We start from the raw sequence: 55,703 nt of genomic DNA on the forward strand, positions 1-55,703 counted from the left end.
TTGCCCTGCTGGCAGTCTCGCAGTTCACCAGCAAGGCACCGGTCATCCGCCTGAACATCCTCTTTCAGCGCAGCTTCGGCGCCGTGTTTGTGATGGTGATGGCGGTCGGCATGATCCTGTTCGGGGTGATGTACATGATCCCGCAGTTCCTGGCGATCATCGCCGGCTACAACACCGAACAGGCCGGCTACGTGCTGCTGCTGGCCGGCCTGCCGACCATCCTGCTGATGCCGTTGATGCCGAAGATGCTGGAAACGGTGGATGTGCGCATCATGGTGTTCGGCGGCATGCTGTGCTTTGCAGCGGCCTGTTTCGTCAACCTGGGCCTGAGCCCGGACAGCATCGGCCCGCACTTCGTGGTCGGCCAGCTGCTGCAGGGCTGCGGGCTGGCGCTGGCGATGATGGCGCTGAACCAGGCCGCCATCACTTCGGTGCCGCGCGAGTACACCAGCGATGCCTCTGGCCTGTTCAATGCCGCGCGCAACCTGGGCGGCTCGATCGGCCTGGCGATCATTTCCACCTTCCAGGAGCGCCGTACCACCCTGCACGTGGATGCCATCGGCAGCAGCGTCACCGCCAATTCCACCGTGGCGCAGGACGCGCTGCACGCCTATGGCCAGCAGCTGGGCGATGCCGGCCAGGCCGTGGCCGTGCTGGCGCAGACCGTGCAGATGCAGGCGATGGTGATGGCCTACAACGATCTTTTCTGGATCTTCGGCCTGATCGTGGTGCTCACCTTTCCCCTGGTGTTCCTGCTCAAACCCCTGCCCAAGGGCGTTCCACTGGCCATGCACTGATGACTTCGACTTCCATGCCCGTTCCTTTCCGCCTGCGGCACCTGTGCCCGGCCGTGCTGTCGTTGCTGCTGGCCGGCTGCATGCTGGGGCCCGACTACGTGAAGCCCGAGCTGGCCAGTGATGCCACCGCGCAGGCACAGCTGCACCGCGCGCCACAGGCGGGGGTGCAGCCGGCCACGCCACCCAGCCAGTGGTGGCGTACGTTGCAGGATCCCTTGCTGGACCAGCTGGTGGACGAGGCGCTGCGCAACAGCCCCGACCTGCGTGCCGCGCAGGCCAAGCTGCTGGCCTCGCGCGCGCTGCAGCGCCAGCGCCGTGCCGAACAACTGCCATCGGTCGGCGCCGCCGCCGGCTACGCCAACATCAAGACGCCGGATTCGCTGGAAAACAGCGTGCGCGGGCTGGGCGAGAACATCGCCGGCGTGGCCGAAGCCAACGGCCGTCCGCAGGAAGCGGCGCAGCTGCGCCAGCAGTTTGCCGATCTCGATCTGGACACCGAACTGTACGTGGCGGGTTTCGATGCCAGCTGGGAGCTGGACCTGTTCGGGCGCCGCCGCCGTGCAGCCGAACAGGCCGCCGCTGAGGCCGAGGCCAATGCCGCCGCACTGGCGGACGCGCAGGTGCAGCTGGCCGCCGAGCTGGCCCAGGTCTATCTAAGCTTCCGCAGCAGCCGCGAACGCATTGCACTGGCCGAAGACAACCTGCGTGCGGCCGAGCAGAGCCTGCAACTGACCCGGCAACGCCGCCAGCGCGGCGCCGATTCGGACCTGCAGGTCGAGCGCGCGCAGGCGCAGCTGCAACAGCAGCAGGCCGCGCTGCCGCCGCTGCGCGCGCAGGCCGATGAAGCACGCGATGTACTGGCGCTGATGGTGGGGCGCGAACCCGGCGCGCTGGATGCGCGTCTGGCCGTCGACCAGCCGCTGCCACGCCTGCCCGCCAACGTGCCGGTGGATGATGCGGGTGCGCTGATCCAGCGCCGGCCCGACGTGCGCAAGGCCGAGCGCGAGCTGGCCGCCTCGTCCGCGCAGATCGGCCAGGCCCTGTCCGCCTACTTCCCGCAGGTGACCCTGCTGGGCACCATCGGTGCCGGGGCGACCTCGGCATCGGACCTGGGGCGGGATTCGGCGGCCACCATCGTCGCCCCGTTCCTGCGCTGGTCGCTGTTCGATTTCGGGGTGAACAAGGCACGGGTGGCGCAGGCCCGCGCCGGCAACCAGGCGCGCCTGGCGGCCTACGAAAGCAGCGTGCTGGCGGCCCTGCAGGACGCCAACACCGCGCTGGCCCGTTTCGGCGCCGCGCGCGAGCAGCTTCAGGCCAGCGAACGGGCGCAGGCCTCGGCCGAGCGCTCGTTGGCCCTGATGACCCAGCGGCGCCAGGCCGGGGCGACCTCGCAGATCGACCTGCTGGACGTGCAGCGCCAGCGCCTGCAGGCCCAGGACGGTGCCGCGCAGGCGCGTCTGCAGCTGCTGGTGCGCTACGTGGCGCTGCAGAAAAGCCTGGGCCTGGGCTGGCAGGAAGCGCCGCCGGTGGCTGGTGCCGATTCTCTCATGTAGGCCGTGCCGTGCTCGCCACGCCCTTAGACAGAGGCGCACGCAGTGCATTTCATTGTCGATGGAAACTGCCCGATGATGGAAAGCATAACGGGGTGATCGTCCGGCTGACGAGGTAGCAGTCGCTTTTCCCCCGCTGAGGAATCACTGGAGTAGGGATAAAAAGCCAGAAATGCGGGGGAAATGGCGAGTGGATCAGCGGTCGTTCGTGAATTTCTTACAATTCAAATGTCATGTCACGGATGCTTGTTGCTCACGTAAATCAAGGAGGTAGCGTTGAAACTCATATCCTGGATCGGCTTAGTAATCGTGGTTCTGGCCGTAGCGTCTCCCGCAAATGCGCAGTTGTCTGTGGAGATGAAGCAAGCAGTTGGAACCGCTCGGACTGACCTTGTGGTCCACGTCACTTACATCAATTCCGGCGCAGTGGCGCTCAGCATTCCCGAGCGGGGTCTGCCCAGAGCCCTGCAGGATGGAAGGCTGTGGAATGATGCATTTCTTGTCGTTTCGCAGGATGGAGATGCGGCCGCATATCGCGGAATCATTGCCCACCTTAGTGCCACCGCTCGGGAAAAGATGCTGACGCTGGAGCCTGGGCAGCGGCTTGTTCGACAGGTCAATCTTTCCTTGAACTATGCGCTTCGTCCTGGTCAGACATACAGGATTTCTGCTCCGGTGCTTGGATACCATATTCTTGGCGGTACGGACGCCGCCGGAGCTGCCGCAATCTACAAAGAGGCTTCTACCGCTCCCGTCTCGATGCTGATTGTCGCTCCGCTGCCTCCTGCAGGCCAGAGCGCCGAAACTGCGCCGCTGGAGGCGCTCGGAGCGGCATCCTGCCCGCCAGCCCGATTGAAGGATGTAGCGGCGGGGATTTCCGCTGCGGCGAGTATCGCCCGCACTTCGAAGAGCTATCTGGACTCGCTTTACGGATATGAGGTCGGAGACTCATCCATCATAGTGACGTTCAAAGAGACTCCTCGCTACAGGTCGTGGTTCGGTGAGCATGGTCACCCTAACATCGCAAATCCGATCAATGACAGAATCAGAAAGACAGTCTCGGGAGTCGCTACCCGGTTCGCGTTGCTCAAGCCCCCTTCTTGCGATTGCCCGGAAGAGATGGTTGGAGACACCAATGCCTGGATCACCACTGCCGTTCCCTACGTTGTGAATTACTGCCCGCGCTTTTTCGATCTCCCGGTAGGTCCCAATGTGCCCGCTGGATCAAAGGCGGCGACCATCTACCATGAGGTAACTCATTTTGCCGATCCATACGCGCCTGCAACCACCGACTTGGACGAGCAGTTTCCAAGCCCGGAAGAGGCGCGCTACGTTGCCAGGACAGCACGCGATTTGGCATCCGAGCACGCATATGGATATGAGTATTTCGCTGACAACCACGGCAATGAGGACTGATCGGCGGCCCGCAGCAGCTTTGGTTACGTTGTAACATTTTCGTCGGGTCGGGCAGGGTTGCCGGGCAACGCCTCGACGTCTTGTTGCCACACCCCGTCATACCGCCATCGCCCCCCGGCCGGTAGAATGGCCGCCGCTGTCCACCGCCCGCTCCCGGAGCCCCCATGCCCGTTGAAGCCCAGCCGGAAGCCTCCGCCGTTGATACGGCCAGCGCGCCCGGCTATCTGTCCATTCGTGATCTGCGCAAGGAATTCGATGGCTTCATCGCCGTCGACGACGTCAACCTGGACGTGCGCAAGGGCGAGATCTTCGCCCTGCTCGGCGGATCGGGCAGTGGCAAATCGACCCTGCTGCGCTGCCTGGGCGGCTTCGAAACCCCCACCAAGGGCAGCATCACCCTGGATGGCCAGCGCCTGGACGCGCTGCCGCCGTACCAACGTCCGGTCAACATGATGTTCCAGTCCTACGCGCTGTTCCCGCACATGACGGTGGAACAGAACATCGCCTTCGGCCTGAAGCAGGACGGCCTGGACAAGGCCGCCATCGCCAGGCGCGTGGGCGAGATGCTGGAACTGGTGCAGATGGGCCACCTGGGCAAGCGCAAGCCGCACCAGCTTTCCGGTGGCCAGCAGCAGCGCGTGGCGCTGGCGCGGTCGCTGGCCAAGGGGCCCAAGCTGTTGCTGCTGGACGAACCGATGGGCGCGCTGGACAAGAAGCTGCGCTCGCAGATGCAGCTGGAACTGGTCAGCATCATCGAATCGTCGGGCGTGACCTGCGTGATGGTCACCCACGACCAGGAAGAGGCCATGACCATGGCCACCCGCATCGCGGTGATGGATGCCGGCTGGATCCAGCAGGTCGGCAAGCCCGACGAGGTCTACGAGCAGCCGGCCAACCGTTTCGTGGCCGGCTTCATCGGCTCGGTGAATCTGTTTGACGGGGTGATCGACGAGGATCTGCCCGAGTACGTGACCGTGCGCTCGCCGTTGTTCCCGGCGCCGGTCTACATCGCCCATGGCATCACTTGTTACGAAGGGCAGCCGGTCGCGTTCGCGCTGCGCCCGGAAAAGGTGATGATCGGCAAGGACGAGCCGGAAGGGCACACCAACAAGGCGCAGGGCGTGATCGAGGACATCGCCTACTTCGGCAGTCACTCGGTGTACCACGTGCGTCTGCCAAGTGGTGCCAAGGTGCTGGCCAACTTCGCCAACTCGCAGCGCTGGGCCAGCGATGGCCTGACCTGGGGCGATCAGGTCTGGGTGCACTGGCGCGACAACGACGGCGTGGTGCTGACCTCATGAGCGCGGCAGGCCTGAAGCGCTGGCTGCCGGGCACGCGTGCCACGGTCATCGGCATTCCCTACCTGTGGCTGTTGCTGTTCTTCGCGGTGCCGTTCCTGATCGTGCTGATGATCAGTTTCTCGCACAGCCGGGTCGGCTCGCCGCCGTATACCTGGCTGCTGCAGTACGTCGATGGCGCGTTCTCGCTGAAGCTGAACCTGGAAAACTACCTGGCGCTGTTCCGCGATTCGATCTATGCCCAGGCCTTCCTCAGTTCGATCAAGATCGCGGCAATCTCCACCTTCCTCACCCTGCTGATCGGCTATCCGATGGCCTATGCCATCGCCCGCCTGTCGCCGGCCGCGCGCAACGTGGCGATGATGCTGGTGGTGCTGCCGTCGTGGACCTCGTTCCTGATCCGCGTGTACGCGTGGAAGGCGATCCTGGACCGCAACGGTCTGCTCGACCAGTTCCTGCAGTTCACCGGCCTGCAATCGCTGATGACCAGCATGGGCCTGCCCAGGCTGCAGCTGATCGATACCCCGACCGCGGCCTACATCGGCATCGTCTACTGCTACCTGCCGTTCATGGTGCTGCCGCTGTACGCCAACCTGGTCAAGCATGACCACCGCCTGCTGGAAGCGGCCTACGACCTGGGCGCCAAGCCCTGGCAGGCCTTCCTGCGCATCACCCTGCCGTTGTCGAAGGCGGGCATCATCGCCGGCTGCATGCTGGTGATGATTCCGGCAGTGGGTGAATTCGTGATTCCGGAAATGCTGGGCGGCTCGGAAACGCTGATGGTCGGCCGCCAGCTGTGGAACGAGTTCTTCAACAACCGCAACTGGCCCGGTGCCTCGGCCATGGCCGTGGCGATGATCGTGCTGCTGCTGGTGCCGATCCTGTGGTTCAACCGTTCCCAGCAGCGCCTGCTGGAAGGGAAGCAGGCATGAGCCCGCGTACCGCCAAGGCCCTGGGGCTGGGCGTGCTGCTGCTCGGCTTCGCCTTCCTGTACCTGCCGATCCTGTTGTTGATGTTCTATTCGTTCAACAGCTCGCGGCTGGCAATGGTCTGGGCCGGGTTCTCCACCCGCGCCTACGGCGACCTGTTCGCCGACCGCGCGCTGATGGAGGCGATGTGGACCAGCCTGGTGGTGGCGTTCTGGACCGCCTGTACTGCCACCGTGCTGGGCACGCTGGCGGCGATGGTGATGACCCGCTTCAAGCGCTTCCGTGGCAAGCCGGTGTTCGGTGCGCTGGTGACCGCGCCGCTGGTCATGCCCGATGTCATCCTGGGGTTCTCGCTGATGGCCCTGCTGGCTTCGATGGGCGCCATTCCCGGCTTCCCGACCCGTGGCCTGGCCACCATCTGGATCGCGCACGTCACCTTCACCTTGTGCTTCGTCACCGTGGTGGTGTCCTCGCGCCTGCAGGAAATGGATCTGTCGCTGGAAGAAGCGGCGATGGACCTGGGCGCCAGCCGACTGACCGTGTTCACCCGCATCACCCTGCCGATCATCGCCCCGGCGCTGGTGGCCGGCTGGCTGCTGGCCTTCACCCTGTCGCTGGATGACGTGGTGGTGGCCAGCTTCGTCGCCACGCCCGGTTCGACCACGCTGCCGATGAAGGTCTTTGCCTCGGTGCGCATGGGTATCAGCCCGAAGATCAATGCCCTGGCCACGCTGCTGGTGTCGGCGGTGTCGATTGCTGCGGTGATTGGCTGGTACATCAATGCGCGTGCGGAAAAGCGCCGCCAGCGCGACCTGCAGCTGGCCCGCCAGGACAACGGCTGAGGCCGCAGCCACGCCCGGCTCACGGGCGGCGGCGCACAATGGGGGTCACCCTGATGGAGACCCCCCATGACCGTCGAGATCGTCGATCCGGCCACCGGCCAGGTGACCTACCGCCATGAACTGATGGGCGCTGCCGATATCGAGCAGCGCCTGCAGGGCGCCGCCGATGCCTTCCGCGGCTGGGCCGAGCGCTCGCTGCAGGAACGCGGCGCCATCCTGCGCCAGATTGCCGCGCAGCTGCGCAGCCGTCGCGACGACCTGCAGCAGGCGATGACCCACGAGATGGGCAAGCTCAAGGCCGAGGCCTTTGCCGAGGTGGACAAGTGCGCGGCGGCCTGCGAGTACTACGCGGACCATGCTGCGGATTACCTGAAGCCGCAACTGATCGATACCGAAGCACAGCGCAGTTACGTGCGCTACGAGCCGATCGGCTGCGTGTTCGCGGTGATGCCGTGGAACTTCCCGATCTGGCAGGTGTTCCGTTTCCTGGCGCCGGCGTTCATGGCCGGCAACGTGGCCCTGCTCAAGCACGCCAGCAACGTGCCGCAGTGTGCCGACCTGATCCTGGCGGTGTGCCGTGACGGCGGCCTGCCGGACGGTGTGTTCGACGTGCTGCACATCGACAACGACCAGGCCGCCGAGGTGCTGCGCGATGCACGGGTGAAGGCCGTTACTCTGACCGGCAGCGAGCGGGCAGGGCGCTCCATCGCCTCCAATGCCGGCAGCCAGTTGAAGAAGTCGGTGATGGAACTGGGCGGCAGCGATGCCTTCGTGGTGCTCGATGATGCCGATCTGGACAAGGCGCTGGCGGCGGCGGTGACGTCGCGCTTCGACAACAGCGGCCAGACCTGCATCGCGGCCAAGCGCTTCATCGTGGTGGATGCCGTGGCCGACGAATTCACCCGCCGCTTCGTGGAAGCAGCAGGCGAGCGGCAGTACGGCGATCCCGATGCGCGCGGCACGACGCTGGCGCCGATGGCGCGCGCCGACCTGCGCGATGAGCTGCACAAGCAGGTGCAGGCCAGCGTGGCCAAGGGCGCACGCGTTCTGTTGGGTGGCGAACCGATTGCCGGCACGCATGCCGGCTACCCGGCCACCGTGCTGGACCAGGTGGGCCCGGGCATGCCGGCCTACGACGAGGAACTGTTTGGGCCGGTGGCCGCGGTGATCCGCGTGGCCGACGAGGACGAGGCCTTGCGCGTGGCCAACGACACCCGTTTCGGCCTGGGTGGCAGCGTGTGGACGCGCGATCCGGTGCGCGGCGAATCCTTCGCCCAGCGCATGGAATGCGGCGCCGCCTTCGTCAATGCCATCGTCAAGAGTGATGCGCGGCTGCCCTTCGGCGGCAGCAAGCAGTCCGGTTTTGGCCGCGAACTGGCCGACCACGGCATCCATGAGTTCATGAACATCAAGACCGTCTACGTGGCCTGATCCCCGTTTCTGTAGAGTCGAGCCATGCTCGACTGCTTTGCGAACAGCAGTCGAGCAAACTCGACTCTACGCAACACCTCGTACAGCAGTCGAGCATGGCTCGACTCTACAAAAAACGCCCTACAACCATTTGGCGCGCTTGAACAGCCGGTACAACCCCACGCACACCGCGCCCACGCCGACGATCATCAACGGGTAGGCCCACGGCTGGTTCAGCTCGGGCATGTGGCTGAAGTTCATGCCATACCAGCTGGTGATCAGGGTCGGCGCGGCCAGCAGCGCCGCCCATGCACCCAGCCGCTTCACCGTTTCGCCCTGCGCCAGCGTCACCAGCGACAGGTTCACGCTCAGCGCGGTGCCCAGCATCTCGCGCAGGGTGTCGATCACATCGCTGATGCGCACGGCGTGGTCGTGTACGTCGCGCACATACAGCTTCACCTCGTCGGGAATCAGATCGCCTTGGTAACGGCGCAGCTGGGCCAGCACATCCTGCAGCGGCGCCACGGCCATGCGCATCTTGTTCAGTTCGCGCTTGAGTTCGTACAGCCGCACCACCGTGCTGCGCTTGTAGCTCTCGGCGAAGATGTCCTTCTCCAGCAGTTCCAGCGTGTCGCGGAAGCGATTGGTGATGGGCAGGTAGTTGTCCACCACGAAGTCGGTCACCGCATACAGGCAGTACGAGGGGCCCATCTTCAGCAGCTGCGGCTCGCGCTCCACGCGGGCGCGCACCGGTGCGTAGGACAGCGACGCACCATGGCGCACGGTCACCAGGAAGCGCGGGCCCAGGAAGGCATGGGTTTCGCCGTACTGGATGCGCTCGTCCACCATCTGCGCGGTGGTCACCACCACGAACAGGGAATTGCCGTAGGCCTCGACCTTGGGCCGCTGGTGCGCGTTGCGCGCGTCTTCGATGGCCAGGTCATGCAGGCAGAATTCTTCCTGCAGCTTCAGCAGTACGGCGTCGGCCGGATCGTACAGACCCACCCAGACGAAGCCGTTGCCACTGGCGATCACATCGCTGATCGCATCCAGGCTGATGTCGTGGCGGATGCCCTGGTCATCGTAGTGGACGCAGTTGATGACACAGGCGGGGTTGGCCGTAGCGGCCGGGGAAGCAGGGGCGGGCAATGACATGCCCGCCATCGTGCGTCACTGCGCCGTGTGGGACAAGTGAGGACGACGCCCCAGCACCCAGGCCAGGGCAACGTGCACCGGCAGCAGCAGGACGATCCACTGCACGTTGTACTGCGCCTGCAGGCTCAGCCAGTGCAGTACCAGTGCGGCCACCGACTGCGCGGCCAGCAGCCACAGCACCACGCTGAACACGCGACCCGGCACGCGCCTGCGCAGCAGGGCGATGGCGCCGGGCAGCAGCAGCACCGCCAGCGGCGACAGCAGCAGCAGGTTGCGGTTGGCCCAGGCGGCGTAGTGGATGCTGAAGCCCCACAGGAACACCAGCAGGCCGCCGGCGATCGCACACAGCAGCCACAGCGGCAGGGCCAGGCCGGCCAGCAGGCGCGGTCGCTGGCGCAGGGCCACGATGCCTGCGGCGGCCAGCAGGCCACACAGCAGCCACGGCCACCAGCGCCGCGGCGATTCCTTCGGTTCGGCGGCAATGCGGTGCGGCAGCAGTTCCTGCTCGCTCTGCACCAGCGGGCGGCCATCGCTGTTGCGTACCTGGCGCAGGGCATCGGCCAGGCGCATCGGCACGAAGGCTTCCTGCCAGCGCGACAGCGGCTGGTCGGCAAACGGGCCCAGGCCGATGTCGAAGCCCAGCCACATCCACGGTGCCGGCGAGGCCAGGCGCACCGATTCACTGCGGTAGGTGTTGCCGCGCGAGCGCCCCGACAGCTGCGCATGCAGGCCGCCGCCCAGGGCCTCGTCCAGGGTGTCGCGCACCATGGTGGCGCAGTTGGCGGTGTAGTAATCGTAGTGGTAGCGCGCGTTTTCCGGCTTGGCCCGCTCTGCCAGGCCATCGGCCAATGCCCGCGCCTGGTCCGGGCGCAGGTCCAGCCACTGCACGCTGGCCCCGCGTCCGGTTTCGTCGTAGTAGGACAGGTCCTGCTGCAGCGGCAGCGCCACCAGGTAGTACATCATCTCGCCGCGCACGAAGCGGCTGATGAAATCCTGTTCGGACGGATCGAAATAGCCGAAGTTGTAGGACGTGGCCGCACCGCTTACTGGGTCCAGCACCACGATGGCGTCGTGGCCGAAGCGTTCGAAGAATACCGTGCCGGGCTGCATGGTCACCACGCCGATACGCGGCGGCGCTGCGTCCGCAGCCGCCGCAGGAACCGCTGCGGCCTGCGCGAAGGCCGACCCTGGCAGGGCCAGGGCCAGCGTGCACAGCGCCAGCCATGCCAGCATCAACAGGCCGCGGCGCTTCAAGCGTCGTCCTGCGCGTCCGGCGGCAGCACGGTCACATGGAAGGCCTGCACCCGGCGCGCGTCGGCACGCGCCACGCGGAACATGAAGCGGTCCAGCGCCAGTTCGTCGCCCACTTCCGGCAGGTGGCCCACGGCTTCGGTCACCAGGCCGCCGATGGTGTCGTAGTCCTCATCGGAGAAGGTGGCACCAAAGCGTTCGTTGAAGTCGCCGATCGGGGTCAGCGCGTCCACCACGTACTGGCCATCGGCCTGGATGGCGATCTGCGCCGAGGGGTCTTCGGCTTCATCGTGCTCGTCGTCGATCTCGCCGACGATCTGTTCCAGCACGTCTTCGATGGTGACCAGGCCGGCCACGCCACCGTATTCGTCCACCACCATCGCCATGTGGTTGCGCGACAGGCGGAACTCCTTCAACAGCACGTTGAGTTTCTTGGCCTCGGGAATCAGCACCGCCGGCCGCAGCAGTTCGCGCACGTTGGCCGGGCCGTTGTCGGCCACCACGCCGCGCAGCAGGTCCTTGGCCAGCAGGATGCCAAGGATGTCGTCCTTGTTCTCGCCATGCACCGGGAAGCGCGAATGGCCGGATTCGACCACCTGCTTCATCAGTTCCAGGAAGGGCGCCTCGACCGGCAGCGAGACCATCTGCGAACGCGAAATCATCACGTCGCCCACAGTCAGCTCGGCCACCGAAATGGCGCCTTCCATCATCTTCAGGGTATCGGCGGCGATCAGCCCTTCGTCCTGTGCGGTGTGCAGCACAGCCACCAGCTCGTCGCGGGTGTGGGGTTCGCCGGAGAAGGCGGCCGTCAGGCGTTCCAGCCAGCCGCGCTTCTTTTCATTGGGCTCCTGCGGGGAGCTACTACTGTCGTCTTCAGACATCTCTGGAAAAAGGGCACCCGGAAACCCGGGCGTTGGCCCCAGTCTAGCAGGATGTGGGGGCCTTTCAGTGACCGTTGGCCGCGTCGCCGGGGGCCTCGTCCTCGGCCGGCAGGTCCAGGCTGTAGGTGCAGCCGGCCAGGGTCCGGCCGGGGTGGCTGGCCACCGTGGACACGCTCAGGATGATCGATTCGATCTGCGCCTCGCCGGTCTTCGGGTCGGTGACATCGCGGCTGACCACTTCGCGTCCGGCCATGAACTTGCTGTCCTTGTCATAACCGGTTTCCAGCGCCAGACGGGTGGCCAGCGGGCGCGGGTCGGCCTGGTCCAGCACGGCCATCACGCTGGCCCCGGCCACCGCGATATGGTCGGTCTGCTGCCCGAACACGGTGATCGGGTTGGCCAGGCGGAACTCGGTCATGAACTGGTTGGCCTGCGGCAGCGGCTGCAGGCCGTTGGCCACCGCCTTCAACGGGTCGGCCAGCAGCGGCGCCAGTGCGGCATGGTCGGCCACGCCCTGGCGGCATTCGATCAGCGCGGGCAGGTCCAGCGGTGCCGCCGAGGCGGTGGCGGCGAGGGAGGCAAGCAGCAGGGGCAGGGCAGTACGCAGCAGCACAGGCAGAGGGTCCGCGATGGAGGATGCCCGGCCATGGTAGCGGCCGGACCCCCTTCATGTCCGTAGGGCTCAGCCCTGCGGCGCGCGGCCCAGCAGCGTCTGCGCACGCCGCAGCGAACGCCGCGCCAGCGCGCGCAGTGCCATCAGGGGCAGGGTCAGCATGACGGCGACCATGGCCAGATGGACAAATTGCATCATCTCGCTCAGTGCGATCTGCAGCACACCCGGTTGCAGCACCCAGGCCGGTAAGTCTGCGGGGTCGATCCGCTTGACCGCGGTCACGTAGACCGCGGCAAGCACGAACAGCGCGCACAGCTGGGTGCGCGTGGCGTGGAAGAACGGCAGGCTGCTGCTGGCCCGCCCCAGGCGATGCTGCAGCACCACGCGCCAGCACACCGGCGCGGAAAACGCGCCGATCATGACCAGCACCATCGACGTGGCCCACAGCGTGGGCGTACTGCTGGGCGATCCTGGACCGCCCAGCAGCTGCGGCCCCACATTGCCCAGCACCACCGCAGCCAGCAGGCTGGCCGGGCACAGCAGGGCCAGCGTACGCAGCAGCCAGTGCTGTCCATCCGGGTGGCGGGCGCTGACCCGGCGCAGCACGTTGGCGGCCACCACCAGCAGCAGGGCAAAGATCGCACTTCCGGCCAGGAACGGCCCCATGTCGTCCATCATCATCCTTGTCTCCGGGGAGGTTGCGGCTGCAGGGTAGCGCGACCGGTGGCTCAGCGCTCGCCGGCGTAGGGATCGTCGATGCCCAGCTCGGCCAGGATCTCGCGCTCCAGCTGTTCCATCGCCTCGGCTTCCTTGTCATCCTCGTGGTCCCAGCCCAGCAGGTGCAGCACGCCGTGCACGGTCAGGTGCGCGTAGTGCGCGTTCAGGGCCTTGCCCTGTTCGTCGGCCTCGCGCGCCACCACGGGTGCGCAGATCACCAGGTCACCCAGCAGCGGGAACTTGACCCCCTTGGGCAGGCCTTCGGGCAGCTCGGCGGGGAAGCTGAGCACGTTGGTGGCGTAATCCTTGCCACGGTAATGGCGGTTCAGCGACTGCCCTTCCTTGGCATCGACGACGCGGATGGCCAGGTCGGCTTCGCGGATGCGGCCCTTCAATGCCGCCGCCACCCATTTGCGGAAACTGACGGCGGCCGGCAGGCCGGTGCGGGGCAGCGCATAGCTGATGGCGACATCCAGTCGCACGGGACCTTTGGTCATGGGGTGGCTCCGGGTTGGATCTGGTGCAGGTCGCGGCGGTCGTAGGCACTGACGATGCGGGCCACCAGCGGGTGGCGCACCACGTCGCGCGCTTCGAAGAAGGTGAAGCTGACGCCATCAACGTCACGCAGCACCTCGATGGCATCGCGCAGGCCCGACTTCACGTGCTTGGGCAGGTCGGTCTGGGTCAGGTCGCCGGTCACCACCGCGGTGGAACCAAAGCCCAGGCGGGTCAGGAACATCTTCATCTGTTCGATGGTGGTGTTCTGCGCCTCGTCCAGGATCACGAACGCATCGTTCAGCGTGCGCCCCCGCATGTAGGCCAGCGGAGCGATCTCGATCACGTTCTTTTCCAGCAGCTTCACCACTTTTTCCACGCCCAGCATTTCGTACAGGGCGTCGTACAGCGGGCGCAGGTAGGGATCGACCTTCTGTGACAGGTCACCGGGCAGGAAGCCCAGCTTCTCGCCGGCTTCCACCGCCGGGCGCACCAGGATCAGCCGCTGCACGCGCGATTCGTTCAGCGCTTCCACCGCGCTGGCCACGGCCAGGAAGGTCTTGCCGGTACCGGCCGGGCCGATGCCGAAGTTGATGTCGTGGGTGGTGATCTGGTGCAGGTAGCGGGCCTGGTTGGCGCCGCGGCCACGCACGGTGCCACGCTTGACCTTGATCGCCACCTCCTGCGCTTCGTACGCGCGCTCGGCAATCTGGTCCAGGTTGGCCTTGGCCAGGCGCAGATGGATGGCGTGGTTGTCGAAGGTGGTCTCGGCCGTCTCGGCGTACAGCGCTTCAATCAGCTTCTGCGCTTCGGCGGTGGCTTCGTCGCGGCCGCTGATGCGGAACACGAAGCCGCGGTTGGCGATCTCCACGCCGAGCTTCAGCTCGATCTGGCGCAGGTGCCCATCGAAGGGGCCGGACAGGTTGGCCAGTCGCTCGGTGTCTTCCGGCGACAGGGTGAAATCTCGATGCTCGATGCTTTTCATTGCAGAGGGTGGGGCGGGTTCGCCGTCCACCGCGGTGGGTCAGGGAAGACAAGGGTAGCGCGCAGACGGGCGGGGCGACAGTTCTCCACACCGGGTGTGGATCGGCGCCGCAGAAAGCTGTGGACAAGTGCGTGCGGTGCCCACCCCGCAAGGCTTGTGAAGCGCTGGTGAAAAATGTGCCAGGCAACGACGGGGTCAGATCCCCGGAGGGGCTCTGACCCCATCGATGGGGCCCCGGTGGGTGCCAACCGTTGGTCGGCACACCTCCCTTACTCCGCCACCACCCGCGCACGCAGCGAATTGGTCAGCGCCTCGGTGATCACCACATCCACGAACTGGCCGATCAGGCGCGCCGGCGCCGGGAAGTTCACCGAGCGCATGTTCTCGGTCTTGCCGGTCAACTCGTTCGGGTTCTTGCGCGACGGACCTTCCACCAGCACGGTCTGCACCGTGCCGACCATCTTTTCGGAGATGCTGGCCGCGTGCGCATTGATGCGTTCCTGCAGGCGCGACAGGCGCGCGTGCTTCTCCGCATCGCTGATCGTGTCTTCCAGGTCGGCCGCCGGCGTGCCCGGGCGGCGCGAATAGATGAAAGAAAAGCTGTGGTCGAAGCCGATGTCCTCGATCAGCTTCATGGTCTTCTCGAAATCGGCATCGGTCTCGCCGGGGAAACCGACGATGAAGTCCGAGCTGATCGAAATGTCCGGGCGCACCGCGCGCAGCTTGCGGATCTTCGACTTGAATTCCAGCGCGGTGTAGCCGCGCTTCATCGCCGACAGCACGCGGTCGCTGCCGGCCTGCACCGGCAGGTGCAGGAAGTTGGCCAGCTGCGGCACATCGCGGAACGCATCGACCAGCGAATCGCTGAACTCCAGCGGATGCGAGGTGGTGAAGCGGATGCGGCCGACGCCATCGATCTCGGCGATGGTGCGGATCAGCAGGCCCAGGTCGGCGAACTCACCATCGCCATACGGGCCACGGTAGGCGTTGACGTTCTGACCGAGCAGGTTGATCTCGCGCACGCCCTGCGCGGCAAGCTGGGCTACTTCCACCACCACGTCCTCGAACGGGCGGCTGACCTCGGTGCCGCGGGTGTAGGGCACCACGCAGAACGAGCAGTACTTGGAACAGCCTTCCATGATCGATACGAACGCAGACGCACCTTCGGCGCGCGGCTCGGGCATGCGGTCGAACTTCTCGATCTCGGGGAAGCTGATGTCCACCTGCGGGCGCTGCTGTTCGCGGCGGGCGCGGATCAGTTCGGGCAGGCGGTGCAGGGTCTGCGGGCCGAACACCAGGTCCACGAACGGCGCGCGCTTGATGATCGCTTCGCCTTCCTGCGACGCTACGCAGCCACCCACGCCGATGATGACCTCGCGGCCCTTGTTCTTCAGGCCTTTCCATACGCCCAGCTGGCTGAACACCTTCTCCTGCGCTTTTTCGCGGATGGAGCAGGTGTTGACCAGGATGACGTCGGCGTCTTCCGGGCGGTCGGTCAGTTCCAGGCCATCGCTGGCGGCAAGCACGTCAGCCATCTTGGCCGAGTCGTACTCGTTCATCTGGCAACCGTGGGTCTTGATGTAGAGCTTGCCTTTCACCTGGTCGGGCTTGCGCGGACCAGTGGGCAGGGCAACGAGCGGGGTGCCGCCCGGGGCGGCGGGCGGAAAGACGTCTGGCGTCCCGGTCATGGCGCTTAATCCATTCGGGTGGCGGGAAAGGCGGCAATTCTACCCGTATCCCGCACCGCCCGCCGGTAGCGCCGGGCCATGCCCGGCGGAATTCATCCACGCAAGGCGTGGATCTGCCGGCACGCCTCAAGCCGCCACCAGCTCCGCGTCAATCTGCCGCGAGCGATCAAACGCGGTCAGTTCGGCCATGCGCGCGATGAACGCGGCGGTGGCCGGCGCCGGCTTCACCAGGCCGAACGCAGTGGTCCACTGCAGGGCGTTGCCCCACAGCACGTCGGCGGCGCTCATGGTGTCACCCAGCAGGTACGGCCCCTGCGCCAGCTGGGCCTCGATCACCTGCAGCACGGTATCGGCGTCGTTGTAGGGCGAGAACGCATGCGGCGGCGGGTCGCGGTGCATCGCCCGATCGATCATCGCCGGTTCGAAGCAGGCCCCGTAGAAGGCCATCCAGCGCAGGTAGGGGCACGCAGGGCATCGCCGATCGGCGGCGCCAGGCCGGCTTCGGGGTACAGGTCGGCCAGGTACAGATAGATGGCCATCTGTTCGGTCACCAGCGCGCCGTCATGGACGATGGCCGGCACCTTGCCCATCGGGTTGATGGCCAGGTAGGCCGGGGCCAGGTTGGCGCCGGCCTTCAGGTCCAGCACGTGCAGGCGGTAGTCCGCCCCCAGCGCTTCCAGCAGGGCCACCGCACCGCTCGAGCGCGACCGGGCGGCGTGGTAGAGGGTGATCAGGCGTGAGGACATGGTGGTGCTCCTTGCAGTGAGAGGGGTGAACCGTGGGGCCATGCTGGGGCACAATCGCGGACGACTTCTGTCCTTGATCCTTCATGCGCCACACCGCCCACCGACTGCTGCGTCTGATCGCCCTGCTGCAGGCCCGCCGACACTGGTCGGGTGCCGAGCTGGCCGAGCGCATGGGCGTGGACCGGCGCAGCATCCGCCGCGACATCGAGCGGCTGCGCGAACTGGGCTACCCGGTGCAGGCCTCGGCCGGGGTCGGCGGCGGCTACCGGCTGGGGTCAGGCGCCCCGGTGCTGCCGATGCTGCTGGATGAGGAAGAAGCGACCACCCTGGCCATTGCCCTGCGTGCGGCCTCGGCCACGGTGTCCGGCATTGACGACACCGCGCGCGGCCTGCTGTCCAAGCTCGACCCGCTGGTGCCGACCCGGCGCCGCCAGCAGGCCGGTGAAGTACACGCCGCCACGGCCACGCTGAACGAGCTGCCGGCCACCGATGCGCGGCTGCTGGGGCGGCTGGCCCAGCATTGCCGGCAGGCCTCGCGGCTGGCCTTCGAGTACCGCAGCGCACAGGACGTGGTCACCCAGCGCCAGGTCGAGGCCCAGCACCTGGTGAACTACGGCCGGCGCTGGTACCTGCTGGCCTGGGACCTCGGCAGGCAGGACTGGCGCACCCTGCGCGTGGACCGGATGGGGGCGGTGCAGGCGCTGGCCGAACCCGGCCTGCATCGGCGCACACCCGCGCCGCCGGACGTGATGGTGCGCCAGGCCGTCAGCCAGGCGCCGTTTGCCCTGCAGGCCACCTTGCGCCTGGCCGGCAGCCAGGCCGAGCTGGAAAGTCGCATTCCGCCCTGGTGCGGGGTGCTGGAGGCAGATGGGCCGCAGCACTGCCTGCTGCGCATGGGGGCCGAGAGCCGCGGCATGATGCTGGCGCAGATCCTCAGCCTGGACCGCCTGCCGCTGGCGCTGTGGACCACCCCGGAAACGCTGCGGCAGGAACTGGCCGAGCGGTTGGGCGGGTTGAGCCAGCTGCTGGCTGTGCCGGCGGTCACGGACTGAGCCGTGGCGCTTGGCAAGGCCCGGCGAAGCTGGGACACTCGCGCCCATGAAGGGGAGACTGGGGACAACGGCGATAATCATCGCTGCGCTGACCGCTGCGCCGGCCAGCGCCGGCACCCTGTACAAGTGCGAAGGCGCTGACGGGGTCACCAGCTATGTCAGCAAGCGGGTGGCCGGTGCGCGCTGCACCACCATCAGCTACACCCGCCAGCCCAGTCGTCCAACACGCCCGGTGGCGCCAGCACCCACGCCCACACCTGCCGCCGCCCCGGTGGCCGTGGCCAGCGCCGAGCGCAATCCGGTCGCCGTGGCCGCCAGTGCCGCCAGCCCGGCAGTCGCCTCCACCACGGCACCTGCGGCCACCCCGCGCGCGGGCCGCACGGTCAGTGGCCAGGTCTATTCGTACATGAAGGACGGGGTTCGCCATTACACCAGTGCGCGGCCGGCGCAGGTGGCCAACCTGGGGCCGGTGCGGACCATCCGCTACAGCTTCATCGAACGCTGCTATGCCTGCGGGGTCAATCCGCGCGTCGATTTCGGCAGCGTGCGGCTCAACACCACCTCGTTCCAGACCGAGATCGCGTCGGCCGCGCGCGAGTTCGGCGTGGAAGAAGCCATCGTGCGCGCGATCATCCATGCCGAATCGGCCTACAACCCCACCGCGCTCAGCCGCGCCGGCGCGCAGGGGCTGATGCAGCTGATGCCGCCCACCGCGGCACGCTTCGGTGTCGCCGATTCCTACGATGCCAGCCAGAACATCCGCGGCGGCGTGCAGTACCTGGCGTGGCTGCTGAAGCGCTTCAACGGCGACCTGACCCTGGCCGCCGCTGGCTACAACGCCGGCGAGGGCGCGGTCGACCGCCATGGCGGCGTGCCCCCGTACAGTGAAACCCAGTACTACGTGCGCCGGGTCGGCCAGCTGGCCGACCGCTACCGCACCGCATTGACAAAGCAGTAGGTGCCGACCGCTGGTCGGCACGCCTTGGGCAGGCGCCGACTGGTAGGTGCCGACTGGTAGGTGCCGACTGTTAGTCGGCACACGTTCAAAATTTTGTTGCACCGCGTTGTGTGGCGCGCGACGGTTCCGCTACACTCGACCACGATTCAATGCGGCTCTGGCCCCCACCGGATCCGCTGGCAGCCTTAAAGCTACCTAATCAATATCGGAGTGCCGGATGGCCAACGATGGGGTATACGATCCAGTCAACACCGGACGTCGGCGTTTTCTTACTGCCACCACTGCCGTGGTGGGTGCCGTCGGCGTAGGCTTCACCGCTGTTCCTTTCATCAAGTCCTGGAACCCCAGTGCCCGTGCCAAGCTTGCCGGCGCACCGGTGGTGGCCGACATCAGCGCGCTGCAGGAAGGCCAACGCCTGATCGTGGAGTGGCGCGGCCAGCCGATCTGGATCGTCAAGCGCTCCAAGGCCATCCTGGATGCGCTGCATGGGCTCGATGGCCGCCTGAAGGATCCCGAATCGGGCGAGAAGGACCAGCAGCCCGAGTACGTGCTGAAGCAGAACCCCGAGCTGCGGTCGATCAAACCGGAAATCTCGGTGCTGGTCGGGCTGTGCACGCACCTGGGCTGTTCGCCGGAAATGGTCGCCGAGATCCGCCCTGAACCCTACGATCCGCAGTGGAAGGGCGGCTATTTCTGCCCCTGCCACAAGTCGCGCTTCGACATGTCCGGCCGCGTGTTCAAGGACGTGCCGGCGCCGATCAACCTGCTGGTGCCACCGCACCACTACCAGGACGACAACACCGTCATCATCGGTGTCGATCCGCAGGGGGCTGCCTGATGAGCAACATCCTCAGCCGTACCGCCAGTGGCGTGGCCGACTGGGTCAACGCGCGCGCGCCCGGCCTGATGCCGGTCTACCGCAAGCATGTCAGCGAATACTACGCGCCGAAGAACTTCAACATCTGGTACTACTTCGGCTCGCTGGCGCTGCTGATCCTGGTCAACCAGATCGTCACCGGCATCTTCCTGACCATGCACTACAAGACGAACGCCGCCGAAGCGTTCGCCTCCATCGAATACATCATGCGTGATGTCGAATGGGGCTGGCTGATCCGCTACATGCATTCCACCGGGGCCTCGCTGTTCTTCATCGTGGTCTACCTGCACATGTTCCGCGGCCTGCTGTACGGCAGTTACCAGAAGCCGCGCGAACTGGTGTGGATCCTGGGCATGCTGATCTACCTGGTGCTGATGGCCGAAGCCTTCATGGGCTACGTGCTGCCCTGGGGCCAGATGTCGTTCTGGGGTGCCAAGGTCATCATCTCGCTGTTCGGTGCCATCCCAGTCATTGGCAACGGCCTGACCGAATGGATCATGGGCGATTACCTGCCCAGCGATGCCACGCTGAACCGCTTCTTCGCCCTGCACGTGATCGCCCTGCCGCTGGTGCTGCTGCTGCTGGTGGTGCTGCACCTGGGCGCGCTGCACGAAGTGGGGTCGAACAACCCCGACGGCGTGGAGATCAAGAAGGGGCCCAAGGGCAACCGCTGGTCGCCGAGCGCGCCGGCCGATGGCATTCCGTTCCACCCGTACTACACGCTGAAGGATGGCGTCGGCGTAGGGTTCCTGCTGGTCATCGCCGCCTTCATCATCTTCTTCGCCCCGGCCTTCGGTGGGCTGTTCCTGGAACACGACAACTTCACCGAAGCCAACCGGTTGGTCACGCCCGAACACATCAAGCCGGTCTGGTACTACACCCCGTACTACGCCATGTTGCGCGTGGTGCCCAACAAGCTGGGCGGCGTGCTGGTGATGTTCTCGGCCATCGCGATCCTGTTCCTGGTGCCGTGGCTGGACCGCGCACGGGTCAAGTCCTACCGCTACCGCGGCCTGCTGTCGAAGGTGCTGCTGGGGGTGTTTGCCGTGTGCTTCGTGTGGCTGGGGGTGATCGGCTCCGGCCCCGGCACCGACGCGCATGAAACCTACGTCGGGCGGGTGCTGACCTTCCTGTACTTCGCGTTCTTCATCACCATGCCGCTATGGACAAGGCTGGACAAGACCAAGCCGGTACCGGAAAGGGTGACCACGCATGACTGAGCGCTGGATGGTCCGGTTGGCCCTGATGGCCGCCCTGGTGCTGGGCAGCAGCCTGGCCCACGCCGCCGAAGGTGGCGCCAAGCTGCTGCAGGCCGGCAATGATCTGGGTGACCGCGCGTCGCTGCAGCGCGGCGCGCAGTTGTACATGAACTACTGTTCCGGTTGCCACGCGCTGAAGTACCTGCGCTATTCGCGCATGGGCCAGGACCTGGGCCTGAGTGAGGAGGAGGTGATGAACAACCTCAACTTCACCGGTTCGGCCATCGGCGATCCGGTGCCGGTGTCCATGCCCAAGGAACAGGCCGAGAAATGGTTCGGCAAGATGCCGCCCGATCTCAGCCTGATCGCCCGCGTGCGTGGCAGCGACTGGATCTACACCTACCTGAAGTCCTTCTACCTGGACAGCAGCCGTCCGCTGGGCTGGAACAACACCCTGTTCCCCAATGCCTCCATGCCCAACCCGCTCTGGGAAATGCAGGGGCTGCAGCACGCGGTGCATGGCAAGGCCGAAGCGCCGGGCATGGACCCGCCGGTCACCGGCCTGCGCATCGACAGCCCCGGCAGCGTGGATGCCGGGCAGTACGATCAGGCCGTGCGCGACATCACCAACTTCCTGGAATACGCCGGCGAACCGGCCGCACTGAAGCGCCAGCAGCTGGGCGTGTGGGTGATCCTGTTCCTGGCCCTGCTGACCTTCCTGCTGTATCTGTTGAAGAAGGAATACTGGAAGGACGTGCATTGAGCCGGGCGGGGCATTGCGTCAGGCCTATTGGCTTTTGTGATGCCCGGTTGCACACTCGGGCAGGAGTCGACCACCGGCAAGGGGCTGGTGGCGCCGGTACGGCAGGCGGTCTCCTGTCGTGGGAGAGCCTTTGATGGCGGCGAGCGTACGCATGCGCAATACACTGACGCTGTTTTCCTCGAACGACGATGTCCTGTGCCATCGGGTGCGCCTGGTCCTGGCGGCTAAGGGCGTGACCTATGATTTCGTGCCGGTCGATCCGCAGAACCCGCCGGAAGACCTGATCGATCTGAATCCCTACCACTCGGTGCCCACTCTGGTGGAGCGTGAGCTGGTGCTGTACGCCGCCTCGGTGGTCAGTGAATACCTGGATGAGCGCTACCCGCATCCGCCGCTGATGCCGGTCGATCCGCTGTCGCGTGCCCGCATCCGCCTGGCCATGCTGCGCATTGAGCACGACTGGGTGCCGCAGGTGCAGGCCATCCAGCTGGGCAACAAGACCCAGGCCGAAGCCGGCCGCAAAAGGCTGAAGGAACTGCTGACCGCATCGCTGCCGCTGTTCAAGGCCAGCAAGTTCTTCCTGAACCCCGAAATGAGCCTGGCCGACTGCGCGATGGCGCCCATCATCTGGCGCCTGCAGTCGCTGGACGTTCCGCTGCCCAAGGATGGCAAGGCCATCGAAGACTATGGCAACCGCATCTTCCGCCACCCCGGGTTCGTGCGCAGCCTGACCGATCAGGAAAAGAAGCTGCGCGACCTTCCGGTGTAGGCGATTGCCGAAGTTCCCGTCTGCACGCCCACCGGCGTGCCGTGATGCGCCCCGACAGGGGCGTCGTGCGCGTACACTTCACGCATGACCGACGACTTCTTCCACATGACCAGCCACCGCCCGTACCTGCTGCGGGCCCTGGTGGAATGGATCAACGACAACCAGCTGACCCCGCACATCCTGGTCGACGCCGGCGTGCCCGGCGTGCAGGTGCCGCCTTCGGCCGTGAAGGACGGGCGCGTGGTGCTCAACATCGCCGAACGTGCGGTGGTGCGGCTGATGATCGACAACGAGATGGTGAGCTTCTCGGCGCGCTTCTCCGGCACCAGCTACCCGGTGCAGGTGCCGATCGGCGCGGTACTGGCCGTGTACGCGCGCGAAACCGGGCAGGGCATGGCACTGCCGGACGATATTCCCGGTGCCGAAGCAACCGCCAGTGACGAGCCGCTGCACGAGGACGACACCCCGCCAGACGACACGCCGCCGTCCAATCCGCCGCCGAAGGGCCGGCCGACCCTGCGCGTGGTCAAGTAAATGCAGGTGCCGACCGTGGGTCGGCACAACGGCCCTGGTAGGTGCCGACCGTTGGTCAGCACAGCCCGGCGCAATGCCTAGATATCTTCGGCCTCATCCACATCCGCGCGGATCCTGCTGATCCGCGCCGCGCCCGGCCCGGTGAACGAAACGAGCTGGCCGCCGCGCAGCACCATGCGCCCGACATGGCGATCGATGCCATCGTAGGAATACTCGAACTTGAAGGTGCGCTCGAACCCGAGCCGGCCATCCTCGCCGCGCGACAGGCGCAGCCCGGTGGCGTGCACCGCCTGGTCCAGCCACTGCACGTCGGCAGCACGGCAGGCATTGCGGCCCAGTTCCACCGCGCGCTCGGCGGCCGAACGTGCGGCATTCCAGAAGAAGTAGACGATACCGCCAACGATCAGCAACAACAGCAGGGTGGGCATGGCATGGAATGTCTGGAGTCGATGCAGTCAAGATGGCGGCGAAGCGGGCCGGGATCAAGGATCTTCAACGATCAACAGGTGCTGCAGCGGGGGCGCTGGGGTAAGTGGGCGTGGCAGGCGCCGCAACATTCAGTTGCAGCAGCGCCGCCCAGTCCTGCCGATTGAAGCTGCACTCGTCTTCGCGCCCCGGTGTGCAGCTGGTATCGATGCCGGTGGCGTCACGCGAGCGTGCCGGCGGCAGCTGGATGCGCCCGCTGCGATCCAGTTGCAGCAGGCGCATGGCCACGGTGTTCATCACGTTGCCGCCCACCAGGTACAGGGTCTGGTCGCCGCCCAGGTTGGCGGCCACCACGACTTCGCAATGCGATTTCCAATGGCCCACCGAGCCGTTGCCCAGTGCCTGCACCAGCCCGCTGTAGCTCAGGGTGCTGCTGCGGTCGCGCAGGTAGCACAGCATGTCGCCGGGGGCGGGCTTGGCCGTGGTCGGGTCCAGCAGCCGGTACGGGCTGCCGGCTGGGCCGGCCTGGTAAGCGGCGCGGATGTAGTCGATGTGGCGCGGCGAGGTGGTGAAGCCGGGCACCCCGGCTCGCACCATCACCCAGGAAATGAAAGCGGCCGACCACGGGTTGTCGACCAGGAAGGCGCGGCAGTCGCTGTCGGTGTAGCGCACACCCAGGGGCGCCAGGCAACTGCTGGCGCCGTCCATGCTGCCCATCGCATTCAACGTGCCGCTGTCACGCCAGTAGGCGGCCACGCGCCGCCAGGCCACCAGGCCGTTGTCAGCCAGATGGCCGCTCTCAGCCTCGGTGACGGTGAGGCTGGCCGCACGGCCTTCGCGGTCGATGAAGGCGCGGTACCACAGCCGGTGTTCGTTGCAGGCCGCGTTGCGGATGGAGATCGCCAGTGGGCTCAGGCCATAGCGGGGTGGCACGTCGCACGCTTCGGCGGCGGCGGCCGACAGCGGCGCGGCGGCCAGCAGCAGGCAGGCAGGCAACAGCATCCGGCGCATGCGCGGCTCCTGTGGGGAATGGCCGCAGCGTCGCAGTGCCGTCGTGAACGCAAGGTGTGAGGGCGCCGCCAGCAGCAGCCACGGCAGGGTGACCAGCAAGGCTGTTGGTGGGTGTCGACCTTGGTCGACACAAAGCGAGCGCAGCGAGCGACCCGCAGTCGGCTCCATCAGCCCCACGGCGGCGTTGGCGGCAATGGCGGCATCGATGGCCTGCCACAGGAAGTACGGGGTCAGATCCCTTTCCCATGGGAAAGGGATCTGACCCCATGCCAGGCCTCAACCCGGCGGCGGGCCCAGCTTCAGTGACAGATCGATCGCCTGCACATGCTTGGTCAGGCCGCCGATGGAAATGCAGTCGACGCCGTCCTCCGCAATGGCGCGCAGGCCGTCGAAGCCCACGCTGCCAGACACTTCCAGCGGAATGCGGCCGGCGGTGATGCGCACCGCGTCGCGTCGCAGGTCGGCGCTGAAATCATCCAGCAGGATGCGCTCGCAGCCGGCGTCCAGCGCCTGTTGCAGCTGGTCCAGGTCTTCCACCTCCACCACCAGCGGCAACTGCGGCCACTGTTGGCGTGCGGCAGCCACCGCGGCCGGCAGCGAGCCGGCGGCGCGGATGTGGTTCTCCTTCAGCATCACCGTGTCGTACAGGCCAAAACGGTGGTTGTCGCCGCCACCGCAGCGCACCGCGTACTTCTGCGCCAGGCGCAGGCCGGGCAGGGTCTTGCGGGTATCGAGGATGCGCGTGCCGGTGCCGGCCACGGCAGCCACGTAGCGGGCGGTGGTGGTGGCGGTGCCGGAGAGGGTCTGCAGGAAGTTCAGTGAAGTGCGCTCGGCACTGACCAGGCTACGGCTGCGGCCCTGCAGCAGGGCCAGCACGGTGCCGGCCTTGACCACCGCCCCTTCGTCCACCTGCCAGTCAATCCGCACCTGCGGATCGAGCGCGCGATGGGTGGCATCGAACCAAGGGCGGCCGCAGATCACCGCATCCTGCTTGCACAGCAGGTAGGCGCTGTCCGGCCGGTCCGGCAGCAGGGCGGCGGTGACATCACCGCTGCCCACGTCTTCGGCCAACGCGCGGGCGACATCGGCCGCGACCTGGGCCGCATCCGGCGTCGGCAGGGTACTCATGCGGCGGGGAAGTCGGCGATCTGCGCGGTCGGGATGGCCTCTTCGGCCAGCAGCACCGGAATGCCGTCGTCCACCCGGAACACCTGTTTGCGGTCACGGGTGACCAGCGCTTCGCGCAGCGGCTGGGCCAGCGGGTTGCCGTCGGCCTTGTTCACCGAACCGGCGGAAATGGCCTTGTTGAGGGCTTCCAGACCCTTGCCATCCAGCAGGGACAGGGGCTGGCGGGTATCGGGCGACACCAGCAGGTCAAGCAGCTTGCGATCCATGGTTCTTCGTCTTGCGTGGAAGACGGCTAGAATACGTCTTTAAGGTAGGTGACGGCCAATGACCCCCAACCCGATCGCGCCGCTCGTCGGCATCGTCATGGGTTCCCGCTCCGACTGGGAAACCATGCAGCACGCGGCCCAGAAGCTTGAAGCCCTGGGTGTTCCATTCGAAGTGAAGGTGGTTTCGGCCCACCGCACGCCGGACGTATTGTTCAGCTATGCCGAAGAAGCCGGCCCGCGCGGCCTGCGTGCGATCATCGCCGGTGCCGGCGGTGCCGCCCACCTGCCGGGCATGATCGCCGCCAAAACCGCGGTGCCGGTGCTGGGCGTGCCGGTGCAGTCCAAGGCCTTGAATGGCATGGATTCGCTGCTGTCGATCGTGCAGATGCCGGCTGGCATTCCGGTGGCCACCTTCGCCATCGGCAATGCGGGGGCGTCCAATGCCGCACTGTTCGCCGCGGCCATGCTGGCCAGCGACCAGCCGGCCATCGGCCAGGCGCTGGAGGCGTTCCGCACCCGCCAGACCGAAGACGTGATGGCCCACGACGACCCGCGCCAATGAACCTGACCGTCGGTATCCTGGGGGGCGGCCAGCTCGCCCGCATGATGGTCCTGGCCGGTGCGCCGCTGGGCCTGCGCTTTGAACTCTTCGATCCGGCGGCCGACGCCTGCAGTGGGCCGTTGGCACCGCTCACCGTGGCCGCCTTCGACGACCGCCAGGCGCTGGCCGCGTTCGCCGCGAAGGTGGACGTGGTCACGTTCGATTTCGAGAACGTGCCGGCCGACAGTGCGCAGTTCCTTGCCGACCGCGTGCCGGTCTATCCGCCGCCGGCCGCACTGGCGGTGGCCCAGGACCGGCTGAGCGAGAAGAGCTTGTTCCAGCAGCTGGGCATTCCGCTGCCGGCCTTTGCCGATATCCGCAGCCGTGACGAGCTGGCCGCGAAGGCTGCCGAGTTTGGTCTGCCGTGCATCCTCAAGACCCGCCGCCTGGGCTACGACGGCAAGGGTCAGTTCCGCCTGCGCAGCGCGGCCGACATCGACGCCGCATGGGACGCGCTGGGCGCGCAGGTCGAGCGCACCGGGCTGATCCTGGAAGGCTTCGTTGCCTTCCAGCGCGAGGTGAGCGTGGTGGCCGTGCGTGGCCGCGATGGCAGCTTCCAGGCCTGGCCGGTCACCGGCAACTGGCATGTCGATGGCGTGCTGTCGGCCAGCGTGGCCCCGGCCATGCTGTCCGAGGCCGAGCACGAAGCTGCCATTGGTTACGCGCGCCGCGTGGCCGAACACCTGCAGTATGTGGGCGTGTTCGCGCTGGAGCTGTTCTGCCGCGATGGCGAGCTGCTGGCCAACGAGATGGCGCCGCGCGTGCACAATTCCGGGCACTGGACCATCGAAGGCAGCGAGACCTCGCAGTTCGAGAACCACCTGCGCGCCGTGCTTGGCCTGCCGCTGGGCAGTACCCGCATGCTCGGCCATGCCTGCATGCTGAACTGGCTGGGCGCCATGCCCGATCCGGCACCGGTGCTGGGCCAGGCCAGTGGCCATTGGCACGACTATGGCAAGCAGCCGCGCGATGGCCGCAAGGTGGGCCATGCCACGCTGCGCGACGACCAGGCCGATGCCCTGGCCGATGCCCTGGAACAGGTCGGGCTGGAACTGGACCGCCAGGCGCAGGTCGCCCCCGCGGTACACGCGCTGCGCAACCGCTGAGGCGGGCGCAACGCTGCAACATTGTGGCGCGCCGGTGTACGCATCGGCGCAGCCCCTGCGGTGGTAGCGTGGGGTTCCTTTCCCCGGAGTCACCGCCATGCTCGACTGGAACGCTTACCGCAAGGAACTGAAGGGCCGCATCGGCGAGATCGGCAAGCTCTCGCCCGACACCTTGAAGGGCTACGCAACGCTGGCCAATGCCGGCGCGCAGACCAACCACCTGGATGCCAGGACCCGCGAACTGATCGCGCTGGCAGTGGCGGTCACCACTCGCTGCGACGGCTGCATCACCGTGCACGTGGATGCGGCGCTGAAGCAGGGCGCCAGCCGCGAAGAGATTGCCGAGGCGCTGGGTGTGGCGGTGTCGCTCAATGCCGGCGCCGCGCTGGTGTATTCGGCGCGGGTCATGGATGCGGTGGCCGCACACGAGAACGCGTGAGGCGTCGCCGGGCCGTGCCCGGCGTTCCGCCTCAGCGCAGCTGGCTTTCGGCGAATTCCCAGTTCACCAGCTGCCAGAACCCGTCCAGATAGCGCGCGCGCTCGTGCTGGTAGTCGGTGTAATAGGCGTGCTCCCACAGGTCGCAGCACAGCAGTGGGGTGCTGTCGCCGGTCACGGGCGTGCCGGCATTGCGGGTGACCTGGATGCCCAGTTGCCCGCCAGGGTGCTGCACCAGCCAGGCCCAGCCCGAGCCGAACAGGCCCAGCGCTGCGCGGTTGAATTCCTCGCGCAGGCGCTGCGCATCGCCGAACTGGCGCTTCACCAGTTCGCCCAGGCGCCCCTGCGGTTCGCCGCCGCCGCGCGGGCGCAGGCATTGCCAGTAGAAACCATGGTTCCAGGCCTGGGCGGCGGCATCGAACAGCGCGCCCTGGGTCTGGCGCACGATGTCTTCCAGCGTGGCCTCTTCCCATTCGGTGCCGGCAATGGCGGTGTTCACCGCGTCCACGTAGGCGCGATGGTGGCGGCCGTGGTGCAGTTCCACGGTGGTGGCCGACAGGTGCGGCTGCAGGGAGCCGGGAAGGTAGGGCAGGGCAGGCAGTTCGACAGACATGGACAGGTTCGTGGCCAGGGAGCGGTGGCAGCCGGTACCATCGGCATACAATGGTGGCTATCGTGGGCAGTCTAGCCGACCACCGCGGTCGGTTTGTCCGGCGAAGCAAGGAGTGAGGTGTGGCGGTAATGCAGCAAATCCAGGCCGAGGTGGATCGTTACCCGCTCGTGCTGTTCATGAAAGGCACCCCGCAATACCCGATGTGCGGCTTCTCCAGCCGCGCCGTGCAGGCGTTGATGGCCGCCGGCGCGGTGTCGCTGCGCACCGTCAACGTGCTGGAAGAGCCGGAGATCCGCGCCAACCTGCCGCGCTTTTCCAACCTGCCCACCTTCCCGCAGTTGTTCATCAACGGCGAGCTGATCGGGGGCTGCGACATCATCATGGAACTGTTCGAGGCCGGCGAGCTCAAGCGCATCGTCGAAGAGGCCACCCAGGGATGAGTGCCTGGCCGTCGACGTCGACCGTTACGGCGCTCGATGGCCGTCCCCTGCGGGACCGCGTGGTGCTGCTGGCCGGCGCCGGCGGAGGGCTGGGCAGTGCCGCTGCAGTCGCTGTCGCCCGGGCCGGTGCAACGGTCGTGCTGCTTGGGCGCAAGCCGCGCCGCCTGGACCGGGTCTACGCCCAGGTGCAGGCCGTTGGCCCCGAGCCACTGCTGTATCCGCTGGATCTGGAAGGTGCCAGCCCCGACGACTACGCCGACCTGGCCCAGGCCATCGGCCGCGAGCTGGGCCGCCTGGACGGGGTGCTGGTCTGCGCCGCGCACTTTCCCGGCCTGACCCCGTTTGAACTGGCCGACCCGGCCAGTTTCGCCCGTGCCGTGCATGTCACCCTCACCGCACCGGCCTGGCTGGCCCAGGCCTGCCTGCCCCTGCTGCGCCAGCGCGAGGATGCCGCCCTGGTGTTCGCCGTGGACGCGCCCGAGCGTGTGGGGCAGGCCTATTGGGGCGGCTATGGCGTGGCCCAGCATGGGCTGCGCGGCCTGATCGCCAGCCTGCACGATGAACTGGCCAAGGGCCCGGTGCGGGTGGCGGGGCTGTACCCCGGCCCGTTGCGCACGGCGCTGCGCGCCCGCGCCTACTCGATCGACCAGGACGCGACCGCAGTGGGCCCGGAAACGGCGGCCGAGGCCGCGGTCGCGCTGCTGTCCGCCGCCGGCCACCCGTGGCGGGGCCGGGTACTTGACGCCCGCGCGGACACCGTGTCCTGTTAAGTGCTCGATAGCCCGGAATGAAGATTCCGTCACGATAGCGTTGCGATCCGGTGCCGTTTGTCGCACAACCGTCATATTGATGGGATAGCGTGTTAATCTAGTGTTAACCGTTGCGGCAGCTGCCGTTCACGGTAGGGAACCCCAGATAAATCTCCGAGCAGCCGCCCGCAAGGCTGTTTGGATGCGCTTTTTTTCCGCCATCGCCAACTCGCATCGAGGCTACCGAAAAATGACCCACCCACTCCGGATGTCCAAGCTTACCCTTGGTCTCGTGGCTGCACTCGCCGCCGCCCCCGCCTTCGCCCAGAGCACCTCTGCCGGTGTCGGCGGCCAGGTCGTATCCCGCAGCGGCCAGCCCGTTGCCGGCGCTGAAGTCACCATCACTCACAGTGAGTCGGGCACCGTCTCGCGTGCGACCACCGACGCGGCCGGTCGCTACAACGCGCGCGGCCTGCGCGTGGGCGGTCCGTACACCATCACCATCACCAAGCCGGGTGAAGGCACCAAGACCGAAGATGGCGTCTACCTGGGCGTGAACCAGACCGGCACCATCAACGCCACCCTGGCCGGTGACCTGGCCGGCGCGACCAACCTGGACACCGTGCAGGTCACCGCTGTCGGCGGCGGCTCGGAAGTGTTCAGCGCCACCAAGATGGGCTCGGGCACCAACCTCAGCCAGCAGCAGATCGAAGTTGCGCCGTCCATCGGCGGCAACATCCAGGATCTGATGCGCCTTGACCCGCGCGTCACCTTCATCGATCGCGCCTCGGGCTCGATCTCGGCCGGTGGCCAGAACCCGCGCTACAACTCGGTCAACATCGACGGCGTGTCGGCCAGCGACACCTTCGGTCTGGAAGGCAACAACATGCCGACCCGTCGCCAGCCGGTCGCCATGGAAGCCATCGAAGCGCTGGACATCAACCTGTCCAACTACGACGTCAGCATCGCTGCCGCTGCCGGTGCCACCGTCAACGCGGTCACCAAGTCCGGTACCAATGAGTTCCACGGTTCGGTCTACGGCACCTACCGTGACGGCGACTGGTTCGGTGACAACCCGGAAGGCCAGCCCTTCAACGGTTTCACCAAGGAAAAGACCTACGGCATGACCCTGGGCGGCCCGATCGTCAAGGACAAGCTGTTCTTCTTCGCCAACTACGAAAAGTTCGAACAGGCCGCACCGGGTGCTGACCTGTCGACCACGCCGCTGGGCAAGGCCAATGGCCAGTTCACCCTGGCTGACGTGACCCGTGCGCAGGAAATTGCCCAGGGCTACGGCATCGACGCCGGTGGCCTGGAAAGCAATGGCGACACGAACATGGAAGAGTACGCGCTGAAGCTGGACTGGAACATCAGCGACAACCACCGTGCCAGCGTGCGCTACAGCAAGATCGACCAGAGCAAGCTGCGCATCAACGGCATGACCACCAGCTCGGCTTCGCTGAACTCGTACTGGTACCAGCACAACAAGACCAACGAAAGCTACGTTGCCCAGGTCTTCAGCGACTGGACCGACAACTTCTCGACCGAACTGAAGGCTTCGTACCGCGAGTACTCGGCCATCCGTGCCGTCAACACCAACGCGCCCAGCATCCGCATCTACTTCGGCGGCACTCAGGCTGCGCCGTCGGGTGACTCGCTGTACCTGGGTACCGAAGTCAACTCGCAGGACAACATCCTCGAGACCAAGGCGTGGAACTACTACGCCGCCGGCACCCTGACCCTGGGTGACCACGACGTCAAGTTCGGTGCCTCCTACGACACCAACGACATCTACAACTACTACGGCGCCAACTCGTGGGGCACCTATACCTTCTATGGCCTGAACAACTTCGCCAACGGTATCTGGAGCACCTACGACTACGCCCCGGAGCGCAGCGCCGGTTCGATCGCCGCTGACTACAAGTACAGCAACCTCGCCCTGTTCGTGCAGGATACCTGGTACGTCAACAGCAACCTGACCCTGACCCTGGGTCTGCGCGCTGACCGTCCGGACACCAGCCCGGCACCGGCCTACAACGCACCGGCCTCGAGCTTCTTCGGTTACAACAACAGCAAGGTCCTGAACAACAAGTTCCTGGTCCAGCCGCGCTTCGGTTTCAACTACACCTTCGACACCGAGCGCCCGACCCAGCTGCGCGGCGGCGTGGGCCTGTTCCAGGGTGATTCCCCGCAGGTGTGGCTGAGCAACAGCTACTCGGCGACCGGTTTCAACACCAGCGTCTACAACCGCACCGTTTACGATCCGACCCTGGTCTTCAGCCCGGACAAGGACAGCCAGCCGGTTCCGGCAGGCGCAGGTTCGGCCGTGCAGAACGTCAACTTCGTCGGCAATGACTTCCGCATGCCGTCGACCTACAAGGCCAACCTGGCCTTCGACCACGAAACCCCGTGGTACGGCATCGTGGCTTCGGCCGAACTGCTGGTCACCAAGGTCAAGGACGGCCTGTACTACCAGAACCTGAACCTGGGTCCGGTGCAGTACCAGGGTCCGGATGGTCGTGACATGTTCTACAGCGCCAGCAAGAACGGCGCATGGACCTCGGGCGACGCCCGTTTTGGCCGCAACCGTGCCAACTACAACAACGTCTACCTGATCACCAACACCGACAAGGGTCGCACTTCGCAGTTCACCGCGTCGCTGAGCAAGCCGTGGTCGGATACCAGTGACTGGTCCTGGAACATCGGCTACACCTACACTGATGCGACCGAAGTCGGCTCACTGACCAGCTCCACCGCCAGCTCGGGTTGGAACTACCAGTACGCCTTCGACGCCAACACCGAAGTGGAGAACACCTCGCGCTACCAGATCCGTGACCGCCTGTCGGGTTCGCTGAACTGGAAGCACAAGTTCTTCGGCGATTACGAAACCAAGGTCGGCCTGGTGTACGAAGGCCGTAGCGGTCGTCCGTACAGCTACGTCTTCGTCAACGATGCCAACGGCGACGGCCGCAGCGCCAACGACCTGTTCTACGTGCCGAAGGGCCCGGGCGACGTGCTGTTCGGTACGCTGGCAGCCAATGGCCAGTTCACTGCCGACGCTGCCATGGAAAAGAACTTCTTCGCATGGCTTGCCGCCAACCCGGATCTGGCCAAGTACGCCGGCAGCACGCCGGGTGCCAACCAGTTCCGTACCGGCTGGATCAACACCTTCGACCTGCGCATCAGCCAGCAGCTGCCGGGCTTCATGAAGGGCCACAAGTCCGAGATCTGGCTGGACGTGCAGAACATCGGCAACATGCTGAACAAGAAGTGGGGCAACATCTACGACTACGGCTTCTTCGCCGACAGCCGTGTGGCCACCCTGCAGGGCATGTATCAGGGCAAGTACGTGTACAACTACCGCGGCGCGGACACCCCGACCGTGGCCAACGCAGACGCAGACGGCTTCGACGTCGGTGTCTCGCAGTGGTCGCTGCAGCTGGGCTTCCGCTACCAGTTCTGATGAACTGACGTAGTTGCTGCACACGGAAACGGCCGGGGAAACCCGGCCGTTTTCCGTTCAGGCGAAAGTGCTTGCGGGGCGTTTGGCTTCGGCGTAGCATCCAGACACGTGCGCGGCGCCTTCGCCGCAACGGCGGTCCCAGCAACGGCGAACGCGGTCAGCACGCATCCAACGGTCGGGTTTCCCGGCCGTTTTGCTTTTTAAGGGGGCGGCAGTACAGTCGGAAACCTTGAAGGAAGCGAAAAGTTGGATATGACCACGAACGAAAAGGCAGCCCGTGCGCTGCCGGTGCAGGATGCGCGGATCTACCCGCGTGGTGGGCTGGATGTGTTGTCGCGCGCCGAAGTGGCGCGCCTGCGCGATGCCTCCGGTGGCGGCATGCACGAACTGTTGCGCCGCTGCGCACTGGCCGTGCTGACCAGTGGCAGTGCCTCGGACGATCCGCGCGCCGCGCGTGATCTCTACCCCGATTTCGACATCCAGGTGGCGCAGCAGGATCGCGGCGTGCGCATCGACCTGGTCAACGCCCCGGCGATGGCCTTCGTCGACGGCGAGATCATCCGCGGCGTGGCCGAGCTGTTGTTCGCGGTGGTGCGTGACCTGGCCTACATGGCCATCGAGATGGGCCCGGCCTACGCGGCCGAGCTGGAATCGTCCGAAGGCATCACCAACGCGGTGTTCGGCCTGCTGCGCAACGCGCGCATCCTCAATCCGGGCGACCCGAACCTGGTGGTCTGCTGGGGCGGCCATTCGATCGGCCGCGACGAGTACCTGTACACCAAGCAGGTCGGTTACGAGCTGGGCCTGCGCGGCCTGGACATCTGCACCGGCTGCGGCCCGGGCGCCATGAAGGGCCCGATGAAGGGCGCCACCATTGCCCACGCCAAGCAGCGCAGGACGGTCACCCGTTACATCGGCCTGACCGAACCGGGCATCATCGCGGCCGAGTCGCCGAACCCGATCGTCAACCACCTGGTCATCATGCCGGACATCGAGAAGCGCCTGGAGGCCTTCGTCCGCATCGGCCACGGCATCATCGTGTTCGCCGGTGGCGTCGGTACCGCCGAAGAGATCCTGTACCTGCTGGGCATCCTGCTGCGCGAGGAAAACAAGGACCTGCCGTTCCCGCTGATCCTGACCGGCCCGACCGTGGCCGCGCCGTACTTCGAGCAGATCGACCGCTTCATCCGCCTGACCCTGGGCGATGCGGCCGCAGACCGTTACGAGATCATCATCGGCGACCCGGTGGCCGTGGCCAAGAAGATGGCCAGCGGCATCAAGCAGGTGCGCGAGTACCGCCTGGCGCAGAAGGATTCGTTCTTCTTCAACTGGTCCATCGAGATTCCGTGGGAGTACCAGCAGCCGTTCGTGCCGACCCACGAGGCGATGGCCGCGCTGGACCTGCACCACGGCCGTGCCCCGCACGCGCTGGCGGCCGACCTGCGCCGGGCGTTCTCGGGCATCGTGGCCGGCAACGTGAAGGAGGACGGCATGCGCCGCATCGAGGAATTCGGTCCGTTCCAGATCCATGGCGACGCCGACATGATGCAGGCCCTGGACGCACTGCTGCGCGCGTTCGTCGACCAGCGCCGGATGAAGATCTCCGGCGAATACCAGCCCTGCTACCAGGTGCTGGCCTGACCGGACGGGGTCGGAGCCCCTGCGGGGATCCGACCCCTTGCGAGGGTCCAGGGCCGGATCCCCGAAGGGGCTCCGCCCCCCGTCCAGCGCGCTGGCGTGTCAACCCTTTGACGCCCATCGCCCGGAACTGACCGTTCATCCTGCCGCCGCTTGCCGGCGGCCGGCGGCTGCGCCATCGTGGCCACCAACACGCTGGGGAGCGTTCCATGTCACTGCGCCGGTCCAAGGGCTTCACACTGCTCGAGCTGATGATCACGGTGGCCGTGCTGGCGATCATGACCGCCATTGCCTATCCCAGCTTCCAGGGCACCATCCGTTCCAACCGCATGGCCACCACGGCCAACGAGTTGATGGGGGCGCTTTCGCTGGCCCGGTCCGAGGCGATACGTGGCACCCGTGGTGGCGCCGTCTGCGCGTCCAAGGCGGGCACCGCCTGCGATGGCGCCAGCTGGGCCGACGGCTGGATGGTCTGGAACGACAGCAACGGCAATGGCAGTTACGACAAGGATGAGCCCGTGCTGCGCTACGCCGAAGCGCGTTCGCAGATGAAGGGCGTCGCCGATGAGTCGCTCAGCATCGCGTTCGACGCGCGCGGCCGCAGCCGGGCTGCCGCTGTCACCAACATCACCCTGCGCCCAGCCGACTGCGGCGGGCAGCCGTTGCAGCGGCGGATGATCGTCTCGCTCACCGGCCAGGTCCGGCTGCAGAAGGAAGCATGCAAGTGAAGCCTCGTCCTCCCCGTCGGCTGTCCCTGGCCCCCCGCGCCCAGCAGGGTTTCACCCTGATCGAAGTGATGATCGCCATCCTCGTGCTGGGCTTCGGCCTGCTGGGCTTCGCCCTGTTGCAGACGATGAACGTTCGCTACGTGCAGAGCGCGAACTTCCGCACCCAGGCGACCAACCTGAGCTACGAACTGCTGGACCAGATCCGCGCCAACCGCGCTGCTGCCGCCTTCTATCTCGGCGACTACACGGCGACGACCACCAAGTGTTCGCCCCCCACCGGCAGCGCCATCGACAAGGCGGCCTTCATGACCGACTGGCGTTGCCGCCTCGGCAAGGCAATGGGCGAGGGAGCCAAGGCCAAGGTCACCCGCAACGGCACCCTGTATACCGTGCAGGTCACCTGGGGTGATGAACGCTGGAAGGCCGACGCCGCAGATACCACCTTCAGCGCGAGTACCCGACTGTGAAAAACGTCCGTCGCCTCCGGAGTTCCGCCCGCGGCCTGTCGCTGATCGAACTGATGATCTCGATGGTGATCGGCCTGATCATCATGCTCGCCGTGGTGCAGGTGTTTGCCGCCTCGCGCGAAGCCTACCGGCTTTCCGAAGGCCTGGCGCGGGTGCAGGAGAACAGCCGCTTCGCCATGGATACCCTGCAGCGCGAGATCCGCATGGCCGGGCATTTCGGCTGCGTCAACGATCAGGCGCAGACCTCGGCGACGCGCGTTTCGCTGCGCTCCACACTCGATGGCGCCACCAACCCGGTGCTGGATTTCAACCGGTCGATCCAGGGCTACGAGGCTACCGATACCGAGCCAGGCAAGACGCTGACCATCAAGGCCACCCCGGATACCGGTGGCACGAGCTATACCCCCGCTCTGCCTGACGCCATCGCCAAGGCGCTGACCAACCGCGTCAACGGCAGCGACATCATCGCGCTGCGCTACCTGATGCCCGATGGCGTGCCGGTCACCTCCATCGGCGGCGATGCCAGCAAGCCGGTGTTCAATTTCGACGCCTCGCGCCTGTCGGTGCTGCGCAGTGGCGTGGCCAATCCCGGGCTGTACGGCGTCGCTGACTGCTCTTCGGCCACGGTGTTCCAGGCCAGCGCGGTGAGTGCCACCACCGCCAGTGTCACCTTCAACACCGTCAAGCTCAACGGCTCGCGTACCTTCGTGGAGGGGTATACGGTGGGCCAGGCCAATCTGTACCGGGCCGAGAGTGCCGTGTACTACGTCGGCTACGACGCCGACATCAAGCAGCGCTCGCTGTACCGGGTCCGCTTCAGTGCAACCCCGGGCGGCGACCTGGCCGCCGGTGCGCCCGAACCGCTGGTGGAGGGCGTGGACAACCTGCAGCTGTTGTACGGTCAGGATCGCAATCTGGATACCCCGGCTCCTTCGGGCTACATCGACCGGCAGGGTACCGCCAAGACGGTGCAGGAATCGTTGCCGGCTGATGTCCAGCTGGCCTGGCGACGGGTCGGCGCCGTGCAGATCGGCCTGCTGATGTCCAGTCCGGATCCCGCGTCTGCACGCCAGTCCGACGGCGCTGCCGCGCTGATCGGCATGGGCGTGACCTATACCCCCCCGACTGATGGGCGCATGCGTGCGGTCTACCAGACCAGCGTGGCGCTGCGAAACCGCCTTTACGGCAATTGAGGCCATGATGCGTACGTCACGATCCCAGGCGGCGTTCCCGCAGCAGCAGCGCGGTGCCGTGCTCTATGTCGCGCTGATCATGCTGATCCTGCTCGCGCTCATCGGCATCGCAGGCATGCAGGTGACCAGCATGCAGGAGCGCATGGCCGCCAACTACTACCGTACCAACCTGGCGTTCCAGAACGCAGAGTCGAGCGCGCGCGCGACCGAGGCCGCCATCGAGACCGCCCTGGAAGGCAGCACCAACGTCTACCGGGCGAACCAGGAAGAGTGCAGCCCCACCTACGATCCGCTGACCTGGGCCAACGCCGTCACAAAGACCGGCGACCAGTACACCCGCCGCCTGGACAAGTGCTTCGCCGCCTCCAGCCGCCGCATCGGTGGAAAGGCCAATGAGGAAACCGGAAACATCTACCAGGTCACGGCCCTGGCCAGTGACCAGGCCACCGACGCAACTGCCAGCGCTGTCATCGATACGGTCTTCATCCCATGAACAACGACCAACGCTTCCTTCGCCTTCGCCCATCCACCTGGCTGCGTGCCGGTGCCGGGCTGGCCGTGCTCGCCGGCCTGGCCGCGCTGATCATTCCACTGCATGCCGCGCTCGGTGACTACGACATCGCGCAGGAACCGCTTTACACCAAGCAGAGCCAGCCGCCGCTGATGATGATGGTGATGTCGCGCGACGAGCAGCTGTTCAACAAGGCCTACAGCGATTACAGCGATCTGAACGAGGATGGCATCCTCGATACCACCTATCTGGACACGTTCGAGTACGGCGGCTATTTCGATTCCAACCTCTGCTATTCGGCGACGGCGGGCAATTCAGACAACAATGTGTTCAAGGCATCTGCTGTTGCCGGTGGTGCCAACAAGCACAGCTGCAGCAGCGCGTGGTCGGGAAACTTCCTGAACTGGGTGACCATGAGCCGTCTGGACGTGATGCGCAGCGTGCTCTACGGCGGTCAACGCTCCACCGATACCCTGGACAAGACAGTCATCGAGCGTGCCCAGATCCCCAGCGATCTGCACGCGTGGGTAAAGGTTTACAGCGGCAGCGATATCGGCAGCTTCACCCCGCTCACCGGCACGCAGTCGTTCTGCAACTCCACGGTCAGCTCGGGCGGCCGCCCGTTGATGCGTGTTGCCTCGGGCAACTGGTCGGAGTGGGCATCGACGGCGTCCTACCAGTGCGGTGTCAACCGTTCGGGCGATGGTGGTGCCGATACCCCGAAGACCGTGTCCGACTACGTCGTCCGCGCCGAGGTCTGCGGTTCCACCAATGCCAATCTTCGTGAAGGCTACTGCCGCAAGTACAACGATGGTACGACCGATCGCTACAAGCCCGCCGGCGTGCTGCAGACCTACGGTGAAAGCGGTCGCCTGCGCTTCGGCCTGATCAGTGGCACCTATTCCAACCCGCGCGATGGCGGTGTCCTGCGCCGTAACATTGGCAAGATCGCCGGCAACGGCACCACCTTCTGTGCAGCGGGCGATGAAATCAACCTGTCCAACGGGTTGTTCTGCAACGCTCTGACCAGCGGCGCCGAAGGTGTCATCAACACGATTTCCAACTTCCGCATTGACCAGTGGAACTGGAGCAGCAACTGGAACGACTGCAATAACTACGGCATCCTCAATCGCGCTGGCAACGACAAGAACCGCATCCTGGACAATCCCGGCAGCGGCTCCCAGAAGTGCAGCGCCTGGGGCAACCCCCTGGCCGAGATGTATGCCGAGGCGCTTCGCTATGTCGGCGGCAATGCGTCTGGCCTGTATGGCGATTCAAACGACCTGAGCGGTTTGCCGAAAGCCGTCAAATGGTCCGATCCCTACCGTCTGCCAGCCAATGGTGGCAACTCCTACTGCGCGACCTGCAACATCCTGGTGCTCTCCTCGGGTCTGCCATCGTTCGATGGTGACAACATCGGTACGCTGCCGCAGCAGATTGATGCTGCAGCACAGACCAATGCCATCGGCACTGCCGATGGTATCTCCGGCAAGTCGTGGATGGTGGGGCGTGATACGGCCACGGCTGCCGATGCCAACAACACCCACGAGGATATCTGCCAGGGCCGCACGCTGAACAACCTGAGCACCGCGCGCGGCATCTGCCCGGACATCCCGAGCATGGAAGGCAGCTACCTGATGGCCGGCATGGCCAAGGGTGCGGCCGCGACAGACCTTCGTCCGGGTGTGCAGGGCAAGCCCTCCAGCTACAAAGTAACGGCAACCACCTACACCGTCGCCATGGCGGAAACCCTGCCGCAGTTCGAAATTGCGGTGGGCAACAGCAAGATCGGCCTGGCGCCGCTGTGCCAGGCCAACAACACCGGCACCGCTACCGCGGCCAGTAGTGGCTGGCGCAGCTGCTTCCTGGGTTCGGTGGGCATCGGCATCAAGACTGCCAACAGCGCCGGCGGCAATCTGGTCTATGGCCGCGCCTACCGCTCGGATGCGAAGGCCGGCAGCTTCTCGCTGGTCTGGGAAGACTCCCTGTGGGGCAATGACCACGACAACGACGTTGTCGCCATGATGAGCTACTGCGTGGGGTCCACCTGCACGGAAAGCACCGGCTTCAACAACATCTGCTGGCGTGCGGACACCAGCAAGAGCGTCAGTGCCGCCAACAACGCCGCGATCTGCAACAGCAATGGCGCCCTTATCAGCACCCCGGGTGAGGACGAGGTCCTTATCCGCATCGAGAACCTGTCGGCCTACGCTGGCAACGCGATGCTGACCGGCTACACGATCACCGGTTCCAATGCCTCGAATACCGTGCAGCGCTTGGCCCTGCGTCCGGGTGACTCCAACAATTCGGTCCTGACCAACACCAACAACTTCCCCAGCAACTGGCAGAAGCCGGTCGTCATCAAGTACAAGGCGTCGACCAATGCGGCCGGTCAACTTGAAAGCCCCCTCTGGTACGCGGCCAAGTATGGCGTGCCGGCCGGTGGCAAGGCGTGGGACAGCAAGAAGAAGGGCGTGCCGGACAACTACTTCCTTGCTCGTAACCCGACCAAGTTGAAGCAGGCCCTGGAAGAGATCTTCGACAGCGCCGCGCAGGGTGATGCACCGGTGGGTGGCGATGGTTCGGGCGCCCGCATCAGTACCAACTCGTTCACCGTGGCCTCGCATTTCCGCGTGCCCTCCGGCAGCAACGACTGGACCGGCGATGTCATTGCAACCCGGGTCAGCAGCACCGGCACCGACGATGTCGAGCTGTGGAAGGCGTCGAGCAAGATCAGTGGCTCTACGCGGCGTATCTTCATGGCCACCGCGCCGACGTCGACCGATTCGGCGAAGGATACGGTGACGGCAGCCGCTGTTGCCGAGTTCACCTCCACCAATGTTCCGGGTGCGGACGACAACGCAAAGGCAGCCACGCTGGGGCTTGTCACCCGGCCCGACTGGTATACCGGGAAGACGCCCGCCAATCTGGTCAGCTATCTGCGCGGTTCAGCCATCAGCGGATTCCGTGCGCGTACGTCGCCGCTGGGTGATATCGTCAATTCCACCACCGAAGTCGTATCCAATCGCGACGATTATGGCTACACGTCATGGGGCAGCAGTGCCACGACATGGAAGAAGACCCTGGGTGCTTCATACGCGTCCTTCCTGGCTGCCAAGCTGGCCACGGGGGGCCCGCCGACCATGGTCTACGTGGGCGCCAATGACGGCATGCTGCATGGCTTCAACGCATCCGATACCGCGTCTGCCGGCAACGAGGAACTGGCGTTCATTCCGTCAACGGCGTTGCAGCATATTGCCGAGCTGGCCAACCCCAAGTACGGGCACCGCTACTACGTGGATGGCCCGCTGACCTCCTCGGACGTGTATGACGGTTCGAAGTGGCGCACCGTGCTGGTGGGAACCACCGGCGGCGGTGGCTCGTCGGTCGCTCCCAGTGGCGGCAAGGCCAGCAACGGCTCGGTGTTCGGCCTGGATGTCGGCAGCCCGACCAGCTTCGGCGCCAGCAACGTTCTGTGGGAGGTTTCGGGCAAGACCGAGTCCGACCTGGGCTTCGTGCTGGGCAAGCCCGTGGTCGTGCCGGTCACCGGTACCACGGCCGGCGGCCAGCCGCGCTTCGTGGCACTGTTCGGTAATGGCGTGAACTCCACCAGCAGCAAACCCGTGCTGTACGTGGTGGATATCACCAGCGGCAAGGTGCTGCGCCGCATTGCTCCCAGCGGTGCCGCGTATGCCGTGCGCAATGGCCTGATCAACCTGGCTCCGGTGGCGCTGAAGAACAGCGATGGCGTCACCGATACCGTGTACGGCGGCGACATGCAGGGCAACCTGTGGAAGTTCGATCTGTCCGATCCCAACATCAACAACTGGAAGGTTGCCCTGGATGGCGTACCGCTGTTCACCGCCGTGCGTGACAGCAAGCCGCAGCCGATCATGAGTGGCATCGAGGTGACCAGTGGACCGGCCGGTGGCGTCAACCTGTACTTCGGTACCGGCCAGTACTTCGCAGCCGACGACAATTCGGTCAGCAGCGCCTCGCCGGTGCAGAGCCTGTACGGTATCTGGGACAACCTGAAGACGGCTGTCAGTGGGCGCAGTGTGCTCCAGGGACAGACGGTGTCCACGACTTCGGCGAATGCCGGATACTCCGGGCGCGCGGTTACCCGCACCGAGTTCGTGTACGGCGATGTCCGTGGCTGGTATGTCGATCTGTTGGTAGGCAATACGATTGACGGCGAGCGTTTCGTCGGTAATCCCAACATCCAGAACGGCACCGTGTTCTTTACCACGTATGTGCCAGGTACCGCGATCTGCGGCAGTGGTGGCGGTGTCAACTGGCTGTATGGCCTGAACCTGCTGACCGGCGGTGGTGCCATGAGCGGGTTGAGCACCAGCATCAACGGTACCTCGGTGTGCACGGGCAATTGCGGTGCGGTGGCCCTGAACAAGGGCGGTGCACCCGCCCAGGGCCCACCGGTGAAAGACACCAGCATCTTCGTGCCCAAGCTGACGCCGTGCGACCCGACCAAGGCGACCTGCACGGTGCAGCAGCTGCTGGACGCTGAAGCGTGTACTTTCGTGCTGCGTGCCCCGGGTGCAGACGCCATGTACATGCCACGCCCCTGTGGTCGCCAGTCGTGGCGCCAGATCCGCTGATGAGGTTGCCAGAGAGCATCGTTATGAAGAACAACTTCCTCCCGCGCGCGGCGCGTGGCTTCACCCTGATCGAGCTGATGATCACGGTGGCGGTGGTGGCGATTCTCGCCGCCATTGCGGTGCCGTCCTACAGCGAATACGTGCTGCGTTCGCGCCGTGCGCAGGCCAAGGCCGACCTGGTGGAGATCGCCCAGCAGCTGGAGCGCTTCCATACCGTGCAGAACACCTACGCCGGCATGACGCTGCCCTTTGACAAGTCGCCACGCGACGGCACCTCGCGATACACCATCTCGCTCAAGGGAGCTGCCACCGGCTCCGCCTTCACCCTGCAGGCGGTGCCTGGCACCGGGCAGGACAAGGACAAGTGCGGCACCCTGACCCTGGATCAGGCCGGGCGCAAGACGCCTGACGCCAGCAAGGTTGCCGGATGCTGGTAATCCGGCGTCTGTTGGGCAGGGTGTTGCATCGCCTGCGTTGACCGTCTAGAATGCGCCTCCCCGCCCGAATAGCTCAGCCGGTTAGAGCACTTGACTGTTAATCAGGGGGTCGTTGGTTCGAGTCCAACTTCGGGCGCCAGATTCGAAGAAGCCGCGAGAAATCGCGGCTTTTTTCGTTGCAGGCCCAGCGATTGCCTCAGCAGTCGACCACACCGCGCGTGCGTTCGCTGCGTACGCGGCCGGTTACGTTGATGACCACGCGGCTGTGCTCACGCCCATTCACGCACAGCACCAACGACTGATTGGTGCCCGCATTGCGTCCGTCCGGCAGGAACTGCACATACGGGCGATGCTGGCTGGACTGTATCCGCAGGCGACCGGCCGGCCGAACATGTACGTGTACGACCTGGCCCGGGGGCGCTGAGGCCCACGTCGCATCCTCGGTTCGCACCAGCCAGCCCTGGCTCCATTGCTCGCTGCAGGTCACACCGTCGGCCGAACCGCACACCGTTACGCGTCTGCGCTGGGCCACCGCCGTGCTGCGCGCCATCGCCAGGCTGCCGGTCAGTTCGGCGCGCAGGGTATCGGTGCGTAGTCGGATGACCAGGCGCTGCCAAGGCCCCCAGCCCACGGTGAGCAGTACGGCCAGCAGCAGGACGACCAGCAGCAGTTCGATCAGCTGGAAGCCTGTGGCCGGGCAAGGGGGATGCTGCCGGGTTTGACGAAGATTCATGGGCTCAGCCTGAACGTCGAGCCGCCACGTACGCCATCAGCGCAGGGGCTGGCGCGGGGCAGGGCGTTTCCTCAACCGGCCGTCACCAAACCGGCCGCTATAATCAACATTCCCGGGATCTGGCAGCACCATGAGCGACAGCTTTCAACTCGTTTCGCCCTATTCGCCGGCTGGCGACCAGCCCGATGCCATCGCGAAGCTGACCGACAATTTCCAGGCCGGCATCGCCAAGCAGACCCTGCTGGGCGTCACCGGTTCGGGCAAGACCTACACCATCGCCAACGTCATCCAGAACGTGCAGAAGCCGACGCTGATCATGGCGCCGAACAAGACGCTGGCGGCGCAGCTGTATGGTGAGTTCAAGGCGTTCTTCCCGCACAACGCGGTGGAGTACTTCGTCAGCTACTACGATTACTACCAGCCCGAAGCGTACGTGCCCTCGTCGGACACCTTCATCGAGAAGGACAGCTCGATCAACGAGCACATCGAGCAGATGCGCCTTGCGGCGACCAAGACCCTGCTGTCGCGCCCCGACGCGATCGTAGTCGCCACGGTGTCGGCCATCTACGGCCTGGGCGCGCCGGAAGACTACCTGTCGCTGCGACTGATCCTGTCCAAGGGTGAGCGCATCGACCAGCGCGACCTGATCAATCACCTGACCCAGCTGCAGTACACGCGCAACGAATACGAACTGCAGCGCGGCACCTTCCGCGTGCGCGGCGAAGTCGTCGACGTGTTTCCGGCAGAGTCGGACAGCGAGGCCCTGCGCATCGAGCTGTTTGATGGCGAGGTCGAGAAGATCACGATGTTCGATCCGCTCACCGGCGAGACGATGCGCAACCTGCAGCGCTTCACCGTGTACCCGAAGACCCACTACGCCACCACCCGCGAGCGCGTGCTGGCGGCGGTGGAAACCATCAAGGTCGAGTTGAAGGAGCGGCTGGAGCAGCTGTACGCGCAGAACAAGCTGGTCGAGGCCCAGCGCCTGGCCCAGCGCACCCAGTTCGACATCGAGATGATGGCCGAGGTGGGCTTCTGCAACGGCATCGAAAACTACTCGCGGCACCTGACGGGCAAGAATGCCGGCGAGCCGCCACCGACCCTGTTCGATTACCTGCCGCCGGATGCGCTGCTGGTGATCGACGAATCGCACGTGACGATTCCGCAGATCGGCGCCATGTTCAAAGGCGATCGGTCGCGCAAGGAAACCCTGGTCGAGTTCGGTTTCCGCCTGCCTTCGGCGCTGGACAACCGGCCGCTGCGCTTCGAAGAATGGGAAGCACGCTGCCCGCGCGCGATTTATGTCTCGGCCACCCCTGGCCCCTATGAGTACCGCGAGGCGGGCGACGAAATCACCGAACTGGTGGTGCGCCCGACCGGCCTGATCGATCCTGTGGTGGAAATCCGCCCGGTCGGCACCCAGGTCGACGATCTGATGAGCGAAGCCAATGCGCGCATCAAGGCGGGCGACCGCGTGCTGGTCACCACGCTGACCAAGCGCATGGCCGAGAACCTGACCGAATACCTCACCGAGCATGGCATCCGCGTGCGCTACCTGCATTCGGACGTGGATACGGTGGAGCGCGTGGAGATCATCCGCGACCTGCGCCTGGGCAAGTTCGACGTGCTGGTGGGCATCAACCTGCTGCGCGAAGGCCTGGACATGCCCGAGGTGTCACTCGTGGCGATCCTGGACGCGGACAAGGAAGGCTTCCTGCGTTCGACCGGCTCGCTGATCCAGACCATCGGCCGTGCCGCGCGCAACGTGCGCGGCAAGGCGATCCTGTACGCCGACAAGATCACCCGGTCCATGCAGGCGGCGATCGACGAGACCGACCGCCGCCGGGCCAAGCAGGTCGAGTACAACGAAGCGCATGGCATCGTGCCGCGTTCGGTGGCCCGGCCGATCACCGACGTGCTGGAAGGTGCGCGTTCGGATGCCGCCGAGAAGGAGGCGCGCAAGGGCAAGGGCAAGGCCCGTGGCGGGGTGGCCGAGCCGGCGGCGGACTATCGTTCGCTCAGCCCGGCCCAGCTGGCTTCACGCCTGAAGGCGCTGGAACAACAGATGTACCAGCACGCCAAGGACCTGGAGTTCGAGGATGCCGCGCGTGTGCGTGACCAGATCCGGCAGCTGAAGGAAGCCAGCCTTGGCTGAACGGGCCAGCGTCGGCTGCCTTCACAAAACTATTGCGCTGGCGCGCCGGCATCCGTAATATACGCGGCCTGCACCGACGCAATCGCGGAAATGCAGGAAAAACGGGCGGTTAGCTCAGCGGTAGAGCACTACCTTGACATGGTAGGGGTCACAGGTTCGAACCCTGTACCGCCCACCACGAAGTCCCTGGCAAGGGGCTGTCGTGAGGAAGACAAACCCGGCCGGCAAGCCGGGTTTTTCAGTCCAGACATGCAGATTCATTGGGCGGTTAGCTCAGCGGTAGAGCACTACCTTGACATGGTAGGGGTCACAGGTTCGAACCCTGTACCGCCCACCACCTGGCTCCCGGCACTGCCGGTGCAGCGGTGGAAATCCCGAACGCCGGCCCTGGGCCGGCGTTTTCGTTTCTGCCGTCCGGCTAGAAACGGATCATGCTGCACATCCGCACCGGCTTGGAGCTGCGCACGATGCCCTTTTCCGTGCGGCACTGCGCCACCTGATCGTCAGCCCGGGCGCGGCAGTCCGGGCACAGCACCGCCAGTTCCTTGTCGGTACGCACTGGGCCCGCGCACAGGCGCTGCACATGGTTGGCACGCCGCGCGGCGGTTTCGTCAGGCGGCAGGGCCTGGCCGGCGGCGTTCACGATCGTGTAGTCGGCGAAGGGCTGCGGCAGCGCACATTGCGCGCGCGTGGTTTCGACGAAGCGGGCTTCCAGTTCGCTGCGCAGGCGTGCGCCCTGGCGATCACACGCGGCCACCTGGGCGCGCGATGTTGCCGGGGACACGTCTGGATTGACGAACGTGGGGCGGGAGCGAATCTCGCTACCGAACGGGCAGCAGCCCGCAAGCAGTACGCACGCCAGCACCAGGCTCGTGCGGATGAAAGAAGACAGGGTCATGGCGCATCCTTTCGACAGGCGCCCATGCTTGCATCATCGGCGTTGCAGCGGATGAACCGCGCCCCTCATTGCGATGAGGACAGCATGCGTCCGCTGCTGACGCGCAGGCGATGCTGCAGTTGCCAGCTGCCGCCGGTCTGCCGCCACAGGCCCAGCGTGCGCGTGCGCTGCGAGGTGTCGCTTTCCCAGCACAGCACGCTGTCCTGTCCAAGGCGCACCTGCACGTGCGCCACCGGCAGCGTTTCGTCGCCACCGAGCACGGCGGCATACAGCAGAAGCAGGGCAAGCATCGGCATGGCACGGTGCTCCGGAAAGGGAGCCCAGCCTGTCACCGGCGCACGGCGGCCGGTAGCGGAATGCGACGAAGCGTGGAAAACCGCGTGCCAAGCGCATGAGTCGAGGATGAATCCGGGGCCAGGGATGCCCGGACCGCTCGCATCGCGCGCTCAGGCAGCAGCGAACGCCTGCCGCAGGCTATGCAGCGTGGCCTGGCGGTGCGCGCTGGCACACGGCTCGTCCATCTCCAGTTCCTGCAGGCGCAGCCCCACCAGCGTCATCGACAGCACATAGCCGCGTGCGGCGGCATCGGCTGCCCGCGACGCACCCAGCGCATGGCGGGTGAGTGCGTCCACGTGGGCCAGATCCGGCAGCAGGCCCAGGTACACGCGCTCGGCGCTGTCCAGGTCGGGGGCGCGCAGGATCGCGTGTGCGTCGGGGAGGAGGCTGGCGGCGGCCATGCAAGGTCCTTCTGGGCAATGAATGCGCGGCGCTAGAAGGCGCGCATCAATGAAATGAACGCGGAGGTCTGGCTGCCATCGCGCGCCATCGGGCTGTCTTTCACCGCATCGCCGAACCACTGGTTGGCGACCACGCCGGTGGCACGCCATTTGCTGCCCAGCGGCGTGCTGACCGCGATCTGCAGGCTGGGCGAGGTGGCGCTGCCAGGGCGGTAGGCGGCCAGGCCCGAACGCAGGGCTTCTTCGCTGGAAATGCCGTAGTAGTAGTCCAGCAGGCGCGCACTGGAATGCACCACGCCCACCCGCGGCACCCAGGTGAAACGGCCGGCCTGGATCGGGTAGCTGTAGTGCAGGCTCGATTCCATGCCGCCGCCGTGGCCGCTGACTTCGCGCTGCACGCTGGCCGCGACCACGCCCCAATCCGCCTTGTATTCGGCATTGACACCGGCCATGGCCGACATCTGCCGGCTGTGCAGGCGGCGCAGCTGCGCATCGTTCACATCATCGGTCTTGAAGCGCAGCGTGTAAGGCGTGACCACCGCCGATACCCGCAGGCCATCGGCCTTGTACAGGTGCATGCCCAGCGAGCCGGGGCTGGCGAAGAAGCGCTTGCCCTGCCATGCCAGCGCCGGCACCACCAGCGGCTTGTCATCGTAGTGCGCGTACGCACCGGTGGTCGCACCGATGGTGATGCCGGCCTGCACGCCCGGTGCGGCCTCCTGGTCCTGGGCGGTTGCCAGCAGCGGCGTGGAGAGAGCGACGGTGCACAGCAGGGGGCGCAGCAGGGCAGGGGAACGCAGGGACATCGAGGGACGACTTGGCAGGGAACAAGCCCCCATGCTGCGCCACCAACATTGTCGGAACATTGCGCGGGCGGTGGACAAGACGCGCACGTCGCGGTGCCGCCGCAGGCACTATCATCGGCAGCGATTTCCGCCACCGAGCCTCCGATGCGCATCCTTCTGGTCGAAGACGATCCTGATCTGTCCCGTGCCCTGCAGAACGGGCTGGAGCGGCAGGGCGTGGTCGCCGACGTCGTCGGCAGCCTGGCCGAGGCGGCGCTTGCCCTGCGCGAACCGGTGCACCAGCTGCTGCTGCTGGACCGACAGCTGCCCGATGGCGATGGCGTGGCCTTCGTCGCCACCGCCCGCGCGCTGCGCCCCAACCTGCCGGTGATCATGCTGACCGCCAAGGGCGCGCTGTCGGACAAGGTGGAAGGGCTGGACGTGGGTGCCGACGATTACCTGGTCAAGCCGGTCGCCATCGAAGAACTGATGGCGCGCATCCGCGCGGTATCGCGGCGGCCGACGGCCATGGTGACCCCGCGCTTGGTGCTGGGCCGGCTGGCATTCGACTTCGAATCGCTGCAGGCCGAGGTCGACGGCCAGCTGCTGGCGCTGCCGCGGCGCCAGGTGCTGGTGCTGCAGGCGCTGGCCATGCGCCAGGGGCGCACTGTCACCCGCAGCGCGCTGGAAGCGGCGGTGTACGGCTTCGATGACGAGATCCAGTCCAATGCGCTGGACGCGCATATCTCCAAGCTGCGCAAGGCGCTGCAGCAGGCCGGGGCGGGCGTGGAAATCCACGTGATCCGCGGCGTCGGTTATCTGCTGGCGGAGGTCTGAGATGGCCCGGCAGATCCGTTCGATCACCCTGGGCCTGGCCTGGCGGCTGTTCCTGGCGCAGGCCTTCACCGTGCTGTTCGCCGTGGCCGCGCTGATCATCACCTGGGGTGACAAGGACACCTGGGGCATGGACATGTTCATGGCCGAGGACGTGGCCGATGCGCTGCGCAGCGTAGATGGTCGCCTGCAGCTGGACGAAGCACGCTGGCAGAAGGTGGATGCGCGTGCCGGCGGCAACCTGTGGTTCGCTGCGGTCGATGACCGGGGCGCGTGGCTGGAACGTGGCAAGGTGCCCAGCGTGCATGCGCCGTTGCTGGCGCGCCTGCCGACGCTGGGCGCGACCGAGCTGGGTTCGCTGGTGCCGCCCTACCTGGATGTGGCGCGGGTGATGATCCGCTACGACGAAGGCCGGCGCATCACGGTGATGGTCGGCGGCGCGCCCAAGGGTGGCCTGGTCGACGGCGCGCTGATGGTGCTGCGGCTGATCGGGTTGTGGTTCTTCCTGCCGCTGATCGTGGTCACCCTGCTGGTGATGCCCACGGTGATCCACCGCGCCATGCGCGGCGTGCGCCGTTCTGCGCAGCAGGCCAAGGAACTGGATGTGGGCCAGCCCGGCGCGCGCCTGGATGCGCAGCTGGTGTCCACCGAAATCACGCCCCTGGTCGAAGCCTTCAACGATGCCATCGACAAGGTGCAGCAGGGCTATGCCGCGCGTGACAAATTCCTGGCCGATGCCGCCCACGAGCTGCGCGTGCCGATCGCGGTGGTGCAGGCGCGTCTTTCGCAGTTACCGCAGGGCGAGCTGAAATCCCAGCTGCTGACCGATGTGGCGCGCCTGGGCAATGTTGCCGAACATCTGCTGGACCTGCAGCGTCTGGATCGCAACACGACCGCACTGCAGCGGCTGGACCTGGCGCACCTGGTACGTGAAGCGGCGGCCGAGCTGGCACCGCTGGTGGTGGGGGCTGGCTATGGCTTCGAAGTGGATGCGCCCGACACCCCGGTGTGGATCCAGGGCGACGGGCTGGCGCTGGGCCGGGTGATCGCCAACCTGGTGCACAACGCGATCGTGCACGGCGGCGGTCGCGGCACCATCTGCGTGCGGGTGGACCCGCAGGGCCTGCTGGACGTCAGCGACCAGGGCGCCGGTGTGCCGGTGGGCGATCGCGAAGCGATCTTCGAGCCGTTCCACCGACTGCGCGCGGCCGGCAGCGGCAGTGGCCTGGGCCTGCACCTGGTGAAGGAAATCGTGCAGCACCACGGCGGCAGCGTGAGCGTGGGGGAAGCGCCGGGCGGCGGCGCGCGGTTCCGGGTGAACTTCCACCGCGGGGCGTCACGCCGAAGCGAACGCTGACGGCGCAGCGCGGCGTCGGCTGATGGCCGCTGCGGGCCGCACGCCTGCAGGCTGGGGGCATGGCCGCGACCGTGCCCCTGTCTGCCTGCCTTGGTCCCGGCTGCGCCGCCGCGCTGGTGCTGGGGGTGCTGGCCTGTAGTACTGCATCGGCCTTGTTGCCGGTGTGGCTGGGCACCCTGCTGGTGGTGGTGGCGTTGCCGGGCTGGCTGCTGCGCTGGCGCGGCCGGGTGGTGGCGGCCGCCGTGTTTGGTTTCGGCTGGGCGACCTGCCACGGCCATGCAGCGTTGCAGCAGCAGTGGCCGCCAGGTGCCGCGGCGCAGGTCGTGCAGGTGCGCGGTCGGGTGGTCGATCTGCCGACCCATGCCAGCGACCACACGCGCTTCACGTTGCAGGTCGCGCACGCCGATGGCCTGCCCGCGCTGCGGGGCCGTCGGCTGCAGGTGCGTTGGTCTGCGCTGAAAGGGGCCGAGGCGCGCAACGGCGGCGCTGCCGTGGAGCAGCGCCATGCCGTGCGTGCCGGTGCGCAGTGGCAGCTGGCGTTGCGGGTGCGGGCGCCGCGTTCGCGCATCAATCCCGGCGGCTTCGACGGTGAGCGCCATGCACTGCTGCAGGGGCTCGCGGGCAGCGCGAGCGTGCAGCCGCAGCGGCAACCACGGCTGCTGCGGCCGGCCCATGGCCTGCTGGCATGGCGCGAATCCTGCAGCGATGCCATCGCCACCCAGGTCGGGCGCCCCTCGGCGCGCTTCGTGCAGGCGCTGGCGCTGGGCGATACCCGCGGATTGGCCGATACCGATTGGGAGCACCTGCGTGCCTTGGGCCTGACCCATCTCATCGCGATATCCGGCTTCCATGTGGGGCTGGTGGCCGGCTTCGGTGCGTTGCTATGTGCGGTGTCGTGGCGGCTGAGGGCGCCGCTGGCGATCCACGTGCCACGCCCGCAGGCGGCCGCCCTCGCGGCGGCGCTGGCCGCGGGCGGCTACACGCTGCTGGCCGGTGCCGAGCTGCCGACGGTGCGCACGGCGCTGATGATCGCGGTGGTGGCGCTGGCCCGGGTGGCGCGGCGGCCGGTATCGGTGCCGCAATGCCTGGCCCTGGCCGCGCTGCTGATGGTGCTGCCGGCACCGTTTTCGATCCTGTCGGCCGGCTTCTGGCTCAGTTTTGGCGGCGTACTGTGGCTGTTGTGGTGCCTGCCACAGCAGCGGCCGCATGGGCTGTGGCAGCACGTGCGCGCCGCGCTGGCGGGGCAGGGCGTGGCCAGCGTCGCGCTGCTGCCGCTGGCGGTCGCGCTGTTCGGCGGAACCGCGCGCTGGGGACCCCTGCTGAATCTGCCGGTCATTCCCTGGTGGAGCCTGGTGGTGGTGCCGGTCGCGCTGGCCGGTACCGCGCTGCACGCCGTGCATGACGGCGCGGGGCGCTGGCCGTGGCGGGCGGCGGCCTGGTTGTTCGAACTCAGCTGGCAGGCATTGCAGCCGCTTGCGGCGCAGCCACAGGCCATGTGGTGGCTGGCCGAAGCGCCACGCTGGGCACTACCGGCGGCGGTGGCGGGGGTGTTCTGGTGGCTGCTGCCGCGCGGCAGTGGCGGCCTGCTGGCCGGTGGAGTGTTGTGCCTGCCCCTGCTCTGGCCAGCGGCGCCGGTGCCGCGCCACGGCGAGATCGAGCTGCTGGTGCACGATGTGGGGCAGGGGGCTGCGGTGTTGGTGAGAACGGCCACCCATGCGCTGTGGTACGACGCGGGGCCGCCGGGCGGCGCCGACGCAACGGAGCGGGTGCTGATGCCGGCCGTGCGCGCGCTGGGGCAGGCACCGCCACGACTTCTCCTGCTCAGCCACGATCACCTGGACCACGCCGGCGGGCTGCCGGCACTGCGCCGGCAGGTGCCGGGGCTGCAGGTGCTGGCCCCGCCAGGGCAGGCGCCGCCCGGCGCCCACGCCCTCTGCCGGCAGGGTCTGCGCTGGCAGTGGGACGGGGTCGATTTCCAGGTGCTGCACCCCGGCCGCGCGGCGGTCGGGGCCGGCAATGAAGCCAGCTGCGTGCTGCGCATTGCCGGCGCCCATGGGGCCGTCCTGTTGCCGGGCGATATCGGGCGCACGGCAGAACAGCTGTTGCTGCAGGCGCGCCCGGACCGCCTGCGGGCCGAGGTGGTGCTGGTGCCGCACCACGGCAGTGGCGGCAGCTCCAGCCCGGCCTGGGTGGCGGCGGTGCAGCCCAGGCTGGCGCTGGTCTCGGCCGGGCACCAGAACCGCTTTGGCCACCCGAAACGTGACGTAGTGCAGCGCTGGCGCGCAGCCGGCGCCGAAGTGCTGGTCACCGCCGACACCGGCGCGATCCGCGTATGGCTTGGCGCACAAGGCCTGCAGGTGCGCGAACAGCGGGTCCACGCGGCCCGGTGGTGGGATGCCGCTGGGCGGGCACGGTCGGCTGCTATCCTATCGTCGATCGAACAAGCGGCCGATGGGCCGGAGGGTTGAAACGTGTGGGAACTGGTCAAGGCCGGTGGCTGGCCGATGGTGCCGCTGCTGCTGTTGGGCGTACTGGCTTTGGCAATCGTCCTGGAGCGTTTCTGGTCCCTGCGGCGTAACGAGGTGTTGCCGCCTGGCCTGGGCCAGGAAGTGCGCAACTGGGCCGCACGCGGCAAGCTCGACCCGGCCCACCTGCAGACCCTGCGCGCCAACTCGCCACTGGGCGCCCTGCTGGCGGCCGCGCTGGAAGCCCGCAACCGCCCGCGCGACCAGATCCGCGAGCGCATCGAAGACACCGGCCGTCACCTGGTGCATCGCATGGAACGTTTCCTCAATGCGCTGGGCACCATCGCCTCGGCCGGCCCGCTGCTGGGCCTGCTGGGTACCGTCATCGGCATGATCCAGATGTTCCTGGGCATCCTCGACCACGGCGTGGGCGATGTGAACCAGCTCGCCGGCGGTATCGGCAAGGCGCTGGTCTGCACCGCCACCGGCATGATCGTGGCCATTCCTGCGCTGATGTTCCATCGCTACTTCAAAGGCCGCATCCATGGCTACGTGGTGGAGATGGAGCAGGAGGCCAGCGCTCTGCTGGACACGCTGGATGGTCGCCCGGGGGTGATGAACCCGGCCCCGGTCGCGCGCGCCGCAGCGCCTGCCACGGCCAAGGCCTGATCGATGCGCATCGGCAACGACCGATCCCAGGATGAGCCGCACATCGACCTGGTGCCGCTGATCGACGTCATCCTGGTGCTGATCATCTTCTTCGTGGTCACCACCACCTTCGATGCGCGCTCAACCCTGCAGGTGCAGCTGCCGACGGCCAGCGACCAGCAGAACCCCGAACCGCCGCGTTCGCTGAGCGTGCTGATCAACGCCGAAGGGCGTTACTTCATCAACGACCAGGAAGTGCTGCGCAGCGACGTTGAATCGGTCAAGCAGACCATCGCCGCCGTTGCCGGCAGCGATCGCCAGCAGACCGTACTGCTGCGCGCCGACGCGCGCACTCCCTACCAGGCCGTGGTCACCGCGCAGGATGCGCTGGGCCAGCTCGGCTTCCGCCGTATCGCAATCGCAACAGCGCCAGAGGTGCGTCCATGAGTTCCAAACACGCGCCAGTGTGGCCGATCTACAAACGCCTGCTCGGCTATACCCGGGCCTACTGGGTGTTCATGGTGGCCGCGGTCATCGCCATGGTGGTCGAAGCCCTGGCCGGCTATCACTTCACCAAGCTGATGGAGCCGCTGGTCAACCGCGGCTTCGTCAACCCCGAGCCGCGCATGGCGGTCATCCTGCCGCTGACCATCCTCGGCCTGTTCCTGATGCGCAGCCTGGCCACCTGGGTGAGCGATTACACGCTGGCCAAGACCGGCCGCAGCGTGGTGCGCGACCTGCGTGAGCAGGTACTGCACAAGTACCTGCACCTGCCGTCGTCGCACTTCGACAACGAAGCCACGCCGGTGATGGTCAGCCGCCTGAACTTCGATACCGAGCAGGTTACCCAGGCCAGTGCCGATGCGCTGAAGACCGTGGTGGCCGATACCCTCACCATCATCGCCATGCTGGTGGTGATGCTGCAGATGAGCGTGAAGGTGACCCTGGCGATGCTGCTGGTGGTGCCGCTGATCGGTGCCATCGTGTCCTATGTCGGCAAGCGCTACCGGCGCATCAGCCGTGGCATCCAGGACGGCATGGGCACCATGGCGCAGACTGCGGAGCAGTCGTTGGCCGCGCAGCAGGAAGTGAAGGTGCACGGCACCCAGCAGCACGAGATGACCCGCTATTCGCGCCTGGCCAACCGCATGCTGGCGCTGAACATGAAGGTGGAAGTGACCCGTGCGGCCGCCTCCAGCGTGGTCCAGTTCCTGGCGGCGCTGGCGCTGGCGGTGATCGTCTGGGTGTCCACCCGCGAAGCCCTGGCCGGCAAGCTCAACGCGGGTCAGTTCATGGGCCTGATGACCTCGATGATGGCCATCATTCCCTCGCTGCGCCGGTTGACCAGCGTGCAGACGTCGATCTCGCGTGGCGTGGCCGCCGCCGAGCGCCTGTTCGGCATCATCGACATGCCGGTGGAGCGTGATACCGGCACCACCCGCGTGCAGCGCGTGCGTGGCGAACTGTCGTTCGACCACGTGATGCTGCGCTACCGCGAAGACAGCGGCATCGCCCTGGACGACATCAGCTTCGTGGCCAGGCCGGGGACGGTCACGGCCATCGTCGGCCGTTCCGGCAGCGGCAAGACCAGCCTGATCCGGCTGGTGCCGCGGTTCTACGAGCCCAGCGGCGGCGTCATCGCGCTCGACGGGGTACCGCTGGACGAGTACCCGCTGTCCGACCTGCGCCGGCAGGTGGCCATGGTCGGGCAGAAGGTCATGCTGTTCGATGACACCATCGCCGCCAACATCGCCTATGGCATGGATGCGACCGACGAGCAGATCCGGGCCGCGGCCGAAGCGGCCAATGCCTGGGAGTTCATCGCGCGCATGCCGCAGCAGCTGCAGACGCCGGTGGGCGAGAACGGCGCGCTGCTGTCCGGCGGCCAGCGCCAGCGCCTGGCCATCGCCCGCGCGATCCTGCGCGATGCCCCCATCCTGATCCTGGACGAGGCGACCGCGGCGCTGGACAACGAATCCGAACGTTTGGTGCAGGATGCGCTGCAGCGCCTGATGCCCGAGCGCACCACGCTGGTGATCGCGCACCGCCTGTCCACCATCGAACACGCCGACCAGGTGCTGGTGATGGATCATGGTCGTATCGTCGAACGCGGCACCCACCAGGAACTGCTGGCCATGGGCGGGTTGTACCAGCACCTGCACAGCATGCAGTTCCGCGACAGGCAGGACTGATGGCTGCAAAGGGCACCCAGACCCCCGCGTACTGGTACGACGGCAGCCCGGTACCGTGGCCGATGCGCCTGCTGGCACCGGTCTACGCCGGCATTGCCGGCCTGCGCCGGCAGCTGTACCGCCGTGGCTGGCGCAAGCGCCATGC

At 66.5% G+C, this 55,703-nt stretch carries 53 protein-coding genes, 3 tRNA genes and 1 pseudogene (2 of these 57 cut by a window edge); 38 read left to right on the forward strand and 19 right to left on the reverse strand.

What is annotated here, in order from left to right; genetic code table 11:
• From C1922_RS07170 to C1922_RS07200, 7 genes are all read left to right on the forward strand, one after another.
• On the forward strand, nt 1-797 hold the 3' portion of the coding sequence (locus C1922_RS07170; protein ID WP_108749138.1) for a DHA2 family efflux MFS transporter permease subunit. It extends 760 nt beyond the left edge of the window; the window shows 797 of its 1,557 coding nt (coding positions 761-1,557); its start codon lies beyond the left edge, outside the window; its stop codon occupies nt 795-797.
• Nucleotides 798-811: 14 nt separating this feature from the next.
• Complete coding sequence (locus C1922_RS07175) at nt 812-2,350, forward strand: efflux transporter outer membrane subunit (protein ID WP_108749139.1); 1,539 nt, start codon at nt 812-814, stop codon at nt 2,348-2,350.
• 273 nt (nt 2,351-2,623) lie between these two features.
• Nucleotides 2,624-3,763 carry a M35 family metallo-endopeptidase gene (locus C1922_RS07180; RefSeq protein ID WP_108749140.1) on the forward strand — a complete coding sequence of 380 codons (1,140 nt, stop codon included), beginning with the start codon at nt 2,624-2,626 and terminating at the stop codon, nt 3,761-3,763.
• Between the two features lie 164 nt (nt 3,764-3,927).
• Nucleotides 3,928-5,064 (forward strand): polyamine ABC transporter ATP-binding protein, encoded by a 1,137-nt coding sequence (gene potA / locus C1922_RS07185; protein ID WP_108749141.1) that lies wholly within the window; start codon nt 3,928-3,930, stop codon nt 5,062-5,064.
• Complete coding sequence (locus C1922_RS07190; RefSeq protein WP_108749142.1) at nt 5,061-5,993, forward strand: ABC transporter permease subunit; 933 nt, start codon at nt 5,061-5,063, stop codon at nt 5,991-5,993. The genes potA and C1922_RS07190 overlap by 4 nt, the downstream gene beginning before the upstream one ends.
• Entirely contained in the window at nt 5,990-6,832 is an 843-nt protein-coding gene (locus C1922_RS07195; RefSeq protein ID WP_108749143.1) for an ABC transporter permease subunit, read from the forward strand. The genes C1922_RS07190 and C1922_RS07195 overlap by 4 nt, the downstream gene beginning before the upstream one ends.
• Nucleotides 6,833-6,898: 66 nt before the next feature.
• Complete coding sequence (locus C1922_RS07200) at nt 6,899-8,263, forward strand: NAD-dependent succinate-semialdehyde dehydrogenase (protein ID WP_108749144.1); 1,365 nt, start codon at nt 6,899-6,901, stop codon at nt 8,261-8,263.
• 120 nt (nt 8,264-8,383) lie between these two features.
• Here C1922_RS07200 and C1922_RS07205 read toward each other — a convergent pair whose 3' ends face one another.
• The 9 genes and pseudogenes from C1922_RS07205 to C1922_RS07245 form a co-directional block, all read right to left on the reverse strand.
• Nucleotides 8,384-9,406 carry a magnesium and cobalt transport protein CorA gene (locus C1922_RS07205; protein ID WP_108749145.1) on the reverse strand — a complete coding sequence of 341 codons (1,023 nt, stop codon included), beginning with the start codon at nt 9,404-9,406 and terminating at the stop codon, nt 8,384-8,386.
• A 6-nt stretch (nt 9,407-9,412) separates the two neighbouring features.
• Nucleotides 9,413-10,651 carry a DUF4105 domain-containing protein gene (locus C1922_RS07210; RefSeq protein WP_108749146.1) on the reverse strand — a complete coding sequence of 413 codons (1,239 nt, stop codon included), beginning with the start codon at nt 10,649-10,651 and terminating at the stop codon, nt 9,413-9,415.
• A complete protein-coding gene (locus tag C1922_RS07215) occupies nt 10,648-11,529 on the reverse strand; it encodes a transporter associated domain-containing protein (protein WP_108749147.1) in 882 nt (293 codons plus the stop codon). Before C1922_RS07215 ends, C1922_RS07210 begins: the two co-directional genes overlap by 4 nt.
• Nucleotides 11,530-11,593: 64 nt before the next feature.
• A complete protein-coding gene (locus C1922_RS07220; RefSeq protein WP_108751514.1) occupies nt 11,594-12,139 on the reverse strand; it encodes a hypothetical protein in 546 nt (181 codons plus the stop codon).
• Nucleotides 12,140-12,211: 72 nt separating this feature from the next.
• Nucleotides 12,212-12,823, reverse strand: coding sequence for a hypothetical protein (locus C1922_RS07225; RefSeq protein ID WP_108749148.1), 612 nt, complete (start codon nt 12,821-12,823; stop codon nt 12,212-12,214).
• A gap of 47 nt (nt 12,824-12,870) precedes the next feature.
• Complete coding sequence (gene ybeY, locus C1922_RS07230; protein WP_108749149.1) at nt 12,871-13,356, reverse strand: rRNA maturation RNase YbeY; 486 nt, start codon at nt 13,354-13,356, stop codon at nt 12,871-12,873.
• Nucleotides 13,353-14,339, reverse strand: a complete 987-nt coding sequence (locus C1922_RS07235) for a PhoH family protein (RefSeq protein ID WP_108749150.1) — start codon at nt 14,337-14,339, stop codon at nt 13,353-13,355. Before C1922_RS07235 ends, ybeY begins: the two co-directional genes overlap by 4 nt.
• 269 nt (nt 14,340-14,608) lie before the next feature.
• A complete protein-coding gene (gene miaB, locus C1922_RS07240; RefSeq protein WP_108749151.1) occupies nt 14,609-16,027 on the reverse strand; it encodes a tRNA (N6-isopentenyl adenosine(37)-C2)-methylthiotransferase MiaB in 1,419 nt (472 codons plus the stop codon).
• Nucleotides 16,028-16,153: 126 nt separating this feature from the next.
• Nucleotides 16,154-16,773: pseudogene (locus tag C1922_RS07245) on the reverse strand (glutathione S-transferase family protein).
• Between the two features lie 83 nt (nt 16,774-16,856).
• On the opposite strand from C1922_RS07245, the gene C1922_RS07250 reads away from it, so the two are divergent.
• The 7 genes from C1922_RS07250 (at nt 16,857) to C1922_RS07280 (ending at nt 22,925) form a co-directional block, all read left to right on the forward strand.
• The gene (locus C1922_RS07250) at nt 16,857-17,825 is read left to right on the forward strand and encodes a WYL domain-containing protein (RefSeq protein WP_108749152.1); all 969 of its coding nucleotides are present in this window, start codon (nt 16,857-16,859) and stop codon (nt 17,823-17,825) included.
• A 46-nt stretch (nt 17,826-17,871) separates the two neighbouring features.
• Nucleotides 17,872-18,783: a lytic transglycosylase domain-containing protein gene (locus tag C1922_RS07255; protein ID WP_108749153.1), complete on the forward strand. Its 912-nt coding sequence runs from the start codon at nt 17,872-17,874 to the stop codon at nt 18,781-18,783.
• Between the two features lie 217 nt (nt 18,784-19,000).
• Nucleotides 19,001-19,621, forward strand: a complete 621-nt coding sequence (gene petA, locus C1922_RS07260) for a ubiquinol-cytochrome c reductase iron-sulfur subunit (protein WP_108749154.1) — start codon at nt 19,001-19,003, stop codon at nt 19,619-19,621.
• A complete protein-coding gene (locus tag C1922_RS07265) occupies nt 19,621-20,880 on the forward strand; it encodes a cytochrome bc complex cytochrome b subunit (protein ID WP_108749155.1) in 1,260 nt (419 codons plus the stop codon). The genes petA and C1922_RS07265 overlap by 1 nt, the downstream gene beginning before the upstream one ends.
• Nucleotides 20,873-21,622 (forward strand): cytochrome c1, encoded by a 750-nt coding sequence (locus C1922_RS07270; protein WP_108749156.1) that lies wholly within the window; start codon nt 20,873-20,875, stop codon nt 21,620-21,622. Before C1922_RS07265 ends, C1922_RS07270 begins: the two co-directional genes overlap by 8 nt.
• Before the next feature lie 133 nt (nt 21,623-21,755).
• A complete protein-coding gene (locus tag C1922_RS07275) occupies nt 21,756-22,391 on the forward strand; it encodes a glutathione S-transferase N-terminal domain-containing protein (protein ID WP_075674863.1) in 636 nt (211 codons plus the stop codon).
• Between the two features lie 84 nt (nt 22,392-22,475).
• A complete protein-coding gene (locus C1922_RS07280) occupies nt 22,476-22,925 on the forward strand; it encodes a ClpXP protease specificity-enhancing factor (RefSeq protein WP_108749157.1) in 450 nt (149 codons plus the stop codon).
• Nucleotides 22,926-23,002: 77 nt separating this feature from the next.
• Here the strand turns inward: C1922_RS07280 and C1922_RS07285 are convergent, their stop codons facing one another.
• The 4 genes from C1922_RS07285 to C1922_RS07300 form a co-directional block, all read right to left on the reverse strand.
• The gene (locus C1922_RS07285; protein ID WP_108749158.1) at nt 23,003-23,353 is read right to left on the reverse strand and encodes a DUF3301 domain-containing protein; all 351 of its coding nucleotides are present in this window, start codon (nt 23,351-23,353) and stop codon (nt 23,003-23,005) included.
• Nucleotides 23,354-23,417: 64 nt separating this feature from the next.
• A complete protein-coding gene (locus tag C1922_RS07290; RefSeq protein WP_108749159.1) occupies nt 23,418-24,362 on the reverse strand; it encodes a DUF2272 domain-containing protein in 945 nt (314 codons plus the stop codon).
• Between the two features lie 276 nt (nt 24,363-24,638).
• Nucleotides 24,639-25,490: a carboxylating nicotinate-nucleotide diphosphorylase gene (nadC, locus tag C1922_RS07295; protein WP_108749160.1), complete on the reverse strand. Its 852-nt coding sequence runs from the start codon at nt 25,488-25,490 to the stop codon at nt 24,639-24,641.
• A complete protein-coding gene (locus tag C1922_RS07300; RefSeq protein ID WP_108746345.1) occupies nt 25,487-25,756 on the reverse strand; it encodes a Trm112 family protein in 270 nt (89 codons plus the stop codon). Before C1922_RS07300 ends, nadC begins: the two co-directional genes overlap by 4 nt.
• A gap of 58 nt (nt 25,757-25,814) precedes the next feature.
• On the opposite strand from C1922_RS07300, the gene purE reads away from it, so the two are divergent.
• The 3 genes from purE (at nt 25,815) to C1922_RS07315 (ending at nt 27,902) form a co-directional block, all read left to right on the forward strand.
• Nucleotides 25,815-26,318 carry a 5-(carboxyamino)imidazole ribonucleotide mutase gene (purE, locus tag C1922_RS07305; RefSeq protein ID WP_079221357.1) on the forward strand — a complete coding sequence of 168 codons (504 nt, stop codon included), beginning with the start codon at nt 25,815-25,817 and terminating at the stop codon, nt 26,316-26,318.
• On the forward strand, nt 26,315-27,463 hold the full coding sequence (locus C1922_RS07310; protein ID WP_108749161.1) for a 5-(carboxyamino)imidazole ribonucleotide synthase: 1,149 nt from the start codon (nt 26,315-26,317) through the stop codon (nt 27,461-27,463). The genes purE and C1922_RS07310 overlap by 4 nt, the downstream gene beginning before the upstream one ends.
• Nucleotides 27,464-27,560: 97 nt before the next feature.
• Nucleotides 27,561-27,902 (forward strand): carboxymuconolactone decarboxylase family protein, encoded by a 342-nt coding sequence (locus tag C1922_RS07315; protein WP_108749162.1) that lies wholly within the window; start codon nt 27,561-27,563, stop codon nt 27,900-27,902.
• 31 nt (nt 27,903-27,933) lie between these two features.
• On the opposite strand, the gene C1922_RS07320 is transcribed toward C1922_RS07315, so the two are convergent.
• Nucleotides 27,934-28,512, reverse strand: a complete 579-nt coding sequence (locus tag C1922_RS07320; RefSeq protein WP_108751515.1) for a superoxide dismutase — start codon at nt 28,510-28,512, stop codon at nt 27,934-27,936.
• A 119-nt stretch (nt 28,513-28,631) separates the two neighbouring features.
• Here C1922_RS07320 and grxD point away from each other — a divergent pair, with 119 nt between their 5' ends.
• The 11 genes from grxD (at nt 28,632) to C1922_RS07375 (ending at nt 42,893) form a co-directional block, all read left to right on the forward strand.
• Nucleotides 28,632-28,952 (forward strand): Grx4 family monothiol glutaredoxin, encoded by a 321-nt coding sequence (gene grxD / locus C1922_RS07325; RefSeq protein WP_108749163.1) that lies wholly within the window; start codon nt 28,632-28,634, stop codon nt 28,950-28,952.
• On the forward strand, nt 28,949-29,722 hold the full coding sequence (locus C1922_RS07330; RefSeq protein ID WP_108749164.1) for an SDR family NAD(P)-dependent oxidoreductase: 774 nt from the start codon (nt 28,949-28,951) through the stop codon (nt 29,720-29,722). The genes grxD and C1922_RS07330 overlap by 4 nt, the downstream gene beginning before the upstream one ends.
• Before the next feature lie 247 nt (nt 29,723-29,969).
• Nucleotides 29,970-33,164 carry a carboxypeptidase regulatory-like domain-containing protein gene (locus C1922_RS07335; protein WP_108749165.1) on the forward strand — a complete coding sequence of 1,065 codons (3,195 nt, stop codon included), beginning with the start codon at nt 29,970-29,972 and terminating at the stop codon, nt 33,162-33,164.
• 252 nt (nt 33,165-33,416) lie between these two features.
• On the forward strand, nt 33,417-34,805 hold the full coding sequence (gene ppnN, locus C1922_RS07340; protein ID WP_108749166.1) for a nucleotide 5'-monophosphate nucleosidase PpnN: 1,389 nt from the start codon (nt 33,417-33,419) through the stop codon (nt 34,803-34,805).
• A gap of 206 nt (nt 34,806-35,011) precedes the next feature.
• Complete coding sequence (locus tag C1922_RS07345; RefSeq protein WP_108749167.1) at nt 35,012-35,530, forward strand: Tfp pilus assembly protein FimT/FimU; 519 nt, start codon at nt 35,012-35,014, stop codon at nt 35,528-35,530.
• Nucleotides 35,521-35,997: a type IV pilus modification protein PilV gene (gene pilV / locus C1922_RS07350; protein WP_108749168.1), complete on the forward strand. Its 477-nt coding sequence runs from the start codon at nt 35,521-35,523 to the stop codon at nt 35,995-35,997. Before C1922_RS07345 ends, pilV begins: the two co-directional genes overlap by 10 nt.
• Nucleotides 35,994-37,190: a PilW family protein gene (locus tag C1922_RS07355; RefSeq protein ID WP_234413476.1), complete on the forward strand. Its 1,197-nt coding sequence runs from the start codon at nt 35,994-35,996 to the stop codon at nt 37,188-37,190. Before pilV ends, C1922_RS07355 begins: the two co-directional genes overlap by 4 nt.
• 58 nt (nt 37,191-37,248) lie before the next feature.
• The gene (locus C1922_RS07360; protein ID WP_234413477.1) at nt 37,249-37,683 is read left to right on the forward strand and encodes a PilX N-terminal domain-containing pilus assembly protein; all 435 of its coding nucleotides are present in this window, start codon (nt 37,249-37,251) and stop codon (nt 37,681-37,683) included.
• Nucleotides 37,680-42,317, forward strand: a complete 4,638-nt coding sequence (locus C1922_RS07365) for a PilC/PilY family type IV pilus protein (RefSeq protein ID WP_108749171.1) — start codon at nt 37,680-37,682, stop codon at nt 42,315-42,317. Before C1922_RS07360 ends, C1922_RS07365 begins: the two co-directional genes overlap by 4 nt.
• Before the next feature lie 23 nt (nt 42,318-42,340).
• Nucleotides 42,341-42,754 (forward strand): type IV pilin protein, encoded by a 414-nt coding sequence (locus C1922_RS07370; protein ID WP_108749172.1) that lies wholly within the window; start codon nt 42,341-42,343, stop codon nt 42,752-42,754.
• A gap of 62 nt (nt 42,755-42,816) precedes the next feature.
• A tRNA-Asn gene (locus tag C1922_RS07375) sits at nt 42,817-42,893 on the forward strand.
• A 57-nt stretch (nt 42,894-42,950) separates the two neighbouring features.
• Here C1922_RS07375 and C1922_RS07380 read toward each other — a convergent pair.
• A complete protein-coding gene (locus C1922_RS07380; RefSeq protein ID WP_108749173.1) occupies nt 42,951-43,487 on the reverse strand; it encodes a GspH/FimT family pseudopilin in 537 nt (178 codons plus the stop codon).
• A gap of 130 nt (nt 43,488-43,617) precedes the next feature.
• On the opposite strand from C1922_RS07380, the gene uvrB reads away from it, so the two are divergent.
• The 3 genes from uvrB (at nt 43,618) to C1922_RS07395 (ending at nt 45,979) form a co-directional block, all read left to right on the forward strand.
• On the forward strand, nt 43,618-45,642 hold the full coding sequence (gene uvrB, locus C1922_RS07385; RefSeq protein WP_108749174.1) for an excinuclease ABC subunit UvrB: 2,025 nt from the start codon (nt 43,618-43,620) through the stop codon (nt 45,640-45,642).
• A gap of 103 nt (nt 45,643-45,745) precedes the next feature.
• Nucleotides 45,746-45,820: transfer RNA gene (locus tag C1922_RS07390), tRNA-Val, on the forward strand.
• Nucleotides 45,821-45,904: 84 nt separating this feature from the next.
• A tRNA-Val gene (locus tag C1922_RS07395) sits at nt 45,905-45,979 on the forward strand.
• A gap of 81 nt (nt 45,980-46,060) precedes the next feature.
• Here C1922_RS07395 and C1922_RS07400 read toward each other — a convergent pair.
• The 4 genes from C1922_RS07400 to C1922_RS07415 form a co-directional block, all read right to left on the reverse strand.
• Complete coding sequence (locus C1922_RS07400; RefSeq protein WP_108749175.1) at nt 46,061-46,540, reverse strand: hypothetical protein; 480 nt, start codon at nt 46,538-46,540, stop codon at nt 46,061-46,063.
• Nucleotides 46,541-46,605: 65 nt separating this feature from the next.
• Entirely contained in the window at nt 46,606-46,836 is a 231-nt protein-coding gene (locus tag C1922_RS07405) for a hypothetical protein (RefSeq protein WP_108749176.1), read from the reverse strand.
• A 150-nt stretch (nt 46,837-46,986) separates the two neighbouring features.
• Entirely contained in the window at nt 46,987-47,277 is a 291-nt protein-coding gene (locus C1922_RS07410; protein ID WP_108749177.1) for a hypothetical protein, read from the reverse strand.
• Between the two features lie 32 nt (nt 47,278-47,309).
• Nucleotides 47,310-48,083 (reverse strand): MipA/OmpV family protein, encoded by a 774-nt coding sequence (locus tag C1922_RS07415; protein ID WP_108749178.1) that lies wholly within the window; start codon nt 48,081-48,083, stop codon nt 47,310-47,312.
• 144 nt (nt 48,084-48,227) lie between these two features.
• On the opposite strand from C1922_RS07415, the gene C1922_RS07420 reads away from it, so the two are divergent.
• The 7 genes in view from C1922_RS07420 to lpxK are tightly spaced (at most 59 nt apart) and all read left to right on the forward strand, a layout consistent with a single transcriptional unit that may run on beyond the window.
• Nucleotides 48,228-48,899 carry a response regulator transcription factor gene (locus C1922_RS07420; RefSeq protein ID WP_108749179.1) on the forward strand — a complete coding sequence of 224 codons (672 nt, stop codon included), beginning with the start codon at nt 48,228-48,230 and terminating at the stop codon, nt 48,897-48,899.
• Nucleotide 48,900: 1 nt separating this feature from the next.
• Nucleotides 48,901-50,253 (forward strand): HAMP domain-containing sensor histidine kinase, encoded by a 1,353-nt coding sequence (locus C1922_RS07425; protein WP_108749180.1) that lies wholly within the window; start codon nt 48,901-48,903, stop codon nt 50,251-50,253.
• Between the two features lie 59 nt (nt 50,254-50,312).
• Nucleotides 50,313-52,721 (forward strand): DNA internalization-related competence protein ComEC/Rec2, encoded by a 2,409-nt coding sequence (locus C1922_RS07430; RefSeq protein WP_108749181.1) that lies wholly within the window; start codon nt 50,313-50,315, stop codon nt 52,719-52,721.
• Nucleotides 52,722-52,724: 3 nt separating this feature from the next.
• Complete coding sequence (locus C1922_RS07435) at nt 52,725-53,387, forward strand: MotA/TolQ/ExbB proton channel family protein (protein WP_108749182.1); 663 nt, start codon at nt 52,725-52,727, stop codon at nt 53,385-53,387.
• Nucleotides 53,388-53,390: 3 nt separating this feature from the next.
• A complete protein-coding gene (locus C1922_RS07440) occupies nt 53,391-53,813 on the forward strand; it encodes a biopolymer transporter ExbD (protein WP_108749183.1) in 423 nt (140 codons plus the stop codon).
• The gene (gene msbA, locus C1922_RS07445; protein WP_108749184.1) at nt 53,810-55,558 is read left to right on the forward strand and encodes a lipid A export permease/ATP-binding protein MsbA; all 1,749 of its coding nucleotides are present in this window, start codon (nt 53,810-53,812) and stop codon (nt 55,556-55,558) included. The genes C1922_RS07440 and msbA overlap by 4 nt, the downstream gene beginning before the upstream one ends.
• On the forward strand, nt 55,558-55,703 hold the 5' end (the start) of the coding sequence (gene lpxK, locus C1922_RS07450; RefSeq protein WP_108749185.1) for a tetraacyldisaccharide 4'-kinase. 874 nt of this gene lie beyond the right edge of the window; 146 of the gene's 1,020 nt are visible here — the first part of the coding sequence; its start codon is at nt 55,558-55,560; the stop codon falls past the right edge of the window. Before msbA ends, lpxK begins: the two co-directional genes overlap by 1 nt.

Source organism: Stenotrophomonas sp. ZAC14D2_NAIMI4_7 (genome assembly GCF_003086675.1).
Classification (GTDB): Bacteria; Pseudomonadota; Gammaproteobacteria; order Xanthomonadales; family Xanthomonadaceae; genus Stenotrophomonas.

What these genes read in the sequence shown, in the direction of transcription:
- C1922_RS07175 (WP_108749139.1), top strand. Translation starts at nt 812, where the DNA reads ATGCCCGTTCCTTTCCGCCTGCGGCACCTGTGCCCGGCCGTGCTGTCG.
- potA (WP_108749141.1), top strand. Translation starts at nt 3,928, where the DNA reads ATGCCCGTTGAAGCCCAGCCGGAAGCCTCCGCCGTTGATACGGCCAGC.
- C1922_RS07190 (WP_108749142.1), top strand. Translation starts at nt 5,061, where the DNA reads ATGAGCGCGGCAGGCCTGAAGCGCTGGCTGCCGGGCACGCGTGCCACG.
- C1922_RS07195 (WP_108749143.1), top strand. Translation starts at nt 5,990, where the DNA reads ATGAGCCCGCGTACCGCCAAGGCCCTGGGGCTGGGCGTGCTGCTGCTC.
- C1922_RS07200 (WP_108749144.1), top strand. Translation starts at nt 6,899, where the DNA reads ATGACCGTCGAGATCGTCGATCCGGCCACCGGCCAGGTGACCTACCGC.
- C1922_RS07205 (WP_108749145.1), bottom strand. Translation starts at nt 9,406, where the DNA reads ATGGCGGGCATGTCATTGCCCGCCCCTGCTTCCCCGGCCGCTACGGCC.
- C1922_RS07215 (WP_108749147.1), bottom strand. Translation starts at nt 11,529, where the DNA reads ATGTCTGAAGACGACAGTAGTAGCTCCCCGCAGGAGCCCAATGAAAAG.
- C1922_RS07225 (WP_108749148.1), bottom strand. Translation starts at nt 12,823, where the DNA reads ATGATGATGGACGACATGGGGCCGTTCCTGGCCGGAAGTGCGATCTTT.
- ybeY (WP_108749149.1), bottom strand. Translation starts at nt 13,356, where the DNA reads ATGACCAAAGGTCCCGTGCGACTGGATGTCGCCATCAGCTATGCGCTG.
- C1922_RS07235 (WP_108749150.1), bottom strand. Translation starts at nt 14,339, where the DNA reads ATGAAAAGCATCGAGCATCGAGATTTCACCCTGTCGCCGGAAGACACC.
- miaB (WP_108749151.1), bottom strand. Translation starts at nt 16,027, where the DNA reads ATGACCGGGACGCCAGACGTCTTTCCGCCCGCCGCCCCGGGCGGCACC.
- C1922_RS07250 (WP_108749152.1), top strand. Translation starts at nt 16,857, where the DNA reads ATGCGCCACACCGCCCACCGACTGCTGCGTCTGATCGCCCTGCTGCAG.
- C1922_RS07255 (WP_108749153.1), top strand. Translation starts at nt 17,872, where the DNA reads ATGAAGGGGAGACTGGGGACAACGGCGATAATCATCGCTGCGCTGACC.
- petA (WP_108749154.1), top strand. Translation starts at nt 19,001, where the DNA reads ATGGCCAACGATGGGGTATACGATCCAGTCAACACCGGACGTCGGCGT.
- C1922_RS07265 (WP_108749155.1), top strand. Translation starts at nt 19,621, where the DNA reads ATGAGCAACATCCTCAGCCGTACCGCCAGTGGCGTGGCCGACTGGGTC.
- C1922_RS07270 (WP_108749156.1), top strand. Translation starts at nt 20,873, where the DNA reads ATGACTGAGCGCTGGATGGTCCGGTTGGCCCTGATGGCCGCCCTGGTG.
- C1922_RS07275 (WP_075674863.1), top strand. Translation starts at nt 21,756, where the DNA reads ATGGCGGCGAGCGTACGCATGCGCAATACACTGACGCTGTTTTCCTCG.
- C1922_RS07280 (WP_108749157.1), top strand. Translation starts at nt 22,476, where the DNA reads ATGACCGACGACTTCTTCCACATGACCAGCCACCGCCCGTACCTGCTG.
- C1922_RS07285 (WP_108749158.1), bottom strand. Translation starts at nt 23,353, where the DNA reads ATGCCCACCCTGCTGTTGTTGCTGATCGTTGGCGGTATCGTCTACTTC.
- C1922_RS07290 (WP_108749159.1), bottom strand. Translation starts at nt 24,362, where the DNA reads ATGCGCCGGATGCTGTTGCCTGCCTGCCTGCTGCTGGCCGCCGCGCCG.
- nadC (WP_108749160.1), bottom strand. Translation starts at nt 25,490, where the DNA reads ATGAGTACCCTGCCGACGCCGGATGCGGCCCAGGTCGCGGCCGATGTC.
- C1922_RS07300 (WP_108746345.1), bottom strand. Translation starts at nt 25,756, where the DNA reads ATGGATCGCAAGCTGCTTGACCTGCTGGTGTCGCCCGATACCCGCCAG.
- purE (WP_079221357.1), top strand. Translation starts at nt 25,815, where the DNA reads ATGACCCCCAACCCGATCGCGCCGCTCGTCGGCATCGTCATGGGTTCC.
- C1922_RS07310 (WP_108749161.1), top strand. Translation starts at nt 26,315, where the DNA reads ATGAACCTGACCGTCGGTATCCTGGGGGGCGGCCAGCTCGCCCGCATG.
- C1922_RS07315 (WP_108749162.1), top strand. Translation starts at nt 27,561, where the DNA reads ATGCTCGACTGGAACGCTTACCGCAAGGAACTGAAGGGCCGCATCGGC.
- C1922_RS07320 (WP_108751515.1), bottom strand. Translation starts at nt 28,512, where the DNA reads ATGTCTGTCGAACTGCCTGCCCTGCCCTACCTTCCCGGCTCCCTGCAG.
- C1922_RS07330 (WP_108749164.1), top strand. Translation starts at nt 28,949, where the DNA reads ATGAGTGCCTGGCCGTCGACGTCGACCGTTACGGCGCTCGATGGCCGT.
- C1922_RS07335 (WP_108749165.1), top strand. Translation starts at nt 29,970, where the DNA reads ATGTCCAAGCTTACCCTTGGTCTCGTGGCTGCACTCGCCGCCGCCCCC.
- ppnN (WP_108749166.1), top strand. Translation starts at nt 33,417, where the DNA reads ATGACCACGAACGAAAAGGCAGCCCGTGCGCTGCCGGTGCAGGATGCG.
- C1922_RS07345 (WP_108749167.1), top strand. Translation starts at nt 35,012, where the DNA reads ATGTCACTGCGCCGGTCCAAGGGCTTCACACTGCTCGAGCTGATGATC.
- pilV (WP_108749168.1), top strand. Translation starts at nt 35,521, where the DNA reads ATGCAAGTGAAGCCTCGTCCTCCCCGTCGGCTGTCCCTGGCCCCCCGC.
- C1922_RS07365 (WP_108749171.1), top strand. Translation starts at nt 37,680, where the DNA reads ATGAACAACGACCAACGCTTCCTTCGCCTTCGCCCATCCACCTGGCTG.
- C1922_RS07370 (WP_108749172.1), top strand. Translation starts at nt 42,341, where the DNA reads ATGAAGAACAACTTCCTCCCGCGCGCGGCGCGTGGCTTCACCCTGATC.
- C1922_RS07380 (WP_108749173.1), bottom strand. Translation starts at nt 43,487, where the DNA reads ATGAATCTTCGTCAAACCCGGCAGCATCCCCCTTGCCCGGCCACAGGC.
- uvrB (WP_108749174.1), top strand. Translation starts at nt 43,618, where the DNA reads ATGAGCGACAGCTTTCAACTCGTTTCGCCCTATTCGCCGGCTGGCGAC.
- C1922_RS07400 (WP_108749175.1), bottom strand. Translation starts at nt 46,540, where the DNA reads ATGACCCTGTCTTCTTTCATCCGCACGAGCCTGGTGCTGGCGTGCGTA.
- C1922_RS07405 (WP_108749176.1), bottom strand. Translation starts at nt 46,836, where the DNA reads ATGCCGATGCTTGCCCTGCTTCTGCTGTATGCCGCCGTGCTCGGTGGC.
- C1922_RS07410 (WP_108749177.1), bottom strand. Translation starts at nt 47,277, where the DNA reads ATGGCCGCCGCCAGCCTCCTCCCCGACGCACACGCGATCCTGCGCGCC.
- C1922_RS07415 (WP_108749178.1), bottom strand. Translation starts at nt 48,083, where the DNA reads ATGTCCCTGCGTTCCCCTGCCCTGCTGCGCCCCCTGCTGTGCACCGTC.
- C1922_RS07420 (WP_108749179.1), top strand. Translation starts at nt 48,228, where the DNA reads ATGCGCATCCTTCTGGTCGAAGACGATCCTGATCTGTCCCGTGCCCTG.
- C1922_RS07425 (WP_108749180.1), top strand. Translation starts at nt 48,901, where the DNA reads ATGGCCCGGCAGATCCGTTCGATCACCCTGGGCCTGGCCTGGCGGCTG.
- C1922_RS07430 (WP_108749181.1), top strand. Translation starts at nt 50,313, where the DNA reads ATGGCCGCGACCGTGCCCCTGTCTGCCTGCCTTGGTCCCGGCTGCGCC.
- C1922_RS07440 (WP_108749183.1), top strand. Translation starts at nt 53,391, where the DNA reads ATGCGCATCGGCAACGACCGATCCCAGGATGAGCCGCACATCGACCTG.
- msbA (WP_108749184.1), top strand. Translation starts at nt 53,810, where the DNA reads ATGAGTTCCAAACACGCGCCAGTGTGGCCGATCTACAAACGCCTGCTC.